The sequence below is a fragment of the Vibrio sp. FE10 genome (assembly GCF_030297155.1).
In the GTDB taxonomy this organism is placed as follows: domain Bacteria; phylum Pseudomonadota; class Gammaproteobacteria; order Enterobacterales; family Vibrionaceae; genus Vibrio; species Vibrio apostichopi.
Window position 1 is genome coordinate 692,059 of the sequence record NZ_AP028067.1, and the last position, 57,671, is coordinate 749,729.

The 57,671-nt window shown below is 44.4% G+C and carries 46 protein-coding genes and 1 other RNA gene (2 of these 47 only partly in view); 29 read left to right on the plus strand and 18 right to left on the minus strand.

The genetic code is table 11. The annotated features are described in order from the left end of the window. The 3 genes in view from QUF19_RS03110 to ureG are tightly spaced (at most 46 nt apart) and all read left to right on the plus strand, a layout consistent with a single transcriptional unit that may run on beyond the window. Positions 1 to 486, plus strand: partial view of a HupE/UreJ family protein gene (locus QUF19_RS03110; RefSeq protein ID WP_286295841.1) — the 3' portion only. The gene continues 111 nt to the left of window position 1, outside the view; the window shows 486 of its 597 coding nt (coding positions 112–597); its start codon lies beyond the left edge, outside the window; its stop codon occupies positions 484 to 486. A 41-nt stretch (positions 487 to 527) separates the two neighbouring features. Next, complete coding sequence (locus QUF19_RS03115; RefSeq protein ID WP_286295844.1) at positions 528 to 1,208, plus strand: urease accessory protein UreF; 681 nt, start codon at positions 528 to 530, stop codon at positions 1,206 to 1,208. 46 nt (positions 1,209 to 1,254) lie between these two features. After that, the gene (gene ureG, locus QUF19_RS03120) at positions 1,255 to 1,896 is read left to right on the plus strand and encodes an urease accessory protein UreG (protein ID WP_004735125.1); all 642 of its coding nucleotides are present in this window, start codon (positions 1,255 to 1,257) and stop codon (positions 1,894 to 1,896) included. A 119-nt stretch (positions 1,897 to 2,015) separates the two neighbouring features. Here ureG and xseA read toward each other — a convergent pair whose 3' ends face one another. Further along, positions 2,016 to 3,362 carry an exodeoxyribonuclease VII large subunit gene (gene xseA, locus QUF19_RS03125; RefSeq protein ID WP_029405079.1) on the minus strand — a complete coding sequence of 449 codons (1,347 nt, stop codon included), beginning with the start codon at positions 3,360 to 3,362 and terminating at the stop codon, positions 2,016 to 2,018. A 269-nt stretch (positions 3,363 to 3,631) separates the two neighbouring features. On the opposite strand from xseA, the gene guaB reads away from it, so the two are divergent. From guaB to QUF19_RS03150, 5 genes are all read left to right on the plus strand, one after another. Then, positions 3,632 to 5,095 (plus strand): IMP dehydrogenase, encoded by a 1,464-nt coding sequence (gene guaB / locus QUF19_RS03130; protein ID WP_004735127.1) that lies wholly within the window; start codon positions 3,632 to 3,634, stop codon positions 5,093 to 5,095. A 365-nt stretch (positions 5,096 to 5,460) separates the two neighbouring features. Continuing rightward, a complete protein-coding gene (gene guaA / locus QUF19_RS03135; RefSeq protein ID WP_192890033.1) occupies positions 5,461 to 7,014 on the plus strand; it encodes a glutamine-hydrolyzing GMP synthase in 1,554 nt (517 codons plus the stop codon). A 287-nt stretch (positions 7,015 to 7,301) separates the two neighbouring features. Further along, a complete protein-coding gene (locus QUF19_RS03140; protein ID WP_286295852.1) occupies positions 7,302 to 9,014 on the plus strand; it encodes a chitinase in 1,713 nt (570 codons plus the stop codon). 274 nt (positions 9,015 to 9,288) lie between these two features. Beyond that, entirely contained in the window at positions 9,289 to 10,839 is a 1,551-nt protein-coding gene (locus tag QUF19_RS03145) for a Na+/H+ antiporter NhaC family protein (protein ID WP_286295855.1), read from the plus strand. Positions 10,840 to 11,542: 703 nt separating this feature from the next. Next, the gene (locus QUF19_RS03150; protein WP_017106470.1) at positions 11,543 to 12,136 is read left to right on the plus strand and encodes an acetate uptake transporter; all 594 of its coding nucleotides are present in this window, start codon (positions 11,543 to 11,545) and stop codon (positions 12,134 to 12,136) included. A 176-nt stretch (positions 12,137 to 12,312) separates the two neighbouring features. Here QUF19_RS03150 and QUF19_RS03155 read toward each other — a convergent pair whose 3' ends face one another. The 4 genes from QUF19_RS03155 to QUF19_RS03170 all read right to left on the minus strand — a co-directional run bounded on the left by QUF19_RS03155 (position 12,313) and on the right by QUF19_RS03170 (position 17,723). After that, positions 12,313 to 13,860 carry an alanine/glycine:cation symporter family protein gene (locus QUF19_RS03155; RefSeq protein WP_102438073.1) on the minus strand — a complete coding sequence of 516 codons (1,548 nt, stop codon included), beginning with the start codon at positions 13,858 to 13,860 and terminating at the stop codon, positions 12,313 to 12,315. Between the two features lie 456 nt (positions 13,861 to 14,316). Beyond that, positions 14,317 to 15,672, minus strand: a complete 1,356-nt coding sequence (locus QUF19_RS03160) for an MBL fold metallo-hydrolase (RefSeq protein WP_286295863.1) — start codon at positions 15,670 to 15,672, stop codon at positions 14,317 to 14,319. A gap of 147 nt (positions 15,673 to 15,819) precedes the next feature. Continuing rightward, positions 15,820 to 16,587, minus strand: a complete 768-nt coding sequence (locus QUF19_RS03165; RefSeq protein WP_286295865.1) for a 1-acylglycerol-3-phosphate O-acyltransferase — start codon at positions 16,585 to 16,587, stop codon at positions 15,820 to 15,822. A 197-nt stretch (positions 16,588 to 16,784) separates the two neighbouring features. Further along, positions 16,785 to 17,723 carry a hypothetical protein gene (locus QUF19_RS03170; protein ID WP_286295867.1) on the minus strand — a complete coding sequence of 313 codons (939 nt, stop codon included), beginning with the start codon at positions 17,721 to 17,723 and terminating at the stop codon, positions 16,785 to 16,787. Positions 17,724 to 17,978: 255 nt separating this feature from the next. Between QUF19_RS03170 and QUF19_RS03175 the strand changes: the two genes are divergently transcribed. The 4 genes from QUF19_RS03175 (at position 17,979) to QUF19_RS03190 (ending at position 22,625) form a co-directional block, all read left to right on the plus strand. After that, a complete protein-coding gene (locus tag QUF19_RS03175; RefSeq protein ID WP_286295870.1) occupies positions 17,979 to 18,773 on the plus strand; it encodes a YeeE/YedE thiosulfate transporter family protein in 795 nt (264 codons plus the stop codon). A 46-nt stretch (positions 18,774 to 18,819) separates the two neighbouring features. After that, positions 18,820 to 19,548, plus strand: a complete 729-nt coding sequence (locus QUF19_RS03180; protein WP_286295872.1) for a DUF429 domain-containing protein — start codon at positions 18,820 to 18,822, stop codon at positions 19,546 to 19,548. Between the two features lie 81 nt (positions 19,549 to 19,629). Continuing rightward, positions 19,630 to 20,439: a M15 family metallopeptidase gene (locus QUF19_RS03185; protein ID WP_286295874.1), complete on the plus strand. Its 810-nt coding sequence runs from the start codon at positions 19,630 to 19,632 to the stop codon at positions 20,437 to 20,439. 305 nt (positions 20,440 to 20,744) lie between these two features. Next, positions 20,745 to 22,625, plus strand: a complete 1,881-nt coding sequence (locus tag QUF19_RS03190) for an ATP-dependent zinc protease family protein (protein ID WP_286295875.1) — start codon at positions 20,745 to 20,747, stop codon at positions 22,623 to 22,625. Positions 22,626 to 22,834: 209 nt separating this feature from the next. On the opposite strand, the gene ssrA is transcribed toward QUF19_RS03190, so the two are convergent. Next, positions 22,835 to 23,201, minus strand: a transfer-messenger RNA (tmRNA) gene (gene ssrA, locus QUF19_RS03195). Positions 23,202 to 23,267: 66 nt separating this feature from the next. Then, positions 23,268 to 23,753, minus strand: a complete 486-nt coding sequence (gene smpB / locus QUF19_RS03200; protein WP_004735156.1) for an SsrA-binding protein SmpB — start codon at positions 23,751 to 23,753, stop codon at positions 23,268 to 23,270. A 119-nt stretch (positions 23,754 to 23,872) separates the two neighbouring features. Here smpB and QUF19_RS03205 point away from each other — a divergent pair, with 119 nt between their 5' ends. Together QUF19_RS03205 and QUF19_RS03210 are read left to right on the plus strand one after the other, a co-directional pair. After that, a complete protein-coding gene (locus QUF19_RS03205) occupies positions 23,873 to 24,301 on the plus strand; it encodes an SRPBCC family protein (protein ID WP_286295910.1) in 429 nt (142 codons plus the stop codon). A gap of 3 nt (positions 24,302 to 24,304) precedes the next feature. Continuing rightward, positions 24,305 to 24,616 (plus strand): RnfH family protein, encoded by a 312-nt coding sequence (locus QUF19_RS03210; RefSeq protein ID WP_004735158.1) that lies wholly within the window; start codon positions 24,305 to 24,307, stop codon positions 24,614 to 24,616. Positions 24,617 to 24,832: 216 nt separating this feature from the next. Here the strand turns inward: QUF19_RS03210 and bamE are convergent, their stop codons facing one another. From bamE to nadK, 3 genes are all read right to left on the minus strand, one after another. Then, entirely contained in the window at positions 24,833 to 25,192 is a 360-nt protein-coding gene (bamE, locus tag QUF19_RS03215) for an outer membrane protein assembly factor BamE (protein WP_009848326.1), read from the minus strand. A gap of 167 nt (positions 25,193 to 25,359) precedes the next feature. After that, positions 25,360 to 27,024, minus strand: a complete 1,665-nt coding sequence (recN, locus tag QUF19_RS03220) for a DNA repair protein RecN (protein WP_286295913.1) — start codon at positions 27,022 to 27,024, stop codon at positions 25,360 to 25,362. 292 nt (positions 27,025 to 27,316) lie between these two features. After that, a complete protein-coding gene (gene nadK / locus QUF19_RS03225) occupies positions 27,317 to 28,201 on the minus strand; it encodes an NAD(+) kinase (protein WP_286295916.1) in 885 nt (294 codons plus the stop codon). A gap of 143 nt (positions 28,202 to 28,344) precedes the next feature. Here nadK and grpE point away from each other — a divergent pair, with 143 nt between their 5' ends. The 3 genes from grpE (at position 28,345) to QUF19_RS03240 (ending at position 31,904) form a co-directional block, all read left to right on the plus strand. Further along, positions 28,345 to 28,926, plus strand: coding sequence for a nucleotide exchange factor GrpE (gene grpE, locus QUF19_RS03230; protein WP_065104990.1), 582 nt, complete (start codon positions 28,345 to 28,347; stop codon positions 28,924 to 28,926). 393 nt (positions 28,927 to 29,319) lie between these two features. Beyond that, positions 29,320 to 30,594, plus strand: coding sequence for a dicarboxylate/amino acid:cation symporter (locus tag QUF19_RS03235; RefSeq protein WP_286295919.1), 1,275 nt, complete (start codon positions 29,320 to 29,322; stop codon positions 30,592 to 30,594). A 272-nt stretch (positions 30,595 to 30,866) separates the two neighbouring features. Continuing rightward, positions 30,867 to 31,904, plus strand: a complete 1,038-nt coding sequence (locus QUF19_RS03240) for a polysaccharide lyase family 7 protein (RefSeq protein ID WP_102436115.1) — start codon at positions 30,867 to 30,869, stop codon at positions 31,902 to 31,904. 48 nt (positions 31,905 to 31,952) lie between these two features. Here the strand turns inward: QUF19_RS03240 and QUF19_RS03245 are convergent. Beyond that, positions 31,953 to 33,157 (minus strand): IS3 family transposase gene (locus QUF19_RS03245; RefSeq protein WP_286295576.1). Its coding sequence is split into 2 segments (ribosomal slippage): positions 31,953 to 32,770 and positions 32,770 to 33,157, totalling 1,206 coding nucleotides; the frame shifts between segments, so codons are not numbered across the junction. Positions 33,158 to 33,551: 394 nt separating this feature from the next. Here QUF19_RS03245 and dnaK point away from each other — a divergent pair. Further along, on the plus strand, positions 33,552 to 35,465 hold the full coding sequence (gene dnaK / locus QUF19_RS03250; RefSeq protein WP_017110244.1) for a molecular chaperone DnaK: 1,914 nt from the start codon (positions 33,552 to 33,554) through the stop codon (positions 35,463 to 35,465). Positions 35,466 to 35,754: 289 nt separating this feature from the next. After that, entirely contained in the window at positions 35,755 to 36,903 is a 1,149-nt protein-coding gene (gene dnaJ / locus QUF19_RS03255; protein WP_102436113.1) for a molecular chaperone DnaJ, read from the plus strand. A 137-nt stretch (positions 36,904 to 37,040) separates the two neighbouring features. Here dnaJ and QUF19_RS03260 read toward each other — a convergent pair whose 3' ends face one another. Further along, positions 37,041 to 37,472: a type IV pilin protein gene (locus tag QUF19_RS03260; RefSeq protein ID WP_286295924.1), complete on the minus strand. Its 432-nt coding sequence runs from the start codon at positions 37,470 to 37,472 to the stop codon at positions 37,041 to 37,043. Between the two features lie 102 nt (positions 37,473 to 37,574). Here QUF19_RS03260 and QUF19_RS03265 point away from each other — a divergent pair, with 102 nt between their 5' ends. The 7 genes from QUF19_RS03265 (at position 37,575) to tadA (ending at position 44,585) form a co-directional block, all read left to right on the plus strand. Next, the gene (locus tag QUF19_RS03265) at positions 37,575 to 38,120 is read left to right on the plus strand and encodes a GspH/FimT family pseudopilin (protein WP_286295926.1); all 546 of its coding nucleotides are present in this window, start codon (positions 37,575 to 37,577) and stop codon (positions 38,118 to 38,120) included. Further along, the gene (locus tag QUF19_RS03270; RefSeq protein ID WP_286295928.1) at positions 38,107 to 38,742 is read left to right on the plus strand and encodes a PilW family protein; all 636 of its coding nucleotides are present in this window, start codon (positions 38,107 to 38,109) and stop codon (positions 38,740 to 38,742) included. The genes QUF19_RS03265 and QUF19_RS03270 overlap by 14 nt, the downstream gene beginning before the upstream one ends. Continuing rightward, positions 38,739 to 40,040 carry a hypothetical protein gene (locus tag QUF19_RS03275; RefSeq protein WP_286295930.1) on the plus strand — a complete coding sequence of 434 codons (1,302 nt, stop codon included), beginning with the start codon at positions 38,739 to 38,741 and terminating at the stop codon, positions 40,038 to 40,040. The genes QUF19_RS03270 and QUF19_RS03275 overlap by 4 nt, the downstream gene beginning before the upstream one ends. Further along, entirely contained in the window at positions 40,030 to 40,479 is a 450-nt protein-coding gene (locus QUF19_RS03280) for a prepilin-type N-terminal cleavage/methylation domain-containing protein (RefSeq protein WP_286295932.1), read from the plus strand. The genes QUF19_RS03275 and QUF19_RS03280 overlap by 11 nt, the downstream gene beginning before the upstream one ends. 297 nt (positions 40,480 to 40,776) lie before the next feature. Further along, positions 40,777 to 42,339 carry an AbgT family transporter gene (locus tag QUF19_RS03285; protein ID WP_010438945.1) on the plus strand — a complete coding sequence of 521 codons (1,563 nt, stop codon included), beginning with the start codon at positions 40,777 to 40,779 and terminating at the stop codon, positions 42,337 to 42,339. Between the two features lie 231 nt (positions 42,340 to 42,570). Beyond that, complete coding sequence (locus QUF19_RS03290) at positions 42,571 to 43,860, plus strand: hemolysin family protein (RefSeq protein ID WP_286295939.1); 1,290 nt, start codon at positions 42,571 to 42,573, stop codon at positions 43,858 to 43,860. Positions 43,861 to 44,000: 140 nt separating this feature from the next. Then, on the plus strand, positions 44,001 to 44,585 hold the full coding sequence (tadA, locus tag QUF19_RS03295) for a tRNA adenosine(34) deaminase TadA (RefSeq protein ID WP_286295945.1): 585 nt from the start codon (positions 44,001 to 44,003) through the stop codon (positions 44,583 to 44,585). Positions 44,586 to 44,642: 57 nt separating this feature from the next. Here the strand turns inward: tadA and QUF19_RS03300 are convergent, their stop codons facing one another. Further along, entirely contained in the window at positions 44,643 to 44,777 is a 135-nt protein-coding gene (locus tag QUF19_RS03300; RefSeq protein WP_017106613.1) for a hypothetical protein, read from the minus strand. Between the two features lie 314 nt (positions 44,778 to 45,091). Then, the gene (mltF, locus tag QUF19_RS03305) at positions 45,092 to 46,660 is read right to left on the minus strand and encodes a membrane-bound lytic murein transglycosylase MltF (RefSeq protein ID WP_286295949.1); all 1,569 of its coding nucleotides are present in this window, start codon (positions 46,658 to 46,660) and stop codon (positions 45,092 to 45,094) included. 329 nt (positions 46,661 to 46,989) lie between these two features. On the opposite strand from mltF, the gene purL reads away from it, so the two are divergent. Further along, positions 46,990 to 50,886 carry a phosphoribosylformylglycinamidine synthase gene (gene purL / locus QUF19_RS03310; RefSeq protein WP_286295951.1) on the plus strand — a complete coding sequence of 1,299 codons (3,897 nt, stop codon included), beginning with the start codon at positions 46,990 to 46,992 and terminating at the stop codon, positions 50,884 to 50,886. Between the two features lie 264 nt (positions 50,887 to 51,150). Continuing rightward, a complete protein-coding gene (locus QUF19_RS03315; RefSeq protein WP_286295953.1) occupies positions 51,151 to 51,684 on the plus strand; it encodes a DUF3332 domain-containing protein in 534 nt (177 codons plus the stop codon). Positions 51,685 to 51,767: 83 nt separating this feature from the next. Here the strand turns inward: QUF19_RS03315 and dapD are convergent, their stop codons facing one another. Further along, positions 51,768 to 52,799, minus strand: a complete 1,032-nt coding sequence (gene dapD / locus QUF19_RS03320; protein ID WP_286295956.1) for a 2,3,4,5-tetrahydropyridine-2,6-dicarboxylate N-succinyltransferase — start codon at positions 52,797 to 52,799, stop codon at positions 51,768 to 51,770. A 504-nt stretch (positions 52,800 to 53,303) separates the two neighbouring features. Between dapD and QUF19_RS03325 the strand changes: the two genes are divergently transcribed. Then, complete coding sequence (locus tag QUF19_RS03325) at positions 53,304 to 55,298, plus strand: bifunctional metallophosphatase/5'-nucleotidase (RefSeq protein WP_286295957.1); 1,995 nt, start codon at positions 53,304 to 53,306, stop codon at positions 55,296 to 55,298. A 135-nt stretch (positions 55,299 to 55,433) separates the two neighbouring features. On the opposite strand, the gene QUF19_RS03330 is transcribed toward QUF19_RS03325, so the two are convergent. The 3 genes from QUF19_RS03330 to QUF19_RS03340 form a co-directional block, all read right to left on the minus strand. Next, positions 55,434 to 56,075, minus strand: a complete 642-nt coding sequence (locus QUF19_RS03330) for a MarC family protein (RefSeq protein WP_122081913.1) — start codon at positions 56,073 to 56,075, stop codon at positions 55,434 to 55,436. Between the two features lie 229 nt (positions 56,076 to 56,304). Continuing rightward, positions 56,305 to 57,294 (minus strand): GGGtGRT protein, encoded by a 990-nt coding sequence (locus tag QUF19_RS03335; RefSeq protein WP_286295958.1) that lies wholly within the window; start codon positions 57,292 to 57,294, stop codon positions 56,305 to 56,307. 24 nt (positions 57,295 to 57,318) lie between these two features. Beyond that, on the minus strand, positions 57,319 to 57,671 hold the 3' portion of the coding sequence (locus QUF19_RS03340) for an iron-sulfur cluster assembly scaffold protein (protein WP_102437418.1). It continues 340 nt past the right edge of the window; 353 of the gene's 693 nt are visible here — the last part of the coding sequence; its start codon lies beyond the right edge, outside the window; the stop codon is at positions 57,319 to 57,321.

A 57,671-nucleotide genomic window follows, 5' to 3' on the forward strand; every position in this document is an offset into this window, starting at 1 on the left:
CACTCGTTTATGTCTGGCTTAACTCACCCAGTGACAGGTATGGATCACCTGATCATGCTGATCGCTTTCGGTCTATTAATTGGCGCACTGTCGTTCTCAACCAAGATAAAAGCCGCTCTGATTGGCGGCGGATTAGCGTCTTTGGTAGTAGGGCTTATCGCAGGCCAAGCCTTAGGTTTCTCTGTGATTGTTGAGCCAGCTATTATCGCTTCTCTGTTCGTCGTCAGCTTATGTTTATGGCACGTGTTCTCACCATCAACCAAGCGTGTAAACAGCGTATTAGTCGCTTCTATTGCTATGCTGTTTTTCCATGGTTACGCACACGGTGTTGAGGCCGCGAGTAATCTGACTCAATTCGCAATCGGTATGAGCATCACTGCTCTGGCATTAATGGTTATCGGTACGTTTGTTGGCCGCGCGGTTTTCTCTAAATGGATGTCGGTCGGTGTGGCTTCAGCAAGCGCACTATTGTTGTTAGGCGCGTAAGCTCTCGAACTTTTCGATTCTAGAAGACAGAGAGTAAGAGTATGACCACAACAGAAAATGTCGCCATTTATCGTCTGTTTCAACTGATCAGCCCATCGCTGCCGATTGGTGGTTTCACTTATTCGCAAGGTCTTGAGTTGGCGGTTGAAGCGGGGTGGGTGACCGATCGCGATAGCATGGAACAGTGGCTTAATACCATCGTCAGTTCCAGTGTGGCGACTTTGGAATTACCCATCTTAGAGCGTCTTTATCATGCTCTAGAAAAGGGTGAAATCGATGAGATTGAGCATTGGTGTAACTACTTATACTCAAGTCGTGAAACCAGTGAATTACGAGCGGAAGAAAAGCAGCGCGGGCATGCATTGAACACCTTATTGAAGCGCTTAGATATCGATATTTCGCTGGTGGACTCTGTTGATAGTCACCCAAACCAATTGCTGGGAATGTGTATGGCAGCTCAACATTGGGATATTGATTTAGAGAGCCTCAAGCAAGGGTATTTATGGAGCTGGCTTGAAAATATCGTTACCGCAGGCGTGAAACTGGTGCCTTTAGGGCAAACCGATGGGCAGTTGGCACTGATTAATATCACCAACACCTTTCCCGAGATCATTGAGAAAGCACGCACGATAGAAGATTGGATGATAGGGAGCTTTTCGCCTTCGATGGCATTAGCGAGTTCACTGCACGAAACACAATACACACGACTATTTCGTTCGTAGCGGTAAGCACAAACGATGTAGTAAAAAGAATATAAGGAAGTAGATAATGGAAAGTTATAAGCAACCACTTCGAATTGGTATTGGCGGCCCGGTAGGGTCTGGTAAAACAGCCTTGTTAGAGGTGCTATGTAAGGCGATTCGTGACAAGCTAAACATTGCCGTAGTAACCAATGACATCTACACCCAAGAAGATGCCAAGATACTCACGCGAGCAGAGGCTCTGGAACCGGATCGTATTATTGGTGTTGAAACGGGTGGTTGCCCACATACGGCGATTCGTGAAGATGCCTCGATGAACCTCGCGGCAGTGGAAGAGCTGGCCAAGCTGCATAAAAACCTTGATGTAGTGTTCGTTGAAAGTGGTGGCGATAACCTCAGTGCGACGTTCAGCCCTGAGTTAGCCGATCTTACTATCTACGTGATTGATGTAGCGGAAGGAGAAAAGATCCCACGTAAAGGTGGTCCGGGTATTACACGATCGGATCTGTTGGTTATCAACAAGATCGATTTAGCACCATATGTAGGAGCGTCGCTTGAGGTGATGGAGCAAGACACGCAGCGCATGCGACCAACCAAGCCATATGTGTTCACCAACCTAAAAGAGAGCCAAGGCTTAGATTTCATCATCAACTTTATTGTGACGGAAGGCATGCTAACGATGAAGGAGCCTTCTACGACTGAGTCATGAGTAAGGAGTAAGGTTTGAATCCGTTCGTTTTCTTTCTAAGCTAATAGATACAAAAAAAGCCCTATCGATTATCGATAGGGCTTTCTGGTTTTAAATGATTTTTAACGTTCTAGTAGAAGCTAAAGCTCGCTCTTCGCGACTCTTGTAGTCACTTGCGATTCAATCACGCCATCTTCAACTTGAGTGGTGATCACTTCACCTACTTCTACGTCATTAATCGATGACACGGTCTTGCTCGATGCTGAATGGGTAATACTGTAGCCACGCTTTAGGGTTGCCAATGGACTTACGGTCTCTAACTTTTCGGCAGCCATAGCTAGCTGGTGGCGAGTGGTTAGTAATGTCTTATCCATCGCATCAAGTAGTTTTTGCTCTGAACGTTGCAGATGCAGTTTCTGTTCGCCAAGGCGTTTTACTGGTGAGTTCAACTGAAGCTGGTGCTGTTTACGTTCAACACGCTGTGCATGCTGCTTTAAGTATTGAGTCATACCACGACGCAAACGCATGTCTAAGTCATCAAGCTGCTGACTCTGCTTTTGCAGTTGGTAGCTCGGGTGTTGTTTCTCTAAGCGGTATTTCAACGTTTGAGTTGATTGCGCTTGTTTGATTAACACATGACGAATCGCACTCACTAAACGAGCACGTTTAGATGCATAAGCTTGCTCTTTATGACTGTTGTCACGGCTAACCAATTCAGCGGCTGCTGATGGCGTTGGAGCACGCATATCGGCGACGAAATCGGCGATAGTGACATCAACTTCGTGTCCAACGGCGCTGATAATCGGGATCTGACTTGCTGCAATTGTGCGAGCAACGATCTCGTTATTGAAGCACCATAAGTCCTCTAATGAACCGCCGCCACGACCCACGATCAATACATCACATTCGTTGCGCTCATTGGCACGTCCAATCGCTTGAGCGATCTGAATCGAAGCTCCTTCACCTTGTACCATGGTCGGATACACGATGACTGGCAATGAAGGATCGCGCCTTTTCAGTACGTCTAGAATATCAAACAGTGCAGCGCCGGTTTTAGAGGTGATGACACCAACGCACTTAGGATGTTCTGGCAGAATTTGTTTACTGGATTGAGCAAACAAGCCTTCCGCCGCCAAGTTCATCTTAAGTTTTTCAAACTCTTGCTGAAGCTTGCCGTCACCTTCTGGCTGCATGCTTTCGATGATAAGTTGATAGTCACCACGCGGCTCATAAAGAGACAGACGTGCTTTGACTAAAACTTGATTACCGTTCTGGGGTTTAAAAGTCACACGACGGTTATTGCCGCGAAACATGGCGCACTTAACTTGAGCGCGAGAGTCTTTAAGTGTGAGGTACCAGTGACCAGATACAGGTGCAGAGAAGTTTGAGATTTCACCAACGAGCCAGACTATTCCCATTTCGTTTTCTAATAGGAGACGAACCTCTGAGTTGAGGCGAGAAACAGTAAAGATGTTTGGATTAGTCATAGAAGCACTATCTTTCCTTGAAGGAAGGTCTTTCTTGGAATCTCACAGGGCGTGAGTATGGAAGATAGCGGCAATATAATACATAGCAAGGGGGTAAATGCAAATTAAAAATACAAAAATGTGTAGCCAAGCGATTTCGTTGGCCGTATAATCCGTCCGCAATATCTAATCCAAATGCAGTTTGATTTTCCTTAATTGGCTGCCCTCATTAGGCGAAACGATGAGATTGGATTGTTTCTTTTTACTCCTATTATTGTGAGATATTGCAAATGCTAAGAATTGCCAAAGAAGCGCTGACATTCGACGACGTACTGCTAGTGCCAGCACACTCCACCGTTCTCCCTAATACAGCTGATCTTCGCACTCAGCTGACGAAGAATATTTCCCTAAACATCCCAATGATCTCTGCATCGATGGATACTGTGACAGAAGCTCGCCTAGCGATTGCACTGGCACAAGAAGGCGGAATAGGCTTCATTCATAAGAACATGTCTATTGAACAACAAGCTGAAATGGTTCGCCAGGTTAAAATTTACGAAGCAGGTGTGGTTTCTCACCCTGTTACTGTAAACCCTGACGCGACAATCGCTGATGTTGTAGCCCTTACTCAAAAGCACGGCTTCGCCGGTTTCCCTGTTGTTACTGAAACAAACGAACTTGTTGGTATTATTACTGGCCGTGACGTTCGCTTTGTGACTGACCTTTCTAAGAAAGTTGACGTAGTAATGACGCCTAAAGCTCGCCTTGCTTCTGTTAAAGAAGGTGCAACTCGTGAAGAAGTTCAAGAGAAAATGCATGAAGCGCGTGTTGAAAAAGTTCTTGTTGTAAATGATGACTTCCAACTAACGGGAATGATCACTGCAAAAGATTTCCACAAAGCAGAACGCAAACCAAACGCTTGTAAAGATGAGCGCGGCAGCCTACGTGTTGGTGCAGCTGTTGGTGCTGGTGCTGGTAACGAAGAGCGCGTTGCTGCTCTTGTTGAAGCTGGCGTAGACGTTCTACTTATCGACTCTTCACACGGTCACTCTGAAGGCGTACTTAACCGTATCCGTGATACGCGTGCTGCATACCCTGATCTACAAATCATCGGTGGTAACGTAGCAACTGGCGCTGGCGCTCGTGCTCTTATCGAAGCGGGTGTTAGTGCGGTTAAAGTGGGTATCGGCCCGGGTTCAATCTGTACGACTCGTATCGTTACTGGTGTTGGTGTTCCTCAAGTAACAGCAATCGCAGACGCAGCTGAAGTAGCTAACGAATACGGTATTCCAGTAATCGCAGATGGCGGCATCCGCTTCTCTGGCGATATCTGTAAAGCTATCGTTGCTGGCGCATCTTGTGTGATGGTTGGTTCAATGTTCGCGGGTACTGAAGAAGCACCGGGTGAAGTTATCCTTTACAACGGTCGTTCTTACAAGTCTTACCGTGGTATGGGTTCTCTTGGCGCTATGTCTCAAGGTTCTTCTGACCGTTACTTCCAATCTGACAACGCTGCAGACAAGCTTGTTCCAGAAGGTATTGAAGGTCGTATTGCATACAAAGGTCGTCTAAAAGAGATCGTTCACCAACAGATGGGCGGTCTACGCTCAAGCATGGGCCTAACGGGTTCTGCAACTGTTGAAGATATGCGTACTAAAGCTGAGTTTGTTCGTATCTCTGGTGCGGGCATGAAAGAATCTCACGTACACGATGTTCAAATCACGAAAGAAGCTCCTAACTACCGTTTAGGTTAATAATACGTCCAAACGTTTGAATAATGTGCTGATTTAGTCGGCACATTAATATACCAATCGTAGTAAATAACTGGTCATCCTAGCTTGTTAAAAACCTCGATAACTTCGTTAGAATTTTTGATTGTAGAATAACTACTTATCAGAAAATTCTGCCTCGTTCTCAAGCTTTTTTCCTACGCTATTCCTGAACACTTACTTACTGTGATTGGTATTATATCTACCGCCTGTTTTGTTTAGAGAGTGATTCTCACAAAACATGGGGTTAAAGATATCTAACGAAAACGTTTGCTTTATTTCTTGAAGAGTTAATCAGAGGTGAGTAAACTCGCCTCCGTTTTATCACATAGCCAATAAGACTGCTTACAATGACTAAAAATATTCATGACCAACGTATTCTAATTCTGGACTTCGGTTCTCAATACACACAGCTAGTAGCTCGTCGTATTCGTGAGATCGGTGTTTACTGTGAACTTTGGAGCTGGGACGTAGAAGAAGCGGATATTCGTGAATTCAATCCAGACGGTATCATCCTATCTGGTGGCCCTGAAAGTGTAACGGAAGAAAATTCTCCACGTGCACCTCAGTACGTATTTGATTCAGGTGTTCCTGTCTTCGGTATCTGCTACGGCATGCAAACGATGGCTGAGCAACTTGGCGGTAAAGTAGCAACGTCTACTGAGCGCGAGTTCGGCTACGCTGCTGTACAAGTAACGGGTGAATCTGCACTTTTCGCTGACCTTGAGACAACTCAAGACGTTTGGATGAGCCACGGTGACAAAGTGGTTGAAATCCCTGCTGATTTCACAAAAATCGCAGAGACAGACACTTGCCCATACGCAGCAATGGCAAACGAAGATAAGAAATACTACGGCGTTCAATTCCACCCAGAAGTAACACACACTAAAAACGGCCTAAAAATGCTTGAGAACTTCGTTCTTAACGCGTGTGGTTGTGAAGGTCTGTGGACTTCAGCATCTATCATTGAAGATGCAGTTGCACGTATTAAAGAACAAGTAGGTGACGATGAAGTTATCCTTGGTCTTTCTGGTGGTGTTGATTCATCAGTAGTTGCGATGCTTGCTCACCGCGCTATCGGCGACAAACTAACATGTGTATTTGTTGATAACGGCCTTCTTCGTTTAAACGAAGGCGAGCAGGTTATGGACATGTTTGGTGACCAATTCGGCCTTAACATCATTAAAGTTGATGCTGAAGATCGTTTCCTTAACGCTCTGGAAGGCGAAGCTGAACCAGAAGCGAAACGTAAGATCATCGGTCACGTTTTCGTAGATATCTTCGATGAAGAGTCTAAGAAACTGAAGAATGCTAAATGGCTTGCTCAGGGTACTATCTACCCAGACGTTATCGAGTCTGCAGCATCTAAGACTGGCAAAGCACACGTAATCAAATCTCACCACAACGTTGGTGGCCTTCCTGATGATATGGAAATGGGCCTTGTTGAGCCTCTACGTGAGCTGTTTAAAGATGAAGTACGTAAGATTGGCCTAGAGCTTGGTCTTCCATACAACATGCTTTACCGCCACCCTTTCCCGGGTCCAGGTCTAGGTGTTCGTGTACTTGGTGAAGTTAAGAAAGAGTACTGTGATTTACTGCGTCGTGCTGATGCTATCTTCATTGAAGAGCTTCACGCTGCTGACCTTTACCACAAAGTATCTCAAGCATTCACGGTATTCCTACCAGTACGTTCAGTTGGCGTAATGGGCGATGGCCGTAAGTACGATTGGGTTGTATCTCTACGTGCAGTAGAAACTATCGACTTCATGACTGCTCACTGGGCACACCTACCATACGACTTCCTAGGTAAGGTATCTAACCGTATTATCAACGAAGTTAACGGCATTTCACGTGTTGTTTACGATATTTCTGGTAAGCCACCAGCAACTATCGAGTGGGAATAATCTCTTAGAGATTTAACCAGTTTTGATTAAGCTCTTAAGCCTCGAACTCAGTTCGGGGCTTTTTTCTTTCTGATTCAGGGTATTAAGAGCTATATATAACCGCTAGAAACCAAATGAGTTGGAAACTAGATATCAGCTCAAGAAAGTATGAGACGCGTTGTTACGTTTAACTATACATAAAACTATCACTCGCACTTTTTATAAATTCATACCGCAACAACTAGGTCATTTCCCACGCGCCGCATACTCTTTGATGGACTTATTAAGGACAGATAAGAGAATCCATCATGTTAAAAATCAAATATTTGGCGACAGTAGTTGGCTGCACTTTAGCAGCACACAGTTACGCGTCTTTGAACATTCAACCTGATCCGCAAAACCCGAATGGCTACCTTGTTGAAAAGTCGGCATTACAAGCTGCAGAACAAGCGAAAACATCCGATCCTATGTATACGATCTGGTCACAAGCATTACAAACTCGTCCCAACAGTATCGTTGAAGCGATTGAGCCGGGTTTAGCCTCGAACCCTGAAAACGTGAAACGAGTCGAGCGTGTGTTCCCTCAATCTGAATGGGACTTCCTCACTCAGATGGCGGCACCTGAATACACATACACTCGCTTCTTACGTGCGATTGGTAAATTCCCAGCCTTCTGTGGAGAGTACACCGATGGCCGTGATTCTGATGCCATCTGTAAAAAATCCATCATTACGGCCTTTGCTCATTTCTCACAAGAGACGGGCGGCCACATCGCAATAGACAACACCTCTGATAACCCATTAGCGCTAGAAGAGTGGCAGCAAGCGCTGGTGCATGTTCGTGAGATGGGTTGGTCTGAAGGTCAAGAAGGTTACACCACGGGATGTGGCCAGAACGATTGGCAAAATGCGCGTTGGCCTTGTGCCGCAGGGCAGGGTTACTTCGGGCGTGGTGCTAAACAGCTTTCTTATCACTTTAACTATGGCGCGTTCTCAGAAGTGATGTTCGATGGCGATGCAACGGTTCTATTGAATAATCCAGGTTTGGTTGCTGATTCATGGTTGAACTTGGCTTCTGCTATCTGGTTCTTCCTTACCCCACAAGCACCTAAGCCTGCAATGCTGCATGTTATTGACCGTACTTGGACTCCCTCTCAACGTGAATTGGATGCGGGTATTGGTTATGGCTTTGGTACCACGATCAACGTGATCAACGGTGGTATTGAGTGTGGTGAACAAAATAAAGACAAAGGCCAACCCGTTAACCGTATTCGTTATTGGGAAGGGTTAGCAGCGCACTATGAAATTCCTGTAGAGGCGGATGAAGCCAATACTTGTTGGCAACAAACGCCTTATGGAAGTTTGAATCTGAATGGCGCAACCGATGTGTTGTACACCAACTGGGATGGCAACTGGAAATACTACGCAGACCGCCCAGAAGGCTACTCATTTGAATGTGAACTTGTTGGTTTCCAAACTGCTTATTCAGCGTTAGTAGCGGGCGATTACGAGAAGTGTGTGACCAACTTTTATGGGTCTCATGCGAGCTGGCCTGAAGTAAAAGTGGTCGATAAGCTTGATCCGGTAGACCCTGGGACAGATCCGGGTGGTAATGGTTGGAGTGCGACCAAGGTTTACAACGTTGGTGACCAAGTTACTCACAACGGTGCAACCTACGAAGCGAAATGGTGGACACAAGGGGATGACCCTGCCAATGGCGACCCATGGAAATTGGTTGCTGGAGAGCCAACACCACCGGTAGTGACAGATCCATCGCCAGTTGACCCTGCACCTGTCGATCCTGCTCCGGTAGACCCAACCCCAGTTGAACCACCTGTTACCGAGCCGCCTGTCGTTGTTGATCCATCGGTGTTTATCACGTGGCAAGCGGGTGTTAGCCAAGTGAGTAATGGCGACAAGGTGACACATAATGGCAAGTGCTTCGTAGCTAAAAACGGTCCGGGTGTTTGGGAAAGTCCTGTTCAATCGAATTGGTTCTGGGATGAAATCAGTTGTAATTGATAGTCTGAATACTGAGGACATGACCTAAGTTACGAGGTCAGTCGTACGACTATAATGATATAAATAATCAAAAGCCGAAAGTTTCTACTTTCGGCTTTTTTTCGTTTCGAACTTGGTTATTTAAGAAGGTCGACTGGTCTATTGGGCTATGTTGAAGCGCATTTAAAGACTAATTATCCAGTTAGAGGATAAAGTTCTGTACAAATACCTGTTGTGAATTTATATTCAAATTTAACTTATATTTATTCTTTTATTTTAGGGTTAAGGTGTACCTATGGAACAGACAGATATCACGTCACTCATCCCCATTGTGATTACTTTGGTGTTGTCGTTGGCGACAAGGAATGTGGTGATAGGCCTTTTTGCTGGTGTACTAAGTGGCGTAGCGATGCTTACTGGTATGTTTAGCGAACTTAACCCGCTTGATACGTTTGGTACCATGGTTAAAGGTTACCTAGTCCCTCAACTTACCGACAGCTATAACGCTGGTGTGATCATGCTGTTGGTGTTCATCGGTGGCTTTGTCGCTTTGATGGAGAAGTCAGGTGGTGGTGTTGCTTTTGCAAAACGTGTTACTCAATGGGTAAGCAATAAATGCCAAGCTCAAATCTCAGCATGGTTTGGTGGAATCGTTATATTTTTCTCAGACTTAGGCACCCCTTTAATTGTTGGCCCTGTTTTTCGTCCTCTTTTCGATAAACTGAAACTTTCTAGACAGAAGCTAGCATTCATCATTGATTCAACCTCATCGCCAGTTGCCATTCTTATTCCTTTCATTGGATGGGGCGTTTACATCATGAGCCTGATCCAGAAAGAATTTACTGCGTTGAGCGTTAACATGTCTGATTGGGATGCTTTCATTGGTGCGATTCCTTTTCAGTTCTACGCATTCCTAGCGATCTTCATCGTGCCTTTGGTGTCAGTCAAAGGTTTAGATTTTGGACCAATGGCGAAAGCGGAACGTGATTGCCAAGCGGGAATCGATACTGGCGTGAATAGCGACTCTCTGAATCCGTTCTCGCATAAAAATGCAAAGGCCTCTTTTGTTTGGGCGCCGTTGTTAGTGATGCTGATTGTGTTGTGTGCCATGTTGGTTCCGCAAGGCTTCCCATTTCAAAAGGTCGCGGGTTCATCATTCAGAGCAGCTCTATCATCGGCTTACTTTTTTGCTGCGATTACCTTGATCTCGCTAATGGCTTACTACGGTGTAAGAAAGCTGTCTGACGGTGTTTCTGTGTACTTAAAAGGCATGGGAAACATGATGCCAGTTGCGATCATTTTGGTGTTGGCTTGGGCGTTAAGCACAGTTGGTAAAGAGTTGGGTGCAGCAGCTTATATCGCAGAGCAAGCACAGAGCGGCTTCCCTTACTGGTTAGTGCCTGCGGTTGCGTTTTTATTATCGGCTATCATTTCATTCGCTACTGGATCGTCATGGGGAACCTTCGCGATAATGATGCCATTGGTTATCCCTACGGCTGTGGCAATAGATGCTCCGCTTCTGGTTGCGATTGGTGCGGTACTTTCTGGTGGCTTGTTTGGTGATCACTGCTCACCGATCTCTGAAACTACCATTCTGTCTTCGACTGGCGCTGGGTGTGATCAGTTTGAGCACTTTAAAACTCAGCTTCCTTACGCATTAATGAATGGTTCAATCGCTTTGGTCAGCTTTGTCGTGGCAGGATTCACGGGTAGTCCATTAGTCGTGTTAGGTGCACTGATTGCTCAGCTAATTATTGTGACTTTATTAGCTAAGCGTGATGCTAGTAAAAACGCTTCTGCAGAAGTTCAATCTGAAGTCTCTGATTCTAAAGTTCAACAAGCGTAATTTAGACTACAACTGAGGGGCGAGATTTAATGAAATAGATACGGGATGCGAGTAAACGAGTAACGAAAATATCGCCCTATTATTACTCGTGTTTGCTATTTAGTTTCTCGCTTACTCGTATCTAAGCAAACATCTGTTATTCCCTACAGCGAGGAACGAGCGTGATAGGGAATCTCTGTGTTGGCTGGCGGTGCTTATGTCTAAGGGCGAGATTCCTGATATCTCGTTCCTCGATTCTGGAATGACGATCTAATGAATAGATACGGGATGCGAGTAAACGGGTAACGAAAAGCTCGCCCTCTGTTGCCTACGTTTGCTATTAAGGGGGCGCTTACTCAAATCTAAAGACTCTTTTCGCATCCCGAATCTAGTTACCCGCATCTTTTTCATATGCATATCACTAACTTCAATCTCAACACGCTCTTCGTATCCCGCTTACTCGAATCTACAGACTCTCTTCGTATCCCGAATCTCGTTACTTGCATCTTTCTCAGGGTGAGGAACGAGCGTGGCAGGGAATCTGCTCATTGATAGTTTCTATGAATCAATCTGCCTTATTATGAAACTGATTTTCCATGAGATCATTTTGACAACCTTAGTTTGCGTTAACTTGATTATCCTTTATGGCGGTTTATAGATTAAAATTTTCTTACAAATTTTATCGATTTTTTTTAATCAACCACTTTAATAAGGTAAATTCGCAATGTCGACCAAACTAGCTAACCCAGCGCCACTAGGCTTAATGGGTTTCGGTATGACCACTATTCTTCTTAATATCCACAACGCAGGTTTCTTCCCAATGGATTCAATGATCCTTGCGATGGGTATTTTTTACGGTGGTTTGAGCCAAGTTATCGTGGGCACTATGTGTTTCAAACGTGGTGACACGTTCGGTACAACTGCGTTTACTTCTTACGGCCTATTCTGGTTGTCTTTGGTTGGTTTGATTGTAATGCCTTACATGGGCCTACCAGCAAGCCCTGCAGCATTCATGGGTTGGTACCTACTACTATGGGGCATCTTCACAGGCTTCATGTTCATTGGTTCTTTATGCTACCCAGTAGCGAAGCAGGTAGTATTCGGTTCACTAACTATCTTGTTCTTCCTACTTGCAGCTCATAATTTCACTGGCAGCTCACTGATCGGCACTATCGCTGGTTTCGAAGGTATCTTCTGTGGCGCTTCAGCTATCTACTTTGCAATGGCACAAGTAATCAACAACGAATACGGCCGCACAGTACTGCCTGTTGGTGAGAAGAAAGCACCGCAAATGGCAACACAAGAAATCGCTGCTTAATACTCTAACTTGGGAACAGTTAGTTCGTTATAAATAATGAGATCGTTATAAACAGCGATTTGTTATGAACAAAACAAAAGGGGTTAGCCGAAATGGCTAACCCCTTTTTTATGCGTTATTAATAGCGCGAGTTAAAGCGAGCTACTTATTAAAGCAATCTATCTGTTAAGGCAATCTTACGATGAAGGTTGCTCTACAGGTTTAGTGTCTGCAGCTTCTGCTTCAGGAGACTTACCTGTTTTACGCTTGTACTTCTCTTCCCAGTAAGTAGCACCTTTGATGCCTAGTTTTACAGGGTTGAACGTGTACTCAGTTACGCCTTGTTTCTGTTGCTCTTCATAATCAGCAAGTGCTTTAAGCGCAGGCTTAGACATGAAGAAGATGATCAGAATACCAACGATGTTTAACCATGCCATCAAGCCAACACCAACATCACCCATTGCCCAAGCAAGGTTCGCTGTTTTGACTGTGCCATAGAAAACCGCAGTGATAAGAACAAGCTTAAGTACGAACATCATGCCTGGGATCTTGATGGTACGACGTAGGTAAGCAATATTCGTTTCTGCGATGTAGTAGTAAGCAAGAATCGTTGTAAATGCGAAGAAGAACAGAGCAAATGCGATGAATGGCTTACCAATGCCTGGTAGTGCACTTTCAATAGCAAGCTGTGTAAATACAGGACCATTCGCACCAATGTTTGCTGCTAGGTTCTGAACAAGGAACACGCCTTCAGCGCCGCCGTGAACGTTGTAAGCACCAGTGATGATGATCATGAACGCTGTAGCAGAACATACTAGAAGAGTATCGATGTAGATAGAGAACGCTTGTACCAAACCTTGCTGAGCTGGGTGATCAACACTTGCAGCCGCCGCCGCGTGAGGACCAGTACCTTGACCCGCTTCGTTTGAGTAAACACCACGCTTAACACCCCAACCAATTGCAGCACCGAAGCCTGCCATAGGTGTGAATGCATCGCCGATGATCATTGCGAAAACAGTTGGCACTTGGCCGATGTTTAGCAGAATGATAACGAACGCGATGATGATGTAAGCCAATGCCATGAATGGAACAACGATTTGTGTGAAGTTCGCAATACGTTTAACACCACCAAAGATGATGAAAGCAAGGATGATAGCAACAACAGTACCAGTGAAAATTTTAGCGAAACTGAATGTACCGATAGCTGTTTCAATCATGTCGCCTGAGCCAAATGCAGCTTCTACAGCATTACCAATACTGTTTGACTGAACACCTGGAAGCAAAATACCACATGCAAAAATAGTCGCGATAGCGAAGATCCATGCGTACCACTTTTGACCCATTGCTTTTTCAATGTAGTAAGCCGGACCACCACGGAACTGGCCTTCGTCTTCTTCTTTGTAGATTTGCGCTAGCGTAGATTCTGCGTAAGCAGTCGCGGCGCCAAAGAAGGCTACAACCCACATCCAAAATACTGCACCTGGGCCACCGAAACCGATAGCGGCTGCAACACCAGCAATGTTACCTGTACCTACACGGCCAGATAGCGAAACGGCTAGAGCTTGGAAAGACGAGATGCCTTTTGATGAGCTTTTACCCGATAGTAGCAAGCGCCACATTTCAAAGAAGTGACGGATTTGAACAAATCGAGTCATGATGGAGTAGAACAAACCTGCACCTAAACATAGGTAGATAAGTACTGGACTCCAGATTATTCCATTCAAAAAATCAACGAATGACTGCATGAGTATTTTCCCTGTTAGTTTTGCTTATGATTGTTTTTCGAACAACACAATACTTCACTTGTAACCCAAGTGTTAAATTATTTAACTGCGCATTAGGATTACTGTGACATAAAGCAAGTTACAGAGGGTGTTTGTTAACGCTTAGTGCTAATTCGATAATCGTTCTATTTAGCTGTATATGCAATCGATTGTATTTTTAGGCGTTTGGCTGAGTGAATAAATAGTGATTAATACAAAAAGGGAAATTTGAGGCGTAAAGAAGAAACGAAATTGAGAAAAACAACGGTGAAGGCCGCTTAGCATGAACGGCTGTTATGTGAGTGGTGGGATGGAGCAAGCTGGAACATATCACCGACATCGTATCTATGGGCAGGCCTAAGTGGCTGCGTTTTTGAGGATGTGATTATGGCAGTTTTAATCTTTATCAGAGGGGAAGTCGCGAATTTGGTCGCAACTTCAAACAACCTTGAATCCTTGTTTAAGTAATTCTTGAGCGAACTCAGACTGAGTATTTGGCTCTCCGTGTATCAAATGCAGCTCTTTTGGTGGAACGGGAATTCCTGTTATAAATCGATTAAGGTCCTCTTTATCAGCATGAGCAGAATAGCCAGACATACCATGGATCTGAGCATTAACTTCAACGTCTTTGTTATCAATAGAAACCTGTTTTTCGCCTTGTTGGATCTCGCGCCCGAGCGTTCCGTGTGCTTGGTACCCCGCTAAAATGACATCGGTTCGTTTGTCGGGAAGTAAGGCGGATAAGTAGTTCATTATCCTGCCGCCTTGGCACATTCCAGAGGCTGCGACCACAATCGCGGGTTCACCTGTCGAACGCAGGCGATTGACGATTTTCTTGTGCATTCGATGCCCATCAACGGTAATGCATTGTTCAAAGGCGAGTGGGTGACGTTTCAGTTCAAGGCGATGCTTGGCTTCTTGCCCCCATAACTCTTTAAAGCGTCGATAGGATCGCGTCACCTTTTCTGCCATAGGCGAATCGAGGATGATAGGAATATCGCTGCTGAGTTGATGCTCAAAGATCAGGTTTTCAATATCAAACAACAGTTCTTGTGTTCGGCCGATACTAAATGCCGGGATCAGGATGACGCCACCATCGAGTAGTGACCGATCAATGATCGCTTTGAGACGTTCAGAGCGTGTAGCAATATCATCATGTGTACTGGTGCCGTAAGTCGACTCAATAAATAGGTAATCGGCTTGTTGTGGTGATTTAGGATCGGGCAGCAGTGGCGTGTTACTTGGACCTAAGTCGCCAGAAAAGACCACCACCTCTTGGTTGGGTAATTTAATCTCGATATAGGCCGAACCTAAGATGTGCCCAGCAGGTTGAAAACGAGCATACAGAGTATTTGGCCTATGATGATCCTTTCCGTTGTTTTGCTGTGCGGAGGTGATGGGAAACCATTCCCCGTAAGGCTTGGGAGCTATCAAAGCATGAATCTTTTTGAGTATCAGCTTCGATTGTTTATTGCTGAGCCCTTGTAGTTTTAGTCCGTCTTCAATCATTAAAGGGGCGAGTTCAGCCGTCGCCTGAGTGCAATAAATCGGTTGGTTAAAGCCACTGGCGAGCAACCAAGGTAACCGACCAATATGATCAATATGAGTATGAGTCAGCAGCAGAGCGTTGAGGTGGGAAGTTTCAAATTCAATATCAAGAGGACGTGCGTCCGAACCTTGGGACTCTTTACCTTGAAACAAGCCACAATCGATGAGCACCGATTGGCCTGAATCTCTTAGTTCGTGACAAGATCCTGTGACAGTACGTTTGCCGCCATGGTGAATCACTTCCATCGTTTACTCCCATTGCTCAATAAAGCCATTAACGCCTGTTTTTATTTTGCGGATAAGCGCCGGCATGTAAAACAAGAACAATGAGAGTTGCGATCGTTGAGTGTCTTTTTAAGTAACTGAGCGATGACTCAGTGTATTCGTTGCGAGTTAGTTCGTAGAAGAACCGTCTGAATCCAGTTCTGGGTTTTGCTGTGCTTCTATACGAGCGACTTCAGCATCTAACTGTGCAATTTTTTCGGCCATCAATGCGTGACAGCGATTCGCCAATTCTCTTGCGTCGCTGAGCTTGTACCCAGTCACATCGATAGGCTCAAGCATCTCGGTGATCACAATGCCATTATTAACTCGGTTGAGGTCAATCTTATTGTGCGTGGTGCTGGTACACATCGGAGTGATAGGCACGCCGGCTTCAATCGCCATTCGGAAAGCGCCCGTTTTGAATGGCAGTAGTCCACGCCCTTTACTGCGCGTTCCTTCAGGGTAAACCCAAACAGACAGATCTCTCTGATGAATTGCTTCTGCCACTTGCTTGATCGTATCGCGTGCTTTGGATTTATCTTCGCGGTTAATCATGATGTTACCGGTGATCCAATACAGCAGACCAAAGAAAGGCACATACAACAAATCACGTTTGCCCAATGAAACAGTGCGAGGTCTTAGCATTCCAGGGTCAGTCACAAAGTCTAATATGCTTTGGTGATTAGAGATGTAGACGCTTTTTTCTGACGTCGGCGCATTGTCTAGGCCACGCTGTACCAGTTTCACACCGACGATCTTTTGTAGTTGATTGAACCAACGGCAGAAAACGTACACATGCTTAGGGTTCTTGGGGCTAAACAAGCAGTAAACAAAAGCACAGAGGGTGGTGAAAATAATAAACACCGTAGCCAAAATAATACGAAGAACAGCAAGCACAATTCACTCCTTACTCACCGCAAGATTGCAGTGATTAAATAGTTTTAGATGCTTGAAGTTTTCACTCTATTTAACCGAATTGCAACAATTAACTGTTAAAGGGTGTGATTTTTAGATCTTTATATAAAACAAGGACTAACAATGGGTGTTTGACACGGTTATCGAGCTTACACGTGTTCACCAGTAATGGTTAATGATCACCAATATTGTTTATTTGGGTCCGATTTTTCTACCCATTCTGGGTTTTGTCGCGACTCTAAGTAGAGTTGTAGGCCGTTATAAGACATGAAAGCCGCTGGGCCACCAAGATGCTCGAAATAGTCAAAATAATCATCTTCAAGCGCGCAAAGGTGAGCCAAATCTTTAACGTTATTCATCATTGCCCATTGAATAGCGAACACCGGAGCCGTCGAACCTGAAATGCTGACCTCTTCGACATTTGGGTTGAACAGTGAATTGGCTTGCTCAAGCTGTATCTCTTCTTGTTCAGACTCTTGCTGCAAAATCTCTTCGATGATCTCCGAGCGCTTGGTATTGGAGACGTTTTTATTCAGCTTGGCGATTCGCAGTGCGTAGCTAAAACGGTCTGATGAAACGATGTCTACAAGCTGCGATAACAGTTCTTTATCCACCCCTGCAGCTTTGGTGAAGTAGTCGATACACGAATTGATTGAAGCATAACGAGTACCGTCGAATTCAAAGCCACAGGTTTCGTCGTAGGCCTCGATTACAATGTCATCAACCGACAAAGGCCAGCCTTTATAGTCGATTCGCTGCTTGGCGATTTGATACATCTTCCAAGCACTGCGCCCAAACCCGCCAAGTGTTGAACCTGAAAAGTCAGAATCAATAAGCTCTTGTTCCGTCCAATTTTCACCAATCCCTAAGTGCTTTGCGTACTTATCGATGAGTGCGTGTTTTATTTGATCGCGCACAGCCCAAATTGAAGTCAGATCTTTTGCATACCTAACACTTGCGCACTCCTTACAAGCCGGCAGCGCAATCGGTGAATAGTCTATCTTGGCAATAGCCTGTGCAGTCTTAGGGAATTCAACAACATCATTGGAAGGTTCACCACAAAACCAACAGGTGTGGCGCAGGTTGAATGGGGTGTCTATGTACGAGTATGTGGTCATTAGTCTTTTATCGGCTGGGTGCTTGAGGGCGGTTAATTATCAAAACAATTATCCCTGTTCGGACTTGTCCTTGCACGCTGTTATTGGATGTTCTGACTATATTTAACCAACGACAATAATAAAATCAATGCAATTCGGGGGCTATGTATGTTGTTTATTCTCGCTTTACTCTGCATCTTCTTGTTGGGGTATCTCGCCCAAACTACCGGCCTTTGCATGGTTCGGGGAGTTAAAGAGGCGACAAGCGGATCACCAATGTTGATTGTCGCGATTGTGTTTAGTGGCTCATTGGCTTGGGTGTTTATGGCATTAGGATCGGCAGTGGAAGGACGATCTTTATCTTCTGCGTTTTGGCCGAGTCTGTTTTCATTGTTCGGCGGTTTTTTGTTTGGTATCGGAGCGGCGATTAACAGTGGTTGTGGAGTATCGACGGTGAGTCGTTTAGCTCGTGGCGAAGTGGTTATGTTGGCGACCATATTAGGGTGGTTCGTTGCTTGGTTGTTGTTTGCTCCAGTGTTGCCGACGGAGTTAAAAGGATCTCGGTTGGTATTATCTGATTTTTCCCGATATGCATTCCTTGGGATCATTTCGTTCATTATTGTGGTGAGTTGCTACTTCATGAATGCAGTAAATCGCAAGTTGTGGTTCTCAATGTTGGGGATTGGGTTAATGGCAGGCTTTGTTTTCTTGTATGAACCGCATTGGACGCCAAGTGGTTTATTGAAATCAATGGGAACTTCACTCTGGCATGGAAGAGTTGAAGATTGGCCAAGCAGCGAGCGTTTTATATTAATGGCCATGCTGTTAGTAGGAATGGTCAGTGCCGCGTTGTTTACTGGATCTTTTTCTTTGAGGTTGAGCTCTATACGTCGATTGGGTAAACACTTGGTTGCGGGTGTGCTCATGGGATTTGGCGCCGTAATGGCTGGTGGCGGGAATGATACTCAGCTGTTAGTGGCGATGCCGGTACTCTCGTTGGCGGGTGTTTTTTCTGTGTTGAGTATCATTGTGGGTATATATACCGGAGTTAAGTTGATTCAAAGCCGATAGTTAGGGACAGTACGTAAATAACATGAGCACGTAATTTGAGAACACAATGAAATATATCGGAATTGATGGCTGCAAGGCGGGTTGGATCGCTTGGATTGTCTCTGGCAATGAGCCACCTGAGTTCAAGGTGGTAAAGACCCTAGATGAGTTGGTTGATGATCTTACGGAAGCAACAACGTTAATCGATATGCCTATTGGTTTTAGTGACTCGCTCACACCAGACCGATTATGCGACAAAGCAGCAAGGCGATTCCTGACGAGTAAACGCGGTTCTTCTGTGTTTCCGGTTCCGTGCCGAGAGGCGGTTTACCAAACCGATTACATTGCGGCGTGTAATGCCAATGTGGAGCAACTGAGTAAGAAGTTCTCTAAGCAAACTTGGGGTATTGTGCCCAAGGTTCGCGAGCTTGATGAGCTCATTGAAACTCATCCCAATCTTTCTATCAGGGAATCACATCCTGAGGTGGTGTTTGCAGCTTTGAAAGGGGAACCGCTAGCGTTTTCTAAGCGAACTCAAGAGGGCAAAGAGGAACGACTTTCGGTTATTCAACGGCTGGCTCCGCAATGGTGTGACAGCTTGTCGTTAGCGATTTCGAGCACCAAACGTAAAGATGTCGCGATAGATGATATTTACGATGCTTTCGTACTTATGCTGATCGCCTATCACGCTCCACAATTATCGACCTTACCTGAGCCTTCTGATGTTGGTGGAGAAGCTGACACGGATCAGAACGGACAAGTTCGAGAGATTGTCTATTGGAATAAACCGCGTTAACAAATCGTGCACTCCACTTGGCTTAATATGCTATTTTCCAACCCTTGTTACTTTCCACTCTAATTATTTTGAGTCTTTGATATGAAACGTTTTATTGTCGGCTGTCTGGCCATTGTTTTCAGTGCTGCGAGTTATGCTCAAGTTGCACCTATATCTCAATGGCAATGCGACATGATGAAAAAGAACAACGTCTTGAGCAGTGGTGCGCCTGTCGGTTGTGAGCGACTATCCAAAGTGGATTTCGATTTCATTAACTTCAAAGGAGAAACACAACAGGGCAATATGATTGTGCTCGATGTTATTGCACCTTCAGTTGAACAAATCTTTTCAGAGTTAAAACAGCGCAATTTCCCGCTTCATTCTGCTCGCCTTATGCGTGAGTTTAACGGTGACGACAACGCCTCAATGGATGCGAACAACAGCAGTGCCTTTAACGCTCGGCCTATCACTGGTGGAGGTGGTTGGTCGAAACACGCCTATGGTGTGGCGATAGACATCAACCCGGTTCAGAACCCTTTCTTAGAGTTCGATAGCAACGGAACCATCACAGTAAAGCCATCGCAATCGGCTACCCGCTATGTGAACCGTACTCGCTTTCGTGCGCGTGATGAAATTGAACGCAGTGGCATGGCTGAAGATGTGGTTGAGCTTTTTGCCCATCACGGCTTTATGATTTGGGGAGGGGATTGGAATAGCCCAATCGATACTCAGCATTTTGAGGTCGGCTCAAGGAAGTTTGTTAATCAACTGCTCTCTAAACCACAACCTGAAGCCAAAGTGCTATTTGAGCGTTACGTCGAATCTTATCGACAATGTTTTAATCAGAATAAAGGCGAGGGCGCAGAAAAAGCTCGTGCTATCTGTGCAAAGAAAACAGTTGGTACTTTTTAGTGCTATGTTTATCTAGAACCGTTTGTGTTTTAGCAAGTTAAACTCGCTTCAGGTGTGTTTTGAATAGCTAAGGTCAGCGCTTGTCGTTGGCCTTTTTTGTATTCGTTTCTTCAATATCACATCGACTATTGAACAGGTTATTGGGTATCCATTAGTCAATAACTGATGAAGTAATACGGCGCAAAGTCATCGGTTTGTCATTGAAAAAGTCATAACGTAAACGTTATGTGAGAACCATTGCTGGTGGAGGAACTTCTTGCCGAATCGCCAGTATTATTAGTGAACTGATCACAACGGACCAACTAATGAAAAAGATACCTTTGGCTCTAACTCTTTTAAGCACTCTACTTTTTTCACAATACTCTTTGGCTACAGACACTTCACACACCACTCAAAACCCGACTTACGAACTCGATGGTAAGGCGGTATTAGGCCGTACAGAGAATGTGTACCTATCGAGCGTTCAAGGGCTAAAAGATGTTCCTTTCATTGGTAAAATCGATACCGGTGCAGAAACTACCTCTATGCATGCGGAAGACATTCATGTGAAGAGCACGAATGCCGATTACAAGAACCTTAAAGACAAAGAGTTGATGTCGGCGTTAACCGAAGATGTGTTGAACAATAGCGATGTTGATTACGATGATTGGGAAGGCAGCACCTTTGCGAAATATGAAGCGGTTGTGTCTTTCAAGGTTCAAAACCCACGCACAGGCGACATGGTATTAATTGAAGCGCCTTTAGAGCGTGTCAGTATGATACGCAGCCGCACCAGCAGCACGCCTTTGCTTCGTCCTACGGTGAAGATGTCGCTGACCATTGCTGATCAAGAATTAAAAACAGACGTTAACCTGACGGACAGAAGTCACTTCTCTGCACCAGTGCTGATCGGCAAAACCTTTCTTGCTGACAACGCACTAGTGTTCGCTGGCTACGACTATTTGCAAGAACAAGAAAACGCGACGGTTGTTGGTCGTAAAGAGGTGGTTTCTATCTCTGGAATGGCGATGAACGCAACCTTCTCTCTAAAGAATCGCTACAGCATTCTGCATGCAAAAAATATCGACGTAGACAAAAAGAACAGTGAAGTGACGTTTGATATGTTCGACAACGATGGCAAGCAGAAAGAGATGACATTGCCACTGGTTCGCATGCTGAGCGTGAGCGGCAAAAAGAGACCTCTGGTATACGTACCAGTCCAACTCGATGAGGACACAACCAAAGATATTCTCGTGTACTTACGTGACCGCTCGAACAGCAGCTCGCAGCTAAGGTTGGGAACCAATACGGCCAGCGAACTCTTTATGATTGATACCAACGCTGAAAATATCCTTTCAAAAGGTTCAGAGAGCTTTAGCGATGTGGCGGAGGCTGGTGACCCTTTAATTATCTCACCAGAAGAAGACATTACGATTGATAACTTCCCGCTTAAGGCCGTGGCTTCTTTTACTGTCAATACACCTTTGTTGAAGGTTGATAGCTTTGAGATTATCGGTAAGGGCAAAGATACATCGGTTGAGTTCTACTTAACTGACGTCAATGGCGAACAGCAAAAAGTCACCAAACCTGTGATTAAGAAATTAAGAGTCGGGGATGATACTCGCCCAGTTGTGAGTGGTGAATTTTCGGTTTCTGGCAAAGTTCGTCAGCAAGACTTCGCGATTGATGTGCTAGACAGCAATGAAAAAGAAGCCTACTTCATTCTAGGTAAGAAGATGGCGAAAGAAGGTGTTTACGTGAACACGCGTTCTGACTATCTATTAAAAGCCGAGCCATTGTTTAAAGTAGGGCACATTGAAGTCGTTGAAGTGAATGGCATGACATTCCCTGCCAAGCTAGACACAGGTGCCGATGTGAGTTCAATGAATGCCGTCAACATCAAACGATTCAAGAAAGATGGTCAAGACATGGTGAGCTTCACTTATCAAAACAACCAAGGCGATAAGCAAGACTTTACCAAGCCAGTGATCGATGTAATGCGCATCAAAGCCAAGAAAGGCGAGAAGGTGAATATTCGCCCTGTGGTAGAAATGAACGTTAAGCTCGGCGATTTAGAGAAGAAGGTGAGAGTGAACCTTCAAGATCGTTCACGCTTCGAATACAGCATGATCCTAGGTAAGAACTTCCTGAAACACGGCGCGGTAGTGAGCAGTGATGAAAATTACTTGCTGGGCGAGATGGATTAACACCTAAACCAGCTTTAGTTCGCAGTAAAGCAGCTCTAAACGGCCACACATTTCAGCAATGGGATGTGTGGTTTTTTATTAAGCGTCTGGTTTTATTGTCGACGTGCTAATGGTAACTCATTGTTAGCAATGTGATTTGTCATGTTATGGCAAGTAAAATAAAGATAAAAAAAGGGCCAACTCTTTCGAGTTGGCCCTTTCCAAACGTTTGGTGGAGCTGGCGGGAGTTGAACCCGCGTCCAAAAATCATTCATCATTGGTACTACATGCTTAGTCGATCTTTAATTTCACCAGCAACCTGCGAACCGACACGCTAGTTAAAGGCTAACCTGAATTGTTATTCGCGCTTTTCCTCTCAGGTGGGAGAATCCGCGCTAGCTAGTTTGGGTTTGATCTCTTATTGGTCCCCGTCTTACGAGCGGAAGCTAGGGTAAGAGAGCTCTGAGCAGGTTATTAAGCTGCTAGTGCGTAGTTTTCGTCGTTTGCGACTATTTTTTTGCGGCTTTTAACGTGGCCAACCGCCCCACGGCATGCACCTCAGACTTCAAAATTCCTGTCGAATCCTAAATCAGCCCCAAGTGTTATTTGCATAGTACCAGAAAAGCTTTGCCTGTCTAGCACTGTGCGTTTAAGTGCTTAAAATTAACGCAAATTACTCTTCATAATTCGTGCTTTATCTCTCGCCCAATCTTTTTCTTTCATATCAGTACGTTTATCGTGCAGCTTTTTACCTTTCGCTACGCCAACTTTAATCTTCGCCCAAGAGCGAGACCAGTAAAGCGCGGTTGCGACAAGTGTCATGCCTTCACGGTTAATACGACCGATAAGGTTATCGAGTTCTTTTCTCGACATTAGTAGTTTACGGATGCGTGTTGGGTTCGCCACGATATGAGTACTCGCTTGAGTAAGCGGAGTGATCGTCATACCACTGATGAATGCTTCGCCGTCTCGGATGTAGACGTAGCTTTCTGCGATATTGGTTTTGCCTTCACGTAGGGATTTTACTTCCCAGCCTTGTAGCTCAAGCCCCGCTTCTATCTCATCATCGATGAAATATTCGTGGCGAGCTTTCTTATTAAGCGCAATGGTATTGCTACCGGCTTTTGATTTTGATTTATTCTTTGCCATAATGGCCTCATTATACGGATTGCACCCTAGTTGGGGAATCCTTTTTATTTGCGCTCTGGCCCAATACAATTAAAATTGCAGTTTGTGTTAATGTAACGCTGTCTTTAACAGGAGTCTATATGCCAAAGGTTACTCGTTCAGCATTAGTGTCGTTTAGTGCCGATCAGATGTTCAGCTTGGTCAATGATGTTGCTCGTTATCACGAGTTTTTGCCAGGGTGTTCTGGTTCACGTGTGATCGAATCTTCAGATTCAACTATGGTAGCTTCGGTTGATGTCTCTAAAGCGGGTATCAGCAAAACATTTACTACTTCTAATCGTTTAGCGGATGGCACTGAGATCTTGATGGAACTGGTGGACGGCCCGTTCAAAAAACTGCAGGGTGGTTGGTATTTTACTCCGCTCGATGAGCAAGCGTGTAAGGTTGAGCTCAAGTTGGAATTTGAATTCTCTAGCCGAATGATTGAAATGGCATTTGGTAAGGTTTTCAATGAGCTGACGAGCAATATGGTCAGTGCTTTTACTCAACGCGCGAAACAGGTTTATTAAGTCATGACTATTGAATCGGATATGATCCACGTAGAGGTTGTGTTTGCGCTTCCGCACGAGCAGCGTGTGTTTACCTTGGTGGTGAACAAAAACGCGACTGTGGAAGAGATTATTGCGCAGTCTGGTGTTTTGGAACTGTATCCAGAAATCGACTTAGCGAAAAACAAGGTCGGCGTATTCAGCCGCAACGTTAAGCTAGATGCGACGGTTCGCGATAAAGATCGTATCGAAATCTATCGTGCACTATTGGCCGATCCAAAAGAGATTCGCCGTAAGCGTGCTGAGCAAGCGAAAGCAGCAGCGGCTAAATCGTAATGCTAAAAAAATTCGACTAAGAAGAGAGCTCGCTATATTGGCGAGCTTTTTTGTGCCTGTTGGTTAGACAACGTAGCTAACTTGTTAGTAGATATTAAAAAGCCTGCTCGTGTGAGCAGGCTTTTGCGATTCTTATTTTGTCGACGGAGAGTTTTGTCGACTGATAGCTTTATCTGCTGATAGCGTTGTCGACTAAGAGCTTTGTTGACTGGAAAGCTAGCGAAGGCTTTCGAAGAACTCATCACTGGCTTCAAAATCACCATTGATCGTGACTAGAGTACCAGTGGCATCAAAGTTCACGACAAGGTTTTTCTGAATAGGGTCGTTATGGCCTTTTTGGTGGTGGTAAATGTAGTACCACGTATCTGGGTAGCCATTTTCGATAAGCATAGGTGAGCCCATAACGTAACGAACTTGTGTTTTTGTCATGCCAAACTTGAGCTGATCGACAGCTTCTTGTTCAACATAGTTACCCTGATTGATGTCAATTCGATAAACCAACTTCTCTAGTAGAGAGCAACCGGTCAACATTGTTAGTGCAAGTGGAACTGCAACTAACCACTTTTTAATTCGCATAGTTTGAGATCTTTCTTCGCTAAAATACTGCCTGATAATAAACAAGCTCCAGCAAGAAGTAAAAAGCTCCTTGCGCTTTGAGCTTGTTATGACTGGCAATTTTGAATTAAGTTGCAAAATTGCCAAGAATTTTCGGTAAATTATCAGAAAGTTGCCGAATATGTAACCTAAGCTGCGATCAATAACTCTTTTGCGTTGGCCAGTGTCGATTCGGTTATTTGGCTGCCACCAAGCAGTCGAGCAAGCTCTGAAATGCGTTGTTGTTCATCAAGCGTGTGCATTTGAGTCTCGGTTTTACCTGATTTCGTGTTCTTCGCAACAAACAGCTGTTGGTGACCGCAACCGGCAACTTGAGGTAAATGCGTCACACACATCACTTGCGTAGATTCGCCCAGTTTTCGAAGCATTTTTCCGACAACTGCAGCGGTTGGTCCACTGATACCCACATCGACCTCATCGAAAATCAGGCTTGGTGTATCCACTTTTTGCGCTGTGATCACCTGAATCGCTAGTGAGATTCGTGATAACTCGCCACCAGAAGCCACTTTAGCAATGGGTTGCATTGGTTGACCTGGGTTGGTCGAAACAATGAAGGTCACGTTATCCATACCCAATGGGGAAGGGTGTGTGTTGGTGTTGTTCACTTCAATGGCAAACTGTGCTTTTTCCATACTCAGTTCGTGCATGCTTTGCGTGATCAGCTTGTTAAGCTCTTTTGCGTAACGAGTTCGAGATTTATGAAGCTTCTCTGATTTAGCCACGAAATACTGGTATTGGTTTTCTACCTCGTTTGCTAATTCTTCCAACTTTTCATCCGAGCAATCCAGCGCTTCAACTTGTTGTAATAAGTCTTGATGGTGCTTATAAAGCTCTTCTGGTAACACGTGGTGCTTACGAGACATCGACATCACTTTAGAGAAGCGCTCTTCAACGTAAGCCATACGACCGGGATCGACATCAATACCATCTAGGTATGTTCTTAACTCGTTATTGGTCTCTTCAATCTGAATAATGGCTTCAGACAATAAGCTCGGTAACTCAGCCAATCTTTCGTCTAGCTCAGCTAACTGAATTAAGGAGTTATTGGCCGATTGCAGAATACCAAGCGCATTAACTTCTTCGCCTTCATAAATAAGCTCGATAGCTTGTTGGCAGGTTGTGGCCAGTTCTCCGCTATTGGAGAGGCGCTTATGCTCTTGTTCGAGGTCTTCATATTCTTCCTCCCCAATAGACAGCTCATTTAACTCTTTGATTTGGTATTCAAGAAGTTGTTTTTGAGCTTGGTTTTGCTGGCTATTTTCACGTAACTCTTTTAAGTGGTTATCGGCTTGTCGCCATGATTGGTAAGCGTTACGTGTCGATTTCAATAGGTTCAAGTGACCTGCGTATTGATCAAGCATGGCCATTTGATAGTCACTTTTCATCAGCTGGTGGTGCGCGTGTTGGCCATGAATATTGATCAGCAGTTGGCCTAGAGACTTTAATTGTGAAAGAGGGACAGGGCTGCCGTTGATGAATGCGCGAGAACGACCTTCTTTAGAGATGGTTCTGCGTAGGATACATTCACCGCCATCAAGCAGTTCATTGTCTTCTAACCAGCGGGTAGCATGCAGATTGTTCTCAAGTAAAAAAGCAGCACTGACTTCGGTTTTTTCTTCACCTTGTCGAACCATTCCTGCATCAGATCTTCCTCCAAGACACAAGCCTAAAGCGTCGATAGCGATAGATTTACCTGCACCCGTTTCACCGGTGATTGTTGTCATGCCTTTAGAGAGTTCTAGCTGTAAAGACTTAACAATAGCGAAATTATTAACACTTAGATGAGCCAGCATTTTTATTTACCTGTATAACTGAACAATACTGTATATAAGCTCAGTATATACTGTTTCTTTATACAGTAAAGTCGGCAGGTGAAATTTTTTTGTGATAGCTCTCAGAATTGAGGTTGTCTGTAGATCACTGAAACTGCTATAGATTCCCAAATCAGTCGTTCCTCCCTCTTGGGAATGACGATGTGATAGATTGGCGTGAAGATAGAGATGGCGGGCTTTTGTTAGGCAATAAAAAAGGCTGACGAATACGTCAGCCTTTCAAGTTTTCAGTTATTACTGGAGCTTTTGTTTTTTAGAACAGCTTACTCGACCAACCTAGTTTGTTACGCAAGACATGGTAGTAGTTGTAGTCTTTAGGGTGGATCAGCTTGAGCACATTAGGGCTTTGATAAATGTGGATCTCATCGCCAGGGGAAACAGGCAGCGAGATTTGACCATCGCAGCTAACTTCTTGAGTGCCTCGGTTATCAGGCGAGACGATAAGCTTGATTCGACGCTTTCCATCAACCACTAATGGTCGGCTTGAAAGGGTGTGCGGGAACATTGGCACTAATGAAATAGCATTTAGGCTTGATGACAGAATAGGGCCGCCGCCTGAAAGCGAGTAGGCCGTTGAACCTGTCGGTGTTGAGACTATCAAGCCATCAGAACGTTGTGAGAAGGCGAAGCTGTCATCGATATACACCTCAAACTCGATCATGTGCGCGACTTGACCTGGGTGAAGTACGGCTTCATTGAGTGCCGCGTTATGGCTTTTTATTTGCCCGTGACGATGTATCTCTGTTTCGAGTAGGAATCGCTCTTCTTCCATAAACTCACCTTTAAGTACATCGGTGAGTGAGGTTTGGAAGTTTTCAGGGTTCAGGTCTGTCAGAAAACCTAAATTGCCTCGGTTAACACCGATGACTGAAATATCGAAACGCGACAAAATACGAGCGGCACCCAACATATTGCCGTCGCCACCGACTACAATCGCGAGATCGGCACGTTTTCCTAGTTCAATTAGGCTAGAAAAATGATCTTTGGGGATATCGTCTAAAATTGTGGCGAGTCTGTCATCAACAAACACTTGGTAACCCTCAGCACTTAACCACTGATAGAGCTCTCTATGAGTCTGAATTGCTTGCTGATCTCGAGGTTTACCGATAATGGCAATGACTTCAAATGGCTTTTTCATAACGTTTCCAAACGAATTAGGCTTGAATCAAAATTCTTCATCCCCATAATAAAGGCAAGTTGAACGTCTATGCGAGTGTTTTATATCAATTTGGGGTGCAAACACACCTGTCACTTGCATTGAAAACGAATTCTGGAGAGATCATGAGCAACGAAGAAAACAAAGTAACGGAAGAAGAGCTAGATCAAATCATTGCTGAAGCTGAGAAAGTTGAAGAAGCTGAGCTGAATGAAGAGTCTGTTGATGAGCAAGAAGCAAAAATCGCTCAACTAGAAGCTGCACTGCTTTCTAGCGAATCTAAAGTGAAAGAGCAGCAAGATTCTGTACTACGCGCTAAAGCTGAAGTTGAGAATATGCGTCGTCGTACTGAGCAAGAAGTGGATAAAGCACGTAAATACGCGCTAAACAAATTCGCTGAAGGCCTACTGCCTGTTATCGATAACCTAGAGCGTGCAGTACAAGCTGCAGATGCTGAGAACGAAGCGGTTAAGCCAATTCTTGAAGGCGTTGAGCTAACGCACAAAACGTTCGTAGACACAGTGGCTAAATTTGGTCTTACAGAGATCAACCCTGAAGGTGAAGCATTCAACCCTGAATACCACCAAGCAATGTCTATTCAAGAAAGCCCAGACCACGAGTCAAACACTGTGATGTTTGTTATGCAGAAAGGCTACGAGCTTAACGGCCGTGTTATTCGCCCTGCAATGGTAATGGTTGCTAAGTAATTGAGTTGCCGTTTGCTGAGCAGTTGATTGTTGCAATTGTGAAGTAACAAAATAGCGGCGACAAAATAATTCACTGGTTAACGTGAAATGAAAAGAGAGGCATATGCCTCTCTTTTTTTTATGCCTGTAACTTGAGAGTCCACGTAAATAGTCATCAAAATCGCATTAAGAATGCCGTTCTTTTTATTTTATCCAGATCAACGATTTAGAGTTTTATATTATGAAACTGGTTGTTAATTGAGAAATGTTTCGATGTCACACTTGTAATGTTTTTGTAAATAAATGCTTTTAATTGTTATCTTTGTATGTAAAATCCACTGCGATATAGCGATTTTAGTCGCATATATAACTATAAAAGTACAAATTTTAAACACAACAAACTGGAGAAGAACGATGGATAAATCGCTCTCAAGTAAGATTTTTTTAGGCTTGTTTGCTGGCCTAATTATTGGTACTGCTATTCAGTACCTATTCAGCGGTATTGCTATTTTTGATACGTACCTACTCGGCGCAGCTGAAGGTGCTGGTGGTATGTTCGTATCACTTATCAAGTTGCTTGTAGTACCTCTTGTATACGTATCTATTGTTTGCGGTATCGTTGAGCTAAAAGATATTCGTTCATTTGGTCGTCTTGGTGGTAAAACCTTTGGTCTTTACATTATTAACACCATCATTGCGATTTCAGCAGCTCTAACGATTGGTCTTATTTTCCAACCGGGTGCTGGTGCGAATCTAGCGGGTACAGTTTCTGAGACAATTGCGCTTACAACAACTGAAACGCCAGATATCTTCTCTCTTGTTGTTAACATCGTTCCTAGCAACCCTGTAGAAGCATTTGCAAGTGGCGACATGCTACAAATCATCTTCATGGCTATTCTGACTGGTCTTGCTATCCAAGCTCTTGATTCTCGTGGTGGCCCAGCTATCAAGACGTTCAAGATGGCTAACGAAATCATGATGAAACTTATCGGCCTAGTAATGAGCCTTGCGCCATACGGTGTATTTGCTCTGATGATTCAACTAGGTGCAACACTTGATGCAAACACGCTAATGTCAGTTGCTGGCTATGTAGCGCTTGTTGTAGCAATGCTTGTGTTCTGGATTTTCTTCTTCTACCCAATGATGGTTGGTTCATTCACTGGTATTTCTCCAAAGCAGTTCCTACGTGCAACTCGTGAGCAAGTTCTATTCTCACTATCTACAGCAAGTTCGAACGCGACAATTCCAGTAACAATGCGCACTCTAACTGACAAACTGAACGTATCTAAGTCAGTAGCAGGTTTCGGTGTACCACTGGGTGCAACAATGAACATGTCTGGTGTGTCTATCTACATCGCACTAGCAACAATGTTCGTAGCAAACGCATTTGGTCAGCCTATCAACACTGCTGACATCTTCACTCTGGGTCTAACTATCTTGCTACTGTCTATCGGTGCTGGTGGTGTTCCTGGTGGCGGTGTGGTTATGGTCGGTGTTCTATTGCACCAACTAGGTTTGCCACCAGAAGGTCTAGCGATTGTTGCTGCTGTTGACCGTATCTGTGACATGTTCTGTACTTCTTCTAACGTTGTTGGTGATACTGCGGTTAACACTATCGTAGCGAAATCTGAAAACGAAATTGGCGTTGAAGCTAACGAAGAAGCTGAGCTAAAGAAAGCAGAAGCATAATTCTTAATTAAGAATTCGATAATCAGAAGCCTCGCCCAATTGGAGCGGGGCTTTTTTGTGTCTGCTGATCGGTGCTTTGGTGTTATGGGATAAGTTGGTTAAAGAGGAGTGAGTCAAAGAGGAAGGAGCTGGCGTTAAGTCTCATTTTCTATCTTTATTCGAATCGTATCGATCATCAATTTTCAATATTTAACCTTGATCACATATAATAATACAATATTATTTTATTGTTTTGGCAACCTACATTCTGACGACATAAAGGAAACCAAATAATGAAGTTGTCTTACCTTAGCTTACTAACGGCAAGTCTTTTAGCGGCTCCGGCTCTTGCTTCTAATCACGATGTTGGTCAACAGTTTGACCTTGATCCTGCAAAAGCGCCTGCCCAAAACTTCGATTTATCTAAATGGAAAATTAACTTACCGGAGCTGACGACTGAAGGTTCTAGAAAAGGCAAAACGTTAGAGATAGGTAAGAAAGAACTGTCGAATGTAGACACCCCTTACGTTCACCCTAAATGGTTCTACACGGATTCGGACTCTGGAGCGATGGTGTTTGTGGCTCCTAATACGGCACCCACAACGCCAAACAGTAAGAATACTCGCAGTGAACTAAGAGCAATGCTAGCGGATAGCTACTCTGCTCCGAGTAACAATTTCGCTATTTCAAGCCATGAGAACGCTGAAGAGTTTGGTTCTATCGGTGGGCAGATGACGGCGACACTTTCTGTTGATCAGGTAAGCACCAGCGGTAACTATAAAAAAACAGGCGCATTCTCAGTCGTAATCGGTCAAATCCACGGCTCGGATAATGAACCTCTGAAAATTGTTTACCGTAAACTGCCAGAACATGAGCATGGTTCGTTAACGTGGAACTATGAATTAAATCCGCCGACAGAGATGAAGAATGCGAAGGATGAAAATGGTAAGAAGCTTCGTAAAGACATTCGCCATGATGTATTTGGCCAATACAATCTGAAAAAAGGCAGCTCAGATCCCACAGATGGTATCAAGCTAGGTGAAGTGTTCTCATACGATGTGAATATCAAAGATAACATCATGCACTTAACCTTTACGAAGAATCCAAACTCAGCCGATCCTATTGTGAAGACCTATGATGTTGACTTGGCAAAGGGCAAATATCAGGGGCATGATATCGATCTTGGCTATGGTCAAGATTGGATGTACTTCAAAGCGGGTGCGTATAACCAGTGTAATACGAAGAAGTCGAGTTCTGCCTGTGAGTGGCGTGGCATGGAAGCGGGTGACTACACCCAAGCAAGCTTCTACCAGTTAGTTCTTAATCAATAACGGTTCGACTCGTTTGACCCGTCCTGATATGGGTTGACACTTGATTGACTAAAACGCTCGATGTACTTCATCGGGCGTTTTGTATTTTAGAGCGGTGTGAGGCCTATATTCATTATAGATTTTTACTGATTCGGCGACCATTTTCTTTGCTTCATCTAAATCATTAGGCTTATTCAACAGATACTCCATCTTCAATATTCCGTTGATCCTCTCCGCCAACGCATTCTGATAACAGTCATAGCCATCAGTCATTGAGCAAGATACATCATACTGTCGATGCAACTCTTGGTATTCCACAGAGCAGTATTGAACACCTCGATCTGAGTGATGTACAAGCTCACCTGTATTCTTCCGCTCTTTCAACGCGTTTAAAAAGGCCTGCTTGACCGTGCGAGCTTTCATATCATCACCTATGTGATAGCCCACGATTTTTCTTGAGTAAGCGTCCGTCACTAAACTGAGATAAGTACTACCACACCGCGTTGCTAGATAAGTAATATCTGCAACCCATAATTGCTCTGGTCTTTCCGGTATTAAGCCTTCTTTGATTCGATTTGGATGGCAGTAAAAGCGATGATTACTGTTTGTGGTTCGATGATAAGCCCTTCGATTCGGCACTAATAATCGATTCATTCTCAGCAGAGAAAATAAGCGGTCTCGACCGATTTCAATATCATTCTGAGCAAGTAAATACTTGATCTTACGAGCCCCTATACGAGGGTGCATCATCCTTTGCTCCTTCACAAAACCGAGTACTGATTCATCTTTCTTTGTCTGATGAATTTCTGTAACACAGCGCTTGTAGAAAGCTTGTCGTGTAATACCGATGAAGTGACAAGCTTTAGTGACGGTCAACTTTCTGACCGTTTTTTCCTTAATAACTCGGCCTTGCGCTTCTTTGAGATTCGGACACCGAAATCTCGATCCATGACTTTTACAACCGCTTCAAAGAACTCAGCTTTGAGCTGAGTCTCTTCTAATTGCTGCTCGAGTTCTTTGATTCGTTGCTCTGGGGTTTGAGTTGAGGAAGAGTTTGACATAGTCGCTCCTAACGCTCTCGATTGTTCTGTTCCTTTAGACCAATCTAGTTGACCATGTTTGCGAAGCCAAACTAAAACGGTAGAGCGACCTTGGATCCCATAACGTTCTTGAGCTTGCTTATAAGTCATTTCGCCTTTTTCAACTTGGCTTACGACTGCCAATTTAAAGGCAAGAGAATAATCTCGTTGAGTACGTCTACTTGTTGTTTTCATGACACTCTCCAATTTCATGTTGGAAATGTGTCAACCATATTTAGGACGGTACAGTTGTTTGAAAAAGACCTTCATTTGAAGGTCTTTTTTTATGCGAGATAGAATAGGGGAGGCATTTTATTTATGAAGATTAGCGCGTGAAGATGTCAACTTTCGAGCCTTAAGTAGTAAGGGGTAAGCCACTTTTTACCTTTAAGTAGAAAGATAGGGGGAAAAATAGATTTTTTTTACCTATTTCCCTTGAAAACTAGTTTGCAGCCCTTATCTATGGTGCATACGAAAGCAAAATACATTTGCATTTAAATTTTGTGTATTAGGGTTGAATCCCTGATTACTACCCCCCACATAGTGGGTATAGCAAAAAACTAAATAGAATTTATTCGGAGAAAGCCTGATGGGTCGAATCATTGGTATTGATTTAGGTACTACTAACTCTTGTGTTGCTGTTCTTGACGGTGACAAACCACGCGTATTAGAAAATGCTGAAGGCGAACGCACAACAGCATCGGTAATCGCATACACTGAAGGCGAGACGCTAGTTGGTCAACCTGCGAAACGTCAAGCAGTTACTAACCCTCAAAACACGCTATACGCAATTAAGCGTCTAATCGGTCGTCGTTTTGAAGATGAAGAAGTTCAACGCGATATCGAAATCATGCCTTTTAACATTGTTAAAGCTGATAACGGTGATGCATGGGTTGAAGCGCAAGGCCAAAAAATGGCTGCTCCTCAAGTATCTGCTGAAGTTCTTAAGAAAATGAAGAAAACAGCTGAAGACTTTCTAGGCGAAGAAGTAACTGGCGCAGTTGTAACTGTTCCTGCTTACTTCAACGATGCTCAACGTCAAGCAACGAAAGATGCTGGCCGTATCGCTGGTCTAGATGTTAAACGTATCATCAACGAACCTACTGCTGCTGCTCTGGCTTACGGCCTAGACAAGCAAGGTGGTGATCGCACTATCGCTGTATACGACCTTGGTGGTGGTACATTCGATATCTCTATCATCGAAATCGATGAAGTAGAAGGCGAGAAGACTTTCGAAGTTCTTTCAACTAACGGTGATACTCACCTTGGTGGTGAAGATTTCGATAACCGCATGATCAACTACCTAGTAGATGAGTTCAAGAAAGAGCAAGGTATCGACCTTAAAGCTGATCCACTAGCAATGCAGCGTGTTAAAGAAGCAGCAGAAAAAGCGAAAATCGAGCTTTCTTCTACTACTCAAACTGACGTAAACCTACCTTACGTTACTGCTGATGCTACTGGTCCTAAGCACATGAACATCAAAGTGACTCGTGCGAAGCTTGAGTCTCTAGTTGAAGACCTAGTTCAACGTTCTCTTGAGCCACTAAAAGTTGCTCTAGCAGATGCTGACCTATCTGTAGGCGAAATCACTGACGTTATCCTAGTTGGTGGTCAGACTCGTATGCCTATGGTTCAAGCTAAAGTAACTGAATTCTTTGGTAAAGAGCCACGTAAAGACGTGAACCCTGACGAAGCTGTTGCAATGGGTGCTGCTGTTCAAGGTGGTGTACTAGCTGGTGAAGTTAAAGACGTTCTTCTTCTAGACGTTACTCCTCTATCTTTCGGTATCGAAACGATGGGCGGCGTAATGACTAAGCTTATCGAGAAAAACACAACCATCCCTACTAAAGCGGATCAAGTGTTCTCTACAGCTGAAGACAACCAAAGCGCAGTAACTATCCACGTTCTTCAAGGTGAGCGTAAGCAAGCGACTTACAACAAGTCTCTTGGTCAGTTCAACCTAGAAGGTATCCAACCAGCACCACGTGGCATGCCACAAGTTGAAGTAACATTCGACCTAGATGCTGATGGTATCCTGAACGTATCTGCTAAAGATAAAGCGACAGGTAAAGAGCAGAAGATCACTATCCAAGCATCAGGCGGTTTGTCTGAGGAAGAGATCGAAGCAATGGTTCAAGAAGCAGAAGCTAACAAAGAAGCTGACAAGAAGTTCGAAGAGCTAGTAACTGCACGTAACCAAGCTGACCAAATGATTCACGGCACTAAGAAGCAAGTAGAAGAAGCTGGTGAAGCTCTACCTGCAGACGAGAAAGCTAAAATCGAAGCAGCTATCGAAGCTCTAGAATCAGTTAAGTCTGGTGATGACAAAGAAGCTATCGACGCTAAAGTTCAAGAACTTATGCAAGCAGCTCAAAAGCTAATGGAAATTGCTCAACAGAAAGCTCAAGCTGAACAAGCTGGTGCTGACGCTGGTGAACAACCTAAGCAAGACGACGACGTGGTAGACGCGGAGTTTGAAGAAGTTAAAGACGACAAAAAGTAATTTTTCGTCGCTACAACACGTGATTTCTGCGTCGAAGGTACTCACTTACACTTGTAAGCTCCGTGCCTTCTCCTTGAACTAACGTGTTTTAGCTTAGAAAAAGTCGTTTTTCGATTTCTAAATATACGGGCGTCAGAGGTAACTCTCACGCCCGTAAATTTGTATTTAGACTTGTCGATCTAGATAATAGCTTTATTCGGTATTTCAGCCGGCAGAACTTTTATCTAGATTGATACACAGACTACTGAAGTGATCATTCGGTAGTAGCAATTATTTGGTGACCTAGAACATGTCAAAACGTGATTTTTACGAAGTATTAGGCGTAAGCCGCGATGCATCAGAGCGCGATATTAAAAAAGCGTACAAACGCTTAGCGATGAAATTCCACCCGGACCGTAATCAGGGTGATGACAGCGCAGCAGACAAATTTAAAGAAGTAAAAGTAGCGTACGAGATCCTAACCGATGCTCAAAAGAAAGCAGCTTACGACCAATACGGCCACGCAGCTTTTGAACAAGGTGGCATGGGTGGCGGCGGCGGTTACGGCGGCGGTGGCCAAGGTGACTTCGGCGATATCTTCGGTGATGTGTTTGGCGATATCTTTGGCGGCGGTCGTCGTGGCGGCGGTCAAGCGCGTGCACAACGTGGTTCTGATTTGCGTTACAACATGGAGCTTTCTCTAGAAGAAGCCGTTCGTGGTGTTTCTAAAGAAATCGAAGTACCGACTCTTGTTGAGTGTGATACGTGTGACGGTAGCGGCGCTAAAGCGGGTTCTTCTGCACAAACGTGTGGCACTTGTCATGGTCACGGCCAAGTACAAATGCGCCAAGGCTTCTTTGCCGTTCAACAAACTTGTCCTACTTGTAATGGTAAAGGCAAGATCATCAAAGACCCATGTAACTCATGTCACGGTCAAGGCCGTAAGCAGAAGACTAAGACGCTTAACGTTAAGATCCCTGCTGGTGTGGATACTGGTGATCGCATTCGTCTATCTGGCGAAGGTGAAGCGGGAGAGCAAGGCGCTCCGGCTGGTGACCTTTACGTACAAGTTCACGTAAAAGAGCACAACATTTTTGAGCGTGACGGCAACAACCTTTACTGCGAAGTGCCAGTTAGCTTCACAATGGCAGCGCTAGGCGGCGAAGTTGAAGTTCCTACACTGGATGGCCGTGTAAACCTTAAAGTGCCTGAAGAGACACAAACGGGCCGTATGTTCCGTATGCGTGGCAAAGGCGTGAAAGGTGTTCGTGGCGGCGGTGTTGGTGACCTAATCGTTAAGCTAGTGGTTGAAACACCAGTTAAGCTAAGCTCTCGTCAAAAACAACTTCTTCGCGATTTCGAAGAGACATGTTGTGGCGAAGCAGCGAGCAAGCATAAGCCAAAGTCTGAAGGTTTCTTCAGCGGCGTTAAAAACTTCTTCGATGACCTAACTAAGTAATTGATAGTGATTTGAAAATTCTAAAGCCTGCCAGTGTGCAGGCTTTTTTGTATCTGTAGATCAGAGAAAAGAAGCTCAGAGAAGAAAGGGTCGAGATTTCTCAGATAAATTCTCGAGCCCTTTGGGCGTTGCTCTTGTTACTTCCAACACGCTTCTGGCTCCGAAACACCCGAGTGATGCAATTCCAACTTATCGGTATTCGAGTCTAAACATTCATCATTTACTTGCTGCGAAAGCGGTTCCGCTTGAATTGAATAGGTGGTGCTACTGGCTGAAATCGCTAACGTGTATCGGCTGGTGTCGGTATCGCAAAACAAACATGTCCCTCCAGAAATAATACTATCAGCGGCCGACGCGTAGTTTCCCGTATACAGGGTCTCCATCTCCAATTGAATCTTGGTCATGTCGGCCATAGCGGTGACTCGATGCGCCTTAATTACATGGTCTGTATAACTTGGATAGGCAATGGCGCCGAGTATCCCCACGATGGCGACAGCGATCAATAATTCGATCAATGTCATCCCTCTAATGCTTAAGTTGTTGTTGTTGCATATATTTCTTCGAATCATCGCGAGTAGTTTCCTTTCATATCTCTGTCTATTTTTCTCCGGTGGTAGCATCGGCGCAAGATTAAATACGGTTACGCATCAGATTACATAGGAATTTGGGAAATGACTCGCGGGTTTACTTTATTAGAGCTGTTAATAACGGTATCGGTTTTGTCGATTCTGATAGCCACGGCTGCCCCGAGTTTTAGTTCGGTGCTAGCTTCAACGAAAATCAAGAGGCTTGCACCCGAGGTTCATGGCTTCTTAATTGCAGCGAGGTCAGAGGCCATAACTCGGAATCAAGAAGTTTATTTGTTCTTTTTAGTGTCCGGCAACTCAGGAGCTGTTAATAACTCCGATGGCGATTGGGATTTGGTTTTAAGTAGTTCTGCATCTTATGACCCTACAAATGTTCTTATGTGGTTGGATGGTTCTCCGTATCAGGATATAGAAGTGTCCTTTAATTTTTTCAATCAAAATTCAATATCGATCGAGGGTGTCAGGGGCCGCTTCAGCAATGGCAATATTTCGATAGCATCTATGAGTAAATTAACGGAGGTGTTGTCAATAAAGGCATCAAATGTTTCGGGGAGGATTAGGATTTGTAGTAGCGATCCCAATGAAAATGGACGTAACAGTATAGGTAACCACGGTTATGAGATCTGTTAACTCGTATGTTAAGGGCAGCACACTAATCGAAATGATGGTGGCTTCAGTTATTGGAATCATCGCAATTGGGACTATAGGTTCTGTATTCATTACTAATCAACGAATCTCTTCAGAAAATAGCTTAGAGCTTTTGTTATCACAAAACTTATTTTCCGCCACTCAAATGATGAAGGAGGAAATTTGGCGCGCTGGTTATGACTCAGATTCGGGGATATCGATTAAGTTATCGGGAGCTACAAATACAATTTATGTTAATCAGGTAAGCGTTGATGAGGCGTATATTGGTTTTGCTTATTTGAAGGATGGTGCATCGTCAGCGTATCGAAACATTGTCTATCAATTCAAAGAAAATAAGCTCAACTATTGCTTGGGAGAGTCTGGTGAGCTTTTGGCAATTAATGAAAAACCATTTGGGACGGCTAGTGGCGCAGTTTCAATGAAGTGTGAAAGCGTGTTCTTTGATCGTCAAATTCAAGTTGATGCTTTATTTGTTGAGGCTAAAGAGCTTTCAACAGGATCTTCGGTTTCTCAAAAAGTAGACATTGAGTTAAAGGCGTCTTTGGTAAATGCCGATGTTAGTCATGAAGTGAGAACTTCCGTTGTTCAGAGGAATTGGCAATGAAGCGATGTAAGCAGGGAGGATTTATCACTCTGTTGTTGGTTAGCGTTCTTCTTGTTGGAACATTAATCGCTTCTTTCGGGAATTTTAAAGTTCTCTTTTATCAAATCAAGCGAGCACAAAATGAAGTTCAGGCACGTAAAGCTCATTGGTTAGCAGAAGGTGGTTTAGAGTGTGGTTTCACTTACATCGCTGAAAATGATCTGACTGCTATTCCCAATGATTTAATGGATCATTGTCAGCAATCGAAAGTCGTTACGTTGGAATCAGAAGCCCTCACACCGAATGTATTGGTATCGAGCTCTGAGTCTTTATCGTTGAACAAAGAGATTAGCTTTGAAGACGCTTCGGGATTAGGAGTAATGCAAACCAATTCGAGTTTAGAATTTATTTCTGATCACAACATCGACATTAATCCTGATATTGCTCTTACTGCTGTTGATGGTATTAACGAGTGTGTCTCTGTTCGATTTTTAGATAGTGTCATCTATAAACAAAAGGGAGGAGGACGCTTAAAGACCATAACTCCAGAGTCACCTCCTTTTCCTTCCTTCGAGTCTTGCCAACAAACCACCAATATTAGCAGTGATGCAATTATCGACTCTTTGGGTTCATTGCCTTCAAACTCATTTCAATCAGATTTCAAATTCGATCCGGATATCGATACTTTCTCTAACTACTTTGGAGTGCCAAAAACTTCAGAGAACATTGACCAAATTAAGCTTGATTATCATGTTATCGACCTTATTGACCGGACTACATCTCCTCCTAAACACACAGACTTGGTTGGTGGGAAATATGAAGGTAATAAATGTAGTAAAGCTATTAATGATGCCTTTTCAAGTGGGGAGAATAAGGTTTGGGTTATAGGTGATTGCGTCGTTTACTCACCTGCCATCAATGTAGTCGAACCTATCCCAGGGGTTATTACGCCACGTTCATTGGTGATTCAAGACGGCATCGTTGCGAACGGCAACGCAAGCGTATTTGATGGATCTTTTTATCATCTAAATGATATGAGCGTATTCGATAATCCTAACTCTCCCGATGTCGATACCGACCTATTGAGTGTTTTGTGGACTAAAGTTCCAGATACAATTCCTATCACTGATTTAGTACAGAGCAATTCGGTTTATATTGGATTTGCTTCTTTTTTTCCTAAAGGCGGGATGTTTTTTGATTCCACTGGAGGACTATCGACAATTCAGGGGTCAATCAATTTGGATTATACCGGTGAATACAATCCTCATAGTGCTCCTTTGAAAGCGAAGTGGAAGCGAGGATCATGGAATGACTTCTAAACAACGAGGTTTCAGTTTGATAGAGGTGCTTATCTCTTTTTTGCTCATCGGTGTTGCTTCGTTAGGGTTGGTTAAGTTGCAGGTCTACGCTGAACAAAAATCGGATTTTGCGCTTCACAGTGTTGAGGCTCTTCATTTTGCAGAAAGGCAGATGGAATACTATCGAACTCGTGTCTCGGATGTGAGTGGTGCGGTTGGGCTAATTCCTTTTTCGGAACTTAATCAGGCGAACCATTGTCTCAACACCGCAAGTTCAGACCCCTTATCCGGTTTATCAAGCTCTGCCTATGCGATGACTTGTGAGGTGTCTAATGCCAATGGTGCTTTGTCTGGCGCTTTGAAAAACATTACGGTGACTGTTGCATGGCAAGATCGTATGAACAAGTCGCAAAGTATTTACCTAGAAACTATGCTCTCCAAATACAGTGAGTTTGACTGATCCCTAAGCAAACGTTTACTGCATGCCAAGGCTCCCGATACTCCTTTTACTGATAATTTTCACTCCTCGGACATTGTTTACGTACAGGTTAAATGACTGTATATGGAATGGTGTTTTTTGTGTTTTTATATTGTTGCTGTTGTATGGTATTTTTGCAAAATATGTCTCCATTTATGGAAAATAAGGTGGAACCTTGTGCTTTTTAATGGCGACTTTAATAGAATATGTGCTGCACCAATAGGCCATGGTCCAAACTTATATTAGGCCTAAACAAACAACATCACATATGGAGTTACCATGAGTAACCAAGCCGTAAAAAAAGCACCATCGACTGAGAAGATCAGTGGGATGGACCGCTTTCTAAACTTCATTGAACGCGCCGGCAACAAAATTCCAGACCCAGCAATTCTGTTCTTCTGGGCTCTAGTTATCGTATGGGTAGCATCTGCACTTTTGTCGAACCTTTCATTCGACCTAATCAACCCTCAAACGGGTGCTGCTCTAGAAGTTAACAACCTACTTACTGGTGAAGCGCTTGCTAGCTTCCTAGCAAATATGGTAACCACATTCACAGGCTTCGCACCGTTAGGCATCGTACTTGTTGCTATGTTAGGTGTTGGCGTTGCTGACTCTTCAGGCTTTATTACGACTGGCCTTAAGAAGATGCTTAACTTCACGCCAGCTAAGCTACTAACGCCAATGCTAATCTTGGTTGCTATCGTGTCTCACACAGCAGCTGATGCAGGTTACGTTCTAGTAATTCCTCTTGGCGGTATCATCTTCCACGCTGCGGGTCGTCACCCTCTAGCGGGTATTGCAGCAGCGTTTGCTGGTGTATCAGGTGGTTTCTCAGCGAACTTCATTCCTTCAGGTATTGATCCGCTACTAGCAGGTTTCACTCAAACAGCGGCAAACGTTCTTGACCCTGCATACGTGGTTAACCCTCTAGCGAATATCTTCTTTACTGGTCTATCTTCAGTTCTAATCGTTGGTATCGGTTGGTACGTAACAGAGAAAGTTATCGAGCCTCGTCTTGCTAACACTCCTGTTGATGAAGATGCAGAACAAGCACCTGACCTAGGTACGTTCACGGCGATTGAATCTAAAGCATTCAAGTTTGCTGGTTGGGCAATGGTTGCGGGTATTGGTCTGCTTATCGCAGCTTTGGTTCCTGAAAACTCAGCACTTCGTTCGCCTGAAGGTGAGCTAACAGCGTTCTCGGCACCAGTAATGAAGTCTATCGTTCCTCTGATCTTCATCCTGTTTATTATTCCGGGTATCGTCTACGGCCGTGTAGCGGGTACTTTCAAGAATAGTAATGATGTTATCAAAGCAATGTCTGAGACGATGGCAACGATGGGCGCATACATTGTAATGTCGTTCTTCTGTGCTCAGTTCCTATCTGCATTCGCTCAATCAAACATTGGTACTATGCTGGCACTTTACGGTGCTGAAGGCTTGAAAGCGATGGACCTTCCAGGTGAAGCAACGGTTGTTGGTATGATTCTACTAACGGCTGCAGTTAATCTTCTTGTTGGTTCGGCTTCTGCTAAGTGGGCACTGATTGGTCCTATCCTAGTTCCTATGCTAATGGTTGTGGGTATCTCTCCAGAGCTATCTCAAGCGGCTTACCGTGTAGGCGATTCAGTGTCTAACATCATCTCTCCACTAATGGTGTTCTTCCCACTGGTTGTTGTTTACTGTCAACGTTACGTTAAGTCGACAGGTATCGGTACTCTAGCTTCTCTAATGATGCCATTCTCGATTGCTATGCTAATCGGTTGGTCAATCTTCTTGCTAGCTTACTGGGCTCTTGGTATCCCACTAGGTATCCAAGCTCCTTACACTTACACAATGTAAGATAAGTAAAGCTAAGTAATAAAAGCAAAAGTTAGTAAGATAAAATCATCGAAGCCCGCACCCAAATGTGCGGGCTTTTTTTCGCTATTTTTTTCGCCATTTTTTTTCTACTTCTGTTTGTGTCCAAGATTTCTTATATCCAAAACTTTTTATATCCCAAATAAAGGCACTCAGCTTATACTCCGGATTACGGCTAATTGTTGGCCGGTAAAATTAGGAAATCCAATCCACATGAAAATTCTGCTTTTAGTAGGGTTAATTGTTTTAAATGGTCTGTTTGCCATGTCAGAGATTGCACTGGTAGCAGCAAAGAATAGTCGGCTGAAACGCTTAGCCGAAAAACATCGCTCCGCTCAGGTTGCACTTGAGCTCAAAGAAAATCCAACCCGCTTCCTTTCAACCATTCAAATCGGTATTACGGTAATCGGCCTACTCAGCGGTATTGTGGGCGAGGCGACGCTATCTGCGCCATTGGCCGTTCAACTTGAGCTGTGGGGATTCGACCCAACCCAAGCGAATATCTTGTCTACTGCGGTAGTCGTTGTCGGTATTACTTACTTCGCGATTGTTGTGGGTGAGTTGGTGCCAAAGCGTTTTGCTCAATCCCAAGCTGAAAACATTGCTGTGTTAGTCGCGCTGCCAATCTTCTGGTTATCTAAAATCGCGACGCCGTTTGTGTTTGCTTTGTCTGCATCAACCGAAGGTATTCTTAAGTTAATGGGACGTGGTGGCGAAGAAGGCAGTGTGACTGAAGACGATATTCATGCACTCGTGAAAGAGGGCTCTGAATCCGGTGTGATAGAGCGTGGCGAGCAAGAGATGATTCGCAATATTTTGCAGCTTGATGATCGCCTTGTTAGCTCGTTAATGACGCCACGTCGAGACGTCGACTTTCTGGATATTGACCAGCCCGTTGAGCACATATTCAAAAAATTACGATCGTCAAAGCACAGTGTGTTTCCATTATGCCAAGATCATCTCAATAAAGTGGTCGGTACGGTGTCGTCCAAAGCCTTGCTGAATCAGGCGGGCAATTTAAGTATTCAAGTCATCATGGGACTGTCTAAGTCGCCGATCTATGTTCCAGAATCGATGAAGGCACTGCGGCTACTTGGCTACTTTAAAGAGTCGGGTACCGAGATGGCATTCATTGTTGACGAGTATGGCGATGTGCAAGGCCTTGTGACTCATTACGATATTCTTGAAGCGATTGCAGGTGAGTTATCCAATAACCCCAATGACCTATGGACAGAGCAAGTGGAAGACGGGTTGCTGGTGGATGGATTAATCCCTATCAGTGAGCTCAAGAACCGTTTAGAGCTGTCAGAGTTAGAAGGGGAAAGCGAAGGCTTCCAAACATTGAATGGCCTTGTCACTTGGCTAATTGGACGTTTACCCGAGACGGGAGAAGTCGTTCAGTGTCAGCAATGGCAGTTTGAAATCATCTCGGTCGAGAACAATCGTATCGTGAGTGTTAAAGCGACAAAAATAGTCAATGAGCTAGACGATGATGTTAGTTAGATAAGCCGCTAGCGAGAGATTAAACGAACAAGCCCGCGCTTGTTGTCCATTATCTCTTTATTGTTCATAATCACTAAGATTAGGTATGCTTCTCAGCATACTTTTTTTTTGTTCTTATCCTTTGCTTTCTGGAGTTCCCTTTGTCAGACCATCAATTCAGCCCTCAAGATGAAATCTTTATGCGACGTGCCATCGAGGTGGCCAAGCAAGCTGAGAAAGAGGGGGAGGTTCCTGTTGGTGCTGTGTTGGTAAAAGAGGGTGAGATTATTTCTGAAGGTTGGAACCGTTCGATTGGCAGCCACGATGCCACGGCACATGCAGAAATCGAAACCTTGCGTAAAGCTGGCCAAGCCTTGGAAAACTATCGCTTACTTGATACTACCTTATACGTCACGCTTGAACCGTGCCCAATGTGTGCGGGTGCCTTGTTACACAGCCGAGTGAAGCGGATTGTCTTTGGTGCACCTGACTTAAAAGCGGGTGCTGCGGGTACGGTATTGAATCTCTTTGAAAGCCAAGCCTCATACCACTATGCAGACGTGGAAAATGGTTTGTTAGAAAAAGAGTGCCGTGAGCAACTGCAAGCGTTTTTCAAGCGTCGTAGAAAAGAGATAAAAGAAAAACGAAAGCAAGACCGTCTGTTGGAAGAACAGTGTTTAGAATCTGACAAGGCAAGTAATAAGAATAAGGTCAGCAACAAGAACAAGGTCTGTAACAAAAAATAGAAGCAAGCTTCGGCACTCTCTATCGTAAGAGTGCCGCAGAAAACTTACTCGGGATATTTACTCAGAAAGTATCTGCATGAAAGCACGGTTGCGCCAAATGATCTTTTTCTTATTATTTGAAAGCATACGCTTACGACGGTTTGCAGCAACGGTCTTATCAAGGCGTTTCGATTTCAGTTTGTTCTTCATCATTTCAACGATTTCCTATTTGTCGTCTGGCTTTGTAATTATGACTTCAGTTTTAATTATAGTGGTTATTTGTTTATGAGCTCTGTCGCGAACTTAGCGATACTTTTTGAGTAACCATCGCGATGGCCAGTGTCTGAATGCAACAGAACATCATGGCGCTTATGGTGTGTCGTTATAAAGTTCGATTGTTACTGCAATATGACACCTTAAGTTTAACGGTCACTTTGTTTGTTTAGTTTCTCAATGCGAACCGGCCGTTACGAACCAGTGGCTCATGTATAAAAAAAGAGCAACGCTATATAGCATTGCTCTTTTATTTATTTGGAAGACTCAGCTTCGTCGACAGCGGATTCAGCCGTACTGATTGTCGATTCAGCGCCCGAGATCTCTAAAGGTGGGATAACCACCAAACCTTCAAGGCTCGCTTCTTCTTCTTTATTTCGCTTGTTCACATGGCCAATAATGCTTTGGTAATAACGGCGAATGTTCTCAACGTAATTCCTTGCTTCATCACCACGAGCATAACCGTAACGAGTTTTACTGTAGTACTTCTTCTGTCTTAGAAGAGGCAGCCTGTCTTTCACATCACCCCAAGCGTCAGGATCACCGCCTTGTGCTTTAGTTAAGCGACGTGCATCCATCATGTGCCCGTAACCTACGTTATATGACGCGAGGGCAAACCAGATCTTTTCATGTTGTGTGATTGAATCTGGTACTCGATTCACGATACGACGTAAGTATTCCACGCCACCTTGTACCGATTGTTTCGGATCAAGACGATTGGTTACACCTACGCTCTTCGCGGTTGGCAGCGTCAACATCATCATGCCACGAACACCGGTTGGAGAACGCGCGACTGGGTTCCAGTGTGACTCTTGGTATGCCAAAGCAGCAATCAAACGCCAATCAAATTCTTGTGAGTATTTCTGAAATAGTGGTGACCATTTTGGTAGCTTGCTATCCAATGCGCGGATAAAGGCACGAGTATCAACGTAGTCAAAAGTACCAATGTGGCCGATGTACTTCTCTTCTAATGAAGCCAGTTCACCAGACTGTTTAAGGTTACCGAAGAACTCAATCAGCAACGCATACAGGCTTTCATCTTCTGAACGTTCTAAGTACCAAGAGATAGGTTGGTCTTCAGTAAGTTCGAAAGCAAGAGCCACATCAGGGTATAAACGCTGTGCCAAGGAAAGCTCAATGGAGTCTGCAACGGTAAACAGTCGCTCTCCGGTTGATACTTCTTTTAGCAGGTCATTGATGTCTGCATTACCGACCGCATCGTAGATAAAGTCATCGTGTGTGTTCTGAAGCTGTTTTAGTGTTGGTTCAAAGTGTGAGTCTTTCACCACAACTAAAGATGGCGTCAGTGTTTCATTTGATGCCGTTTCTTCTGATTCAGATTGTTCTTTTACAAACTCGGCCTGACGATCGTTCTCAAACTTGATCAGTTGATCGAGGTTTCTTGGTCGCCATTGACCTTTCTTGTACACGACTTGTTGGCTTACATAGTAATAAGCAGGTGCAGCGCGATACGCACGTGTCAGGTTGTTGTTTTGTGTTAATCCGGTCGCGATAAGATCGATTTCGCCTTTCTTCAACGCAGGGAATAAGCCGGATAAGCGGTATGCAGGTTTAACCTCAAGCTTTACACCAAGCTCTTCAGCAAACTCACGAGCCAGTTCGTAATCTAAGCCAGCAGGGCCATCGGGACCAATGTAATAAGAGAGTTGGTTATTCAGTGTGCCGACACGCAGAACGCCGCGATCTCGTATCTGTTCAAGAACACTTTTAGGTTCAGACTCAATCTGACATCCAGTTATCCCGAATAGAGCGATAGCGAGCAAAAGGAATTTAGACGAAAAGATCAGCGTAATTTTATGCATCAAAATGAAATCTCGAAAAGTGGAAGCCCCTTTATACCAAACCCCGCAAGGCTGGCAAAGCAGGTTTATTTAAACAGTTGTAAAAGTGCTGATAAATGCAGCAAAACTGTCATTTATATCGTTAGATGAAAAAAATAACGCAAACGGTTGCTTTTGGTGTTACGTCACAAAAAGAAATGCTTTATAATGCGCTCGCATTGAAGAGGTGGAATCGGCATAGGTTTGTTAACCTTCGGGAATAGCTTCGAAGAAAACAGTTAGGTTGTTCCTATAACCCACTGAATTTATTCCAATATCACCTTAATCAACTGCATAAGAGACCTAAGCACATGAGAATTTTGCGTGGCTCCCCAGCTCTATCTGAGTTTCGTGTTAACAAGCTTTTAGAGCTTTGTCGTGAATTAAGCTTACCTGTAACAGGTATTTACGCTGAGTTTGCCCACTTTGCTGATTTAACGGCAGACCTAGATGCGTCTGAAGTTGAGAAGCTAGAAAAGCTACTGACTTACGGTCCAACGATTGAAGAGCATGAACCTGAAGGTTTATTGCTGCTTGCAACGCCACGTCCAGGCACTATCTCGCCTTGGTCTTCAAAATCAACTGATATCGCACACAACTGTGGACTGGCTAAAGTGTCACGTCTAGAGCGCGGTACAGCTTTCTACATTGAAACTTCTTCTGAACTTTCTGAGCTTCAACTTGTTGAGCTGAAAGCAATCCTGCACGACCGTATGATGGAAGTGGTTTTCACTGACTTCGAATCGGCAGCGGCACTATTTACTGTTGCTGAGCCTGCTCCTTACGCGGAAGTTGACCTATTAACTGGCGGACGTAAAGCGCTTGAACAAGCAAACGTTACCCTAGGTCTTGCGCTTGCAGAAGATGAAATTGATTACCTTCTTGAAAGCTTCACTGAAAAGCTAGGTCGTAACCCGACTGACATCGAGCTAATGATGTTTGCACAAGCGAACTCAGAGCACTGTCGTCACAAGATCTTTAACGCTGATTGGACTATCGATGGCGTTAAGCAAGAAAAATCATTGTTCAAGATGATTAAGAACACTTTTGAAACGACACCAGAACACGTTCTGTCTGCTTATAAAGATAATGCAGCGGTAATGACAGGTTCTGAAGTCGGTCGTTTCTTCCCAGATCCAGAAACTCGTCAGTACAACTACCACCAAGAGAAAACACACATCTTGATGAAAGTTGAAACGCACAACCACCCAACGGCAATCTCGCCATGGCCGGGCGCATCAACAGGTTCAGGCGGCGAAATCCGCGATGAAGGCGCGACAGGTATTGGTGGTAAGCCAAAAGCGGGTCTAGTTGCTTTCTCAGTATCTAACCTTAAGATCCCGAACTTCGTTCAACCTTGGGAAACTGACTTTGGTAAGCCGAGCCGTATCGTTACTGCTTTGGATATCATGCTTGAAGGCCCTCTTGGTGGCGCAGCATTCAACAACGAATTTGGTCGTCCAAACCTACTAGGTTACTTCCGTACTTACGAAGAGAAAGTAAACTCTCACGCAGGTGAAGAAGTACGTGGTTACCACAAGCCAATCATGCTGGCTGGTGGTCTAGGTAACATTCGTGATGATCATGTTCAGAAGAAAGAGATCCCAGTAGGTGCAAGCCTAATTGTTCTTGGCGGTCCAGCAATGAACATCGGCCTTGGTGGCGGTGCTGCATCTTCAATGGATTCGGGTTCTTCTTCTGAAGACTTAGATTTTGCATCTGTACAACGTGAAAACCCAGAGATGGAACGTCGTTGTCAGGAAGTTATCGACCGTTGTTGGCAGCTTGGTGATGCGAACCCAATCGCATTCATCCACGATGTGGGCGCGGGCGGTATCTCGAATGCACTTCCTGAGCTAGTAGACGATGGCGAGCGTGGCGGTATCTTTAACTTACGTGACGTGCCAAACGATGAGCCGGGCATGAGCCCACTTGAGATCTGGTGTAACGAATCTCAAGAGCGCTACGTTATGGCGGTTGCTGATAAAGACATGGCAACATTCGATGCGATTTGTAAACGTGAACGCGCACCTTACGCCGTGGTTGGTAAAGCAACTGAAGAGCGTGATCTGAAACTAGAAGATTCACATTTCGACAATACGCCAATCGACATGCCGATGGACATCCTTTTAGGTAAAACACCTAAGATGCACCGTGACGCGAAGACGCTAAAAGCAAACAACCCTGCGATTGACCGTTCTGGTATCGAACTAAACGAAGCGGTTGACCGTATTCTTCGCCTACCAACAGTGGCAGAGAAAACATTCCTTATCACTATCGGTGACCGCTCGGTAACAGGCCTTGTAGCTCGTGACCAAATGGTTGGCCCATGGCAGGTTCCAGTTGCTAACTGCGCAGTAACTGCAGCAAGTTACGACTCTTACCACGGTGAGGCAATGTCTCTTGGTGAGCGTACGCCAGTAGCACTACTAGATTTCGGCGCGTCAGCTCGTCTAGCTGTTGGTGAAGCAATCACTAACATCGCAGCGACCAACATCGGCGATATCAAACACATTAAATTGTCAGCTAACTGGATGTCTCCAGCGGGTCACCCTGGTGAAGATGCTGGTCTTTACGAAGCGGTTAAAGCTGTTGGTGAAGAACTATGTCCGGCACTGGGTCTTACTATCCCAGTAGGTAAAGACTCAATGTCGATGAAGACTAAGTGGGAAGAGAACGGCGAACAGAAAGAAGTCACTTCTCCGCTGTCTCTTGTTATCACTGCGTTTGCACGTGTTGAAGACGTTCGTAAGACGATTACGCCTCAGCTTCGCACTGACAAAGGCGCTTCAAGCTTAGTACTTATCGACCTTGGTAACGGCCAAAACCGCATGGGCGCAACAGCACTAGCGCAAGTTTACAAGCAGCTTGGTGACAAGCCAGCAGACGTAGACAATGCGGCACAACTAAAAGGTTTCTACGAAGGCGTTCAAACGCTTGTAGCAAACGACCAAGTTGTGGCTTACCACGATAAAGGCGATGGCGGTCTATTCGTAACGCTAGCTGAAATGGCGTTCGCAGGTCACTGTGGTGTTAATGCTGATATTGCGGCGCTAGGCAAAGATACGCTAGCAGCACTCTTCAACGAAGAGCTAGGTGCGGTAATCCAAGTTCGCAACGATGACCTAGACGCAGTGCTTTCTACGCTTGCAGCTAATGGCCTAGAAGCGTGTTCACACGTAATCGGTTCTGTTGAAGCATCAGACGAAGTAGTGATTAAGTCAGGCGCAGATGTTGTAATCCAACGTAACCGTACTGAACTACGTACTATCTGGGCTGAAACGACGCACAAGATGCAAGGTTTACGAGATAACCCAATCTGTGCAGACCAAGAGCACGAAGCGAAGAAAGACAATTCAGACCCAGGTCTGAACGTGAAACTAAGCTTTGACGTAAATGAAGACATTGCTGCTCCTTACATCAACACGGGCGCTAAGCCTAAGATGGCGATTCTACGTGAGCAGGGTGTTAACTCTCACGTTGAAATGGCAGCAGCATTTGACCGCGCAGGCTTCGAAGCGACTGATATTCACATGAGCGACATCCTAACGGGTCAAGCGGTACTAGAAGAGTACAACGGCCTTGTGGCATGTGGTGGCTTCTCTTACGGCGATGTACTGGGCGCTGGTGAAGGTTGGGCTAAGTCGGTTCTGTTTAACGACTCTACTCGTGACCAATTTGAAAACTTCTTCAAGCGTGAAGATACTTTCTCTCTAGGTGTGTGTAACGGTTGTCAGATGTTGTCTAACCTGCGTGAACTTATCCCGGGAGCTGAGTACTGGCCACGTTTCGTTCGTAACGAATCAGAGCGTTTTGAAGCTCGTTTCAGCTTAGTTGAAGTTCAGAAGTCTGATTCTGTATTCTTCAACGGCATGGAAGGTTCTCGTATGCCAATCGCTGTTTCTCACGGTGAAGGCCGCGTAGAAGTACGTGACAACGACCACCTAAATGCGATTGAAAACTCAGGTACAGTTGCTCTACGTTACGTTGATAACAACGGTAACCAAACGCAGCAATACCCGAACAACCCGAATGGTTCGCCAAACGCTATCACAGGTCTAACAACGACGGACGGCCGTGTGACTATCATGATGCCTCACCCAGAACGTGTATTCCGCACGGTTGCTAACTCTTGGTCTCCAGAAGGTTGGGGCGAGAATGGCGCTTGGATGCGTATGTTCCAAAACGCACGTAAGAATGTGGGTTAATCACTTACCTACATACCGCATTAATCTAGGCTAGGTTAATCAAAAATGAAAAGCGCAGATCGAAAGGTCTGCGCTTTTTTATTACACAAATTTTAGGAACCAGAGCGAAACAAATTAGGTTTGCAGTTTGCTGTTCTAAAAATCTCCACTACGCTAAATGTTATGGAATCAATTTGTTAGGCCATCATTTCTTGTATTCATACAAGAACAATTCAATTTGGCCGTTCAAAAACTGAATCAATCATCGTGGCATAAGAGGGATCTATGAAAACAACAATTACAAAAGCAGTTGCAGTGGCAGCGATTGTCATGTCGTTAGCTGGGTGTGTCGGTAGTAACGCTGTTACTGGGAAATTAATGAAGTTCAACGTTGAGGTTGTAGATAACCGTTACGCTCGTGCCGGGGTCAACTTCTTGCTTGCGCCAGTTTACGCGCTAACAACAGCAGCCGATTACATTGTATTTAACTCAATCGAGTTCTGGGCGGGGAAAAACCCTCTCACAGGCGCACCTCATATCTTTGATAGTAAAGTCGACACTATGATTGATGTGAACGATAGCTTAGATGACTCATTGAAAGATGCACCACTTGGTTTCAACAATCGTCAGATTGAATGGGGTGAGATGCAACAGATCGATCAGAACACCATTCAAATGGACATCACCTATAACGATGGCCAAAAGGCTGTTCTGACGGGAGTTCGTGATGGCGACAAAGTCAGCTACTACATGGATGGCACGCTAGTTTCAGAAACCTCTATTCAGGCTCTTGAACAGCTAGCAGCAGAAAAAGCATAACCTTCACTGCTTTACCGCTATAAAAGAAAAGCCGCTGGATTTAACCCCAGCGGCTTAGTATTTTCTAGCATCTAGCGCGTAGATTAGTTGTTGCTGTGTAGCTCGCTGTTCAGTTCAACAGCTGACTTGTTCGCAAGACATTCAATTTGGCCAGTAATCGAGTTACGACGGAATAGAAGATCAGAAACACCAGCTAAGTCGCGAGCTTTAATGATTTCAACTTCGTTGCCTTCTTTATCTAGCATACGAACCTTAGTACCCGCGGTCACGTAAAGACCAGACTCAACCGTACAACGGTCGCCCATTGGGAAGCCAAGACCCGCGTTTGCGCCTAGTAGGCAGTTTTCGCCGATAGAGATAACCATAGTACCGCCACCAGACAGAGTACCCATGATAGAAGCACCGCCGCCGATGTCAGAACCGTTACCCACAACAACACCCGCAGAGATACGACCTTCAACCATGCTTACGCCAGTCGTACCTGCATTGAAGTTGATGAAACCTTCGTGCATAACCGTTGTGCCTTCGCCTACGTGTGCGCCAAGACGAACACGAGAAGTGTCAGCAATGCGAATACCTGTTGGTACCACGTAATCCACCATTTTAGGGAACTTGTCTACGCAATCTACAGATAGAGCGCGACCCGCAAGGCGAGCTTCGATTTGACGCTCAGCCAGTTCAGGAAGATCGATTGGGCCTTCGTTAGTCCATGCGATGTTGTGCAGTAGACCGAAGATGCCGTCTAGTACCGTATCGTGTGGTTGGACTAGGCGGTTAGAGATAAGTTGCAGCTTAAGGAAGCCTTCAGCAACTGATGCTGGCTTCTCGTCAGTCTCAAGAACAACAAGAACAAGTGGCTGTTCAGACGCTGCTGCTTTCTCTGCGAAAGATGCATTTGCTGCATCGTCATTTGCTGCGAATGCTTTCGCCAGTTCTGCGCTTTGTGCAGCAGAGATTTCGATAGCTTGGTTGCCTTCAGTGTAACCTGCAACCTCACCAACAGCTGCTACAAGAGCATCGCTTGGGTTTAGAAGTGGGTTAGGGAAGAACGCTTCAATGATTTTATTGTCGCGATTTTTGGTTGCCGTACCGAAGGCTAGTGAAAAGTAAGCCATGTTGAATCTCCATGTGTTGAGTCTTGATTTTGCTATTCAATAACAACGGCTCGAATAACAAGCGCTGCCGTTAGCAAAGTTAATTTAATTGCGTTCATCATAAAGAGAGCGCCCTCGTTATGAAAGGGCGTATCGGGATAAAGTCTGTAAAATGATATTGCTTGTCTTTTTAGCGATAGTTTTCATTATCCGGATATTACTCTTAGCGCTTAATATCTCGTTGATTGGTTGAGTTGCGCCGCTCAGCCTCATTTTCATTTCCGATACTGCTCTATAGCTGCCCCTCTTGTTCTCAGTATCAATAGAGTTAGTCACATTTCCTTTATAAATTCATGTTTATTATCACAATTAATCGAGTTCTGTTGATTTATCGTTTGTGCTTACAGTCCGAGTAAAAACTCAAGTTTTCAGCTGTGTAATTAAGAGAACGATCACTAAAACCCTTCAATATATAAGTATATTTCCAGCCATAACGACATTAAAACGATGAATAAAGGATCTTCTATGAATTTTACTAAGTCTTTACTGGTGCTCTCTATCGGCGTAGCGATGGTTGGCTGTGGCTCGGACAATGACGACAATATTATTGCTCCAGATATGACATTGCGCATAGCACATGTGAATGACACTCACTCAAATTTTGATCCTGTAAAATCCAGTTTTACTATGGGTGTTGATGGCAAGAAGGTTTATAACGAATTTGGCGGCTATCCTCGCCTATTGAAAGCCGCTGACGATATCAAAGCGGGGGCTAAAGCAGACAAAGAACCTTTGTTATTCTTGCATGGTGGTGATGCATGGCAAGGTACCGCTTACTTTAAGCTAAATGAAGGTGCTGCAAACGCAGACTTATTGTCCCAGATGGGGTTAGATGCAATGGTACTTGGGAACCATGAATTCGATTTAGATACCGACAAGCTCGCATCGTTCATCAATACGGTTAGTTTTCCTGTATTAGCAAATAATATGGATGCATCAAAAGATCAGTCTTTAAGTAATGTAGATAATTTATATCCGTATCAACTATTTGCATTTGAAGGCTCAGAAAAAAGAGCAATTACCTCTGTTTCTGATGCAAGTGATGATGAGAAAGTTATTGCGGTAATAGGTGTTGTTTTGGGTGATATGCCAACGATAGCTACCGGAACTGGCGATGTGACATTTAGTGACCAAATTACAGCAACTCAGGCCACTATAAATGATTTAAAAACCAAGGGTGTGAATAAAATCATCGTTCTATCACACATAGGAAATGCTGCCGATAAGGATCTGGCTGCCAATACAACGGGTATCGATATCATTGTTGGCGGTCATTCTCATACTTTACTTGGTGATTTTACCGACCTTGATCAAGGCAATAATGGTATTTACGCCGAAATGATCCCGCAAAAAGACAAAGCACAAAATACTTGTGTGGTTCAAGCTGGCCAGTATGCGGAAGCTATTGGAGATGTTGATGTATCATTTGACATAGACGGCAATCTCATCTCATGTGTTGGGAACAATACTTTATTATCAAATGATGAGTTTTATCACGATTCTCATCGAGAACATCAAATGATTAGTACTGATAAAGATGATGTAACGTCGTTTATTGATAATAATGAAAAAATCACGATAAAAGATGAAGATATTGATTTAAGAACCCGTATCGACGCAACTTATAAGCCAGCTCTCGATGCTGCGTATGGTGATGTTGTTGCAGCTGCACCGACTGAAATCAGTCATGAGCGCCGTCCTGGTGATGCTGGAACTGATAAGCATGGTTCTGATGTTGCACCTATGATAGCTCAAGGTATGATTTATTGGGCAAATCAACCGTCGGTAGCAACGGTTACTGGTAAAAATGTTCAGATTGGTTTGGTGGGAGCTGGTGGTGTTCGAACGGATATCGCGTCAGGTGATTTTAGGGAAGGTAATGCTACGTTAGAATTACTCCCATTCTCGAACTACTTGTCGATTTTAACAGTGAAAGGCGAGGTGATTCGAAACCTTATTGACAGCACAATTGAGCCGACGCTTGCTGAAGGTGCTCATGCTGGCAAGTTCCCTTACGTATCAGGCATGCGTTACACGTTTACAGAAGATGTGAAAGGTGTATCAGGCACAGTGACAACTCTAGAGGTAAATACTGGAACAGAAGACAATCCAGTGTGGGCGACAATGAACGATGTTGATAACTACACTGTTATCGTTAATAACTATAATGCAAGTGGTAGTGATGGTTGGAATGTATTAGGCAATGCTCAATTAACATCTACAGATCGTCAAGACATTGTCATTTCAGGCAATGGTTTTAAAACTTACAAAGTTAATAACCTGACATACGATGGAAGTACCGAGAAATATAGCGTCCACTATGACGGTGGTATTAAACCATGCGCGGATGGTTCAGGTGAAAAATGTAATACTGATGCAGAATCATTTATTTCTTGGGCTGAGCATAAGAAAGTATTAGAACCACTAGGCTTTGAAACAACAACGATGGAATACAAATAATACAGATATCGCTCTTATCGGAGCGTTATGTATTGTTAATTAAAGTCTTAAAATACAAGGCTATAGGTTAGCCTTGAGAGAAAGTAGCCAGCAAGTTGCTGGCTACTTTTGTATCAGAACTTCGTCGTTCTGATCTTAGATAAACAACGCCTTATAAGCCTGCTCAATCCCTTCAATCAACATCTGCATACCGATAACTGCGAGTATTAAGCCCATCATTCGAGTAATCACATTCAGTGCGCTTGGTCCGACCGCTTTCACGAAGCGTTCGCCGAATACAAACAGTATGTAGGTTAAGGTACACAGTAGACCAAAGGCGACGATGGTAATGATGGTCTCGTAAATGCCTTCAGTGCTGGCGAAGTTCATCGCAGTGGCAATGGTGCCTGGGCCTGCCAGTATTGGCATGGCTAAAGGTGATACAGCGATGCTTAACGCAGCGTCTCGCTGGGCGTCTGAGTTCACTTTCTCTTTTGCTTTTGAGTGTGTTGAATCACCTTGCAGCATGTGAAAGCCAATCAAAAAGACCAGAATACCGCCTGTGATGCGCAGCGCGTACAGCGTGATACCAAAGAGGTCAAAGATCAGTTTGCCAGAGATTGCAAAAGTACTGACGATAACGAAGGCAATGAGTACCGATCGGAATGCGATAGATTTAACCGTTTCCCTATCGTTATCACCGGTTAATCCAAGAAAGATTGGCGTATTAGCAATAGGGTTCATAATGGCAAAAAAGCCCATGAACACGGTAATGGTATGAATGATGAGCTCTTTCATATTATTCCTTTGAAAAGATGCAGTTAAATACGAATGGTTTGTGTATTTAATCTTAGATACAAATAATTATTAGAAATAGATAGTAGAGCAAGTGTGAATAAAAAACAGCCAGCATAAGGCTGACTGTTTGGTTTTAGTGATAGGTGTAGAGTTTTGGTCGTCTGTTATTGCTTGTTTCTCAGTTAACGGACTCTACTCTATGGATAGATCGTGGTGCCCAACGTTGTCGTTATGCGTTTTGAGATTCGCTCACTGCCACAGCCAATGCAACCGTTGCACCGACCATTGGGTTGTTACCCATACCGATGAAGCCCATCATTGCCACGTGAGCTGGGACAGAAGAGCTACCTGCGAACTGAGCATCAGCGTGCATTCTGCCCATGGTATCTGTCATGCCGTAAGACGCTGGGCCTGCTGCCACGTTATCTGGGTGCAATGTTCGACCTGTACCGCCGCCTGAAGCAACTGAGAAGTAAGGTAAACCTTGGCGAGTACGTTCTGCTTTGTAGATACCTGCAACAGGGTGTTGGAAGCGTGTTGGGTTAGTTGAGTTACCCGTAATACTTACATCCACTTCTTCTCTGTGCATGATTGCCACGCCTTCACGTACATCATCAGTGCCGTAACACAAGATCTCTCCGCGAGGGCCTTGTGAGAAGCGGCGACGTTCTGTTTCAACAAGCTCGCCTGTTTGGTAATCGTATTGAGTGCGAACATAGGTAAAACCATTGATGCGAGAGATTAAGTAAGCCGCATCTTTACCTAGACCATTAAGTATTACCTTCAATGGGTTGTGACGTGATTTGTTGACGTTGAGTGCGATTTTAATCGCACCTTCTGCAGCAGCAAAAGATTCATGGCCCGCAAGGAAAGCAAAGCAGTGGCTTTCTTCATTTAGAAGACGCGCTGCCAGTGCACCGTGGCCGATACCCACTTGACGTTGTTCCGCAACACTGCCGGGTTTAGTAAATGCTTGAAGGCCTTCACCAATGATATTTGCAGCTTGTTCAGCGTTGCTTGCTTTACGAAATAACGCCAGTGCTGAGCCAAGGATATAGGCATCGGCAGCGCTTTCAAAAGCAATAGGTTGGGTGTCCATCACCATGGCTTTTGGATCAACGTTGTGGGCTTTACAGTATTGGTTCGCTTGCTCTAAAGAGTCGAAGTTCATTTCTGCCAATACGCGAGTTACTGATTCATTAAATTGAGTGTTCATCATATCTTTCCTCTAAATTGGCAAAAATTATTGTTGGCGTGGGTTAATGGTGGTTACGGCTTCATCGAAGCGACCGTAAGTCCCCGTCGCAAGGTCAGCAGCTTCGTTCGCTGGTACACCTTGATTGATCGCTTTCATCATTTTGCCGAGGTTGAGATACTCGTAGCCAATCACTTCGCTGTGATCATCAAGTGCAAGCTTGGTCACGTAACCTTCTGCAAGCTCTAGGTAACGAACGCCTTTCGCTGAAGTTGAGTAGCTAGTACCTACTTGGCTACGTTGTGTTTGACCTAGGTCTTCTAATGCAGCACCAATTTCTAGGCCACCTTCAGAGAATGCAGACTGAGTTCGGCCGTAAACAAATTGCAGAAAGATTTCGC

What these genes read in the sequence shown, in the direction of transcription:
- QUF19_RS03290 (WP_286295939.1), top strand. Translation starts at nt 42,571, where the DNA reads ATGAAAATTCTGCTTTTAGTAGGGTTAATTGTTTTAAATGGTCTGTTT.
- dnaK (WP_017110244.1), top strand. Translation starts at nt 33,552, where the DNA reads ATGGGTCGAATCATTGGTATTGATTTAGGTACTACTAACTCTTGTGTT.
- QUF19_RS03205 (WP_286295910.1), top strand. Translation starts at nt 23,873, where the DNA reads ATGCCAAAGGTTACTCGTTCAGCATTAGTGTCGTTTAGTGCCGATCAG.
- QUF19_RS03140 (WP_286295852.1), top strand. Translation starts at nt 7,302, where the DNA reads ATGTTAAAAATCAAATATTTGGCGACAGTAGTTGGCTGCACTTTAGCA.
- QUF19_RS03210 (WP_004735158.1), top strand. Translation starts at nt 24,305, where the DNA reads ATGACTATTGAATCGGATATGATCCACGTAGAGGTTGTGTTTGCGCTT.
- QUF19_RS03300 (WP_017106613.1), bottom strand. Translation starts at nt 44,777, where the DNA reads ATGATGAAGAACAAACTGAAATCGAAACGCCTTGATAAGACCGTTGCT.
- QUF19_RS03270 (WP_286295928.1), top strand. Translation starts at nt 38,107, where the DNA reads ATGAGATCTGTTAACTCGTATGTTAAGGGCAGCACACTAATCGAAATG.
- dapD (WP_286295956.1), bottom strand. Translation starts at nt 52,799, where the DNA reads ATGGCTTACTTTTCACTAGCCTTCGGTACGGCAACCAAAAATCGCGAC.
- bamE (WP_009848326.1), bottom strand. Translation starts at nt 25,192, where the DNA reads ATGCGAATTAAAAAGTGGTTAGTTGCAGTTCCACTTGCACTAACAATG.
- ureG (WP_004735125.1), top strand. Translation starts at nt 1,255, where the DNA reads ATGGAAAGTTATAAGCAACCACTTCGAATTGGTATTGGCGGCCCGGTA.
- grpE (WP_065104990.1), top strand. Translation starts at nt 28,345, where the DNA reads ATGAGCAACGAAGAAAACAAAGTAACGGAAGAAGAGCTAGATCAAATC.
- QUF19_RS03235 (WP_286295919.1), top strand. Translation starts at nt 29,320, where the DNA reads ATGGATAAATCGCTCTCAAGTAAGATTTTTTTAGGCTTGTTTGCTGGC.
- QUF19_RS03315 (WP_286295953.1), top strand. Translation starts at nt 51,151, where the DNA reads ATGAAAACAACAATTACAAAAGCAGTTGCAGTGGCAGCGATTGTCATG.
- smpB (WP_004735156.1), bottom strand. Translation starts at nt 23,753, where the DNA reads ATGGCAAAGAATAAATCAAAATCAAAAGCCGGTAGCAATACCATTGCG.
- QUF19_RS03260 (WP_286295924.1), bottom strand. Translation starts at nt 37,472, where the DNA reads ATGATTCGAAGAAATATATGCAACAACAACAACTTAAGCATTAGAGGG.
- recN (WP_286295913.1), bottom strand. Translation starts at nt 27,024, where the DNA reads ATGCTGGCTCATCTAAGTGTTAATAATTTCGCTATTGTTAAGTCTTTA.
- QUF19_RS03180 (WP_286295872.1), top strand. Translation starts at nt 18,820, where the DNA reads ATGAAATATATCGGAATTGATGGCTGCAAGGCGGGTTGGATCGCTTGG.
- QUF19_RS03145 (WP_286295855.1), top strand. Translation starts at nt 9,289, where the DNA reads ATGGAACAGACAGATATCACGTCACTCATCCCCATTGTGATTACTTTG.
- QUF19_RS03185 (WP_286295874.1), top strand. Translation starts at nt 19,630, where the DNA reads ATGAAACGTTTTATTGTCGGCTGTCTGGCCATTGTTTTCAGTGCTGCG.
- QUF19_RS03160 (WP_286295863.1), bottom strand. Translation starts at nt 15,672, where the DNA reads ATGGAAGTGATTCACCATGGCGGCAAACGTACTGTCACAGGATCTTGT.
- QUF19_RS03115 (WP_286295844.1), top strand. Translation starts at nt 528, where the DNA reads ATGACCACAACAGAAAATGTCGCCATTTATCGTCTGTTTCAACTGATC.
- QUF19_RS03285 (WP_010438945.1), top strand. Translation starts at nt 40,777, where the DNA reads ATGAGTAACCAAGCCGTAAAAAAAGCACCATCGACTGAGAAGATCAGT.
- QUF19_RS03280 (WP_286295932.1), top strand. Translation starts at nt 40,030, where the DNA reads ATGACTTCTAAACAACGAGGTTTCAGTTTGATAGAGGTGCTTATCTCT.
- QUF19_RS03265 (WP_286295926.1), top strand. Translation starts at nt 37,575, where the DNA reads ATGACTCGCGGGTTTACTTTATTAGAGCTGTTAATAACGGTATCGGTT.
- QUF19_RS03275 (WP_286295930.1), top strand. Translation starts at nt 38,739, where the DNA reads ATGAAGCGATGTAAGCAGGGAGGATTTATCACTCTGTTGTTGGTTAGC.
- guaB (WP_004735127.1), top strand. Translation starts at nt 3,632, where the DNA reads ATGCTAAGAATTGCCAAAGAAGCGCTGACATTCGACGACGTACTGCTA.
- QUF19_RS03325 (WP_286295957.1), top strand. Translation starts at nt 53,304, where the DNA reads ATGAATTTTACTAAGTCTTTACTGGTGCTCTCTATCGGCGTAGCGATG.
- dnaJ (WP_102436113.1), top strand. Translation starts at nt 35,755, where the DNA reads ATGTCAAAACGTGATTTTTACGAAGTATTAGGCGTAAGCCGCGATGCA.
- purL (WP_286295951.1), top strand. Translation starts at nt 46,990, where the DNA reads ATGAGAATTTTGCGTGGCTCCCCAGCTCTATCTGAGTTTCGTGTTAAC.
- QUF19_RS03330 (WP_122081913.1), bottom strand. Translation starts at nt 56,075, where the DNA reads ATGAAAGAGCTCATCATTCATACCATTACCGTGTTCATGGGCTTTTTT.
- nadK (WP_286295916.1), bottom strand. Translation starts at nt 28,201, where the DNA reads ATGAAAAAGCCATTTGAAGTCATTGCCATTATCGGTAAACCTCGAGAT.
- QUF19_RS03335 (WP_286295958.1), bottom strand. Translation starts at nt 57,294, where the DNA reads ATGATGAACACTCAATTTAATGAATCAGTAACTCGCGTATTGGCAGAA.
- mltF (WP_286295949.1), bottom strand. Translation starts at nt 46,660, where the DNA reads ATGCATAAAATTACGCTGATCTTTTCGTCTAAATTCCTTTTGCTCGCT.
- guaA (WP_192890033.1), top strand. Translation starts at nt 5,461, where the DNA reads ATGACTAAAAATATTCATGACCAACGTATTCTAATTCTGGACTTCGGT.
- QUF19_RS03190 (WP_286295875.1), top strand. Translation starts at nt 20,745, where the DNA reads ATGAAAAAGATACCTTTGGCTCTAACTCTTTTAAGCACTCTACTTTTT.
- QUF19_RS03175 (WP_286295870.1), top strand. Translation starts at nt 17,979, where the DNA reads ATGTTGATTGTCGCGATTGTGTTTAGTGGCTCATTGGCTTGGGTGTTT.
- xseA (WP_029405079.1), bottom strand. Translation starts at nt 3,362, where the DNA reads ATGACTAATCCAAACATCTTTACTGTTTCTCGCCTCAACTCAGAGGTT.
- QUF19_RS03155 (WP_102438073.1), bottom strand. Translation starts at nt 13,860, where the DNA reads ATGCAGTCATTCGTTGATTTTTTGAATGGAATAATCTGGAGTCCAGTA.
- QUF19_RS03240 (WP_102436115.1), top strand. Translation starts at nt 30,867, where the DNA reads ATGAAGTTGTCTTACCTTAGCTTACTAACGGCAAGTCTTTTAGCGGCT.
- QUF19_RS03170 (WP_286295867.1), bottom strand. Translation starts at nt 17,723, where the DNA reads ATGACCACATACTCGTACATAGACACCCCATTCAACCTGCGCCACACC.
- QUF19_RS03150 (WP_017106470.1), top strand. Translation starts at nt 11,543, where the DNA reads ATGTCGACCAAACTAGCTAACCCAGCGCCACTAGGCTTAATGGGTTTC.